We start from the raw sequence: 57,671 nt of genomic DNA, 5'->3' as shown, positions 1-57,671 counted from the left end.
CACGCTGTCCTGCGTCACCCCGGCGTCGACGCTGTTCGTGATCGTGCCGGAGCTGTTCTCCAGCATCGGCAGCGCCACCGCCCTGGCCATCGCCATCGGCACCGTGCTCTGCGTCGCCGTCGCGTTCTGCTACTCCGAGCTCGGCACCCTGATCCCCAGCGCCGGCGGCGAGTACGCCATGGTCGGCACCCTGGCCGGACGGCTGATGGGCTGGCTGGTCTTCGTGCTCTCGCTGATCGTGGTGATGATCGTCCCCTCGGTCATCGCGCTCGGCACCGCCGACTACCTGGCCCCCGTGCTGCACCTCGACAAGGCCATGACCGGCGCCGCCGTGATGCTGGCCGCCACCCTGGCCGGCCTGCTCGACCTGCGCGCCAACGCCTGGATCACCGGCATCTTCCTGGTCCTGGAGGTCATCGCGGCCGGCGTCGTCTCGGTGCTCGGCTTCTCCCACGCCAACGGCAACGCCCCCAGCCTGCTGCACGGCGTGGTCGCCGGGGACGGCGGCGCCACCACCACGGTGAGCATCGGCGCCATCGTCGGCGCGCTCGGCATCGCCCTGTTCATCACCCAGGGCTTCTCCACGGCCGTCTACCTGTCCGAGGAGCTGGAGAACCCGCGCCGCAACGTCTCGCGCACCGTGCTGTGGACGCTCGGCATCTCCTCCGCCGTCATCCTGATCCCGGTCGTCGCCATCACCGTGGGCGCCCCCGACCTGCAGACCCTCACCTCCGGCGACATCTCCGGCATGGTCACCGCCTGGAGCAACTCCGCGGTCGGCACCTTCATCAGCCTCTGCGTCGCGCTGGCCATCATCAACGCCGGCATCGTCATGGTCATCCAGAACTCCCGGGTGCTGTTCGCCTCCGCCCGTGACAAGGCCTGGCCGGAGCCGGTCAACAAGGCCTTCGGCACCCTCGGCCGCTTCGGCTCGCCGTGGATCGCCACCCTGGCGGTCGGCCTGCCCGGCGCCGCGCTCTGCTTCGTCAAGGGCGAGCTGCTGAGCAACATCACCGGCGTCGCCGTCACCGGGATGTACCTGCTGGTCGCGATCGCCGCACTGCTCTCCCGCCGCGGCCACCACAAGCACGCCGCCGCCTGGCGGATGCCGCTGTGGCCGGCCGTGCCGGTCGCCCTTATCGCCGTGCTGCTCTACGTGATGACGAAGCTGGACACCGAGCCCCTGCTGTGGACCGGCGGCATCACCGCCGCCGCCACCCTCTACTGGCTGTTCTACCTGCGCCCCCGGCAGGACACCCGCTGGGTGATCAGCCTCCCCGAGGACCAGCAGGACTGACCCCCACCCCTCCCCCACTCCCCCACACAGCGGTGCCCCGGGCCTCCCCCAGCCCGGGGCACCGCCGCGTTCACACCACTACTTCTCGGCCTTCCAGACCGGGCTGGTGGCGATCGCCCTCAGCTGCTCCTCGGTGAGCAGCCGCTCGCCGTTGGGGCCCTGGGCGGCCATGACCTCCATGCCGTCCGGGTGCAGGACGTTCACCGTGAGCGGCATCTTGTCGGTGCCGTCCGGGCCGCCGCGGGTGAGCACCCTGCTCCCGTCGGGCAGGGTGAGCGCGTCCTTGTACGCCTTCGCCCCCGCGGCGTCCGCGGACTTCCCCAGGTTCTGCACCCGCAGCACCACCGAGCCGGCGACCTGGCCCTGGGCCAGCTGGAACGTGGCCACCAGCGGGCTGCCGCTGCGGCCGGTCACGGTCACCCCCGGCGGCAGCAGCCGGGTCAGGACGACCTCCCGCTTCTCCAGCGACAGGCCCGGGTCGACCGCCGAGACGTCGACCCCGTCGAACTTGACCGCCGCGACGACCCGGTCCCAGGACTTGTCGGTGACGATCGCCGACAGCTGGTCGAGGGTGAGCGGCGGGTTGGGGCGGCTGTCCGGTGCGCCCTTCTCCGCGGCCGCGTTCCACTCGCTCACGTCGATCTCCCGGCCGTCCGGACCGGTCAGCCGGGCGTGCCACTCCTTGGTGGAGGCCCGGCCGTCCGGGTACTCGTACCCCTGCAGGAGCTGGAGCCGGGAGCCGTCCGGCAGGGTGGTCACCACGCAGGAGTCGAGCCGGGCGAGCTTCAGGTCCGCCGGGCAGGTGCTCGGCTGCGCCTGGCCTGGGCGGTGCTTCTGGATGCCGATCTGGATCAGCGACTTGCCCTGACCGTCGTCGAAGACCACCCCCGCCCCGGCGTAGGTGCCCTTCATCCGCTCGTCGTCGGTGCCGGTTCCCTTGCCCTGGGTGGTCTCGCCCTTGGGCAGCAGGGCCTGGAAGGTCGCCAGCACCTCGTCGCCGGTGACCACGGTCGGGGCCGAGGGCCGCGCCGTCGTCGGCGTGGCCTCGGGGGTGCCGCCGCCGGCGGTGAAGGTCCGCGCGGGGGCCGCGGCCACGCTGCCCGCGTCCTTCGCCGGGGAGCCGGTCAGGTACACCGCGCCGGTGCCCACCAGGGCCAGCGCGGCCGTGCCGCCGACCAGGGCGGCGGTCGAGCGGCGCCGCCAGCGGCGGCGGCCGCGCTGGTAGCCGCCCACGACCAGGTCGGCCTGCTCGGCGCGAAAGCCTTCACCCGTACGAGTGATGGCATAGAGAAGATCGTCCTCGAACTTGTCCGGTTCGGACATGGCTGTTCACCGTCTCCTTGGGTCACGGGTTGCGAGAGTGCGGGTCGGTGGCGGCGCCGGCCTCAGCGGACGGCGAGCTCGGCCAACGAATCACCGAGCAGGGCGCGCAGGCGGGCCAGCGCCCGGGAGGTGCGGGTCCGCACGGCGCCGCAGGACACCCGCATCACCTCGGCGGTCTCCTCGACGCTGCGGTCCTCCCAGTAGCGCAGCACCAGGACCGCCCGGTCCTTGGGCGGCATCCGGCCGAGCGCGTCCAGGAGGGTCAGCCGCAGGCTGCTGTCGGTGTCCTGCCCCGCCGACTCCGGTAGCGCGTCGGTGGGGCGCTCGCCGCTGGAGCGGCGGCGCTGCTGGGCGAGGAAGGTGCGCACCATCACGGTGTGGGTGTAGGCCGCCGGGTTGGCGATTCGCTCCCGGCCGCCGGTGAAGGCGCTGCGCCGCCAGAGCACGTACATCCGCCCGAGGGCCTCCTGGACGAGGTCCTCGGCGTAGTGGGTGTCACCGCTGGTGAGCAGGCAGGCCGAGCGGTACAGGTGGCTGGTGCGGCCGGCGACGAGTTCCAGGAACTCCGCGTCCTTGGCCTCCCGGCCCACACCGATCCACCCCATGTCCGCTCCCCCCGCGGTCCGCCCTCCCCGACACTTCATCGATGCGGTGGGAGGGCGGCGGTGTTACACGCGTGGCGGAGGAATTTTCGGGACGTCCGGATCAGTCGGCGGACTTGCGCCGGTGGTCGCGCAGCACCACGCCGCCGCCGACCAGCAGGGCGACCAGCAGCGCGCCCACGCCGAGGACGTACGTCGCGGTGCGGCCGTCGCGGTCGGCCTGGGTCTCGCCGAGGCCGACGGGCCGCGGCACGATCGGCACGGAGGCGAGCTGCACCGGGGCGTCCGGGGTGGCGGCCGTCGGCGCGACGTCGGGGGCCATGGTGACGGCCTTGACCGGGTCCACCACGCCCCAGCCGACGAAGACGTCCGGGTCACGCTGGGTGCGCTGGGCGGTCTGCTCGATCCAGGCCCGCACCTGGGCCGGCTTCCAGTCCGGGTGGGCGCCGACCAGCAGCGCTGCGAGCCCGGAGACGTACGGTGCGGCGAAGCTGGTGCCGTTGTCCACGCACTGGCCGCCGCCGGGCACGGTGGACAGCATGTCGACACCGGGCGCGGCGACCTTCACGAAGGAGCCGTACTGGGAGAACGGCGCACGCTCGTTGTTGCGGTCGGAGGCGCCGACGGACAGCACGGTCGGGAACGCGCCCGGATAGGTGTCGCCCTCCTTGCCGTCGTTGCCGGAGGAGGCGACCACCACGACCTTGTTCGCCTCGGCGAACTCGACCGCGGCCTTCAGGTCCTGGTAGCCGCCGAAGCGGGCGTCGCCCGCGCCGCGCACGTCCTGGGAGATGTTGATGACCTTGGCGCCCTTGCCGACAGCCTCCCTGATCGCCTGGACCAGGGTGGCGACGTCGCCGTTGCCGTCGCTGTCGTTCTGCCGGATCGAGAGGATCTGGGCGTCGGGGGCCAGCCCGACGAAGCCGGTCCTGTCGCTCCGGCGCGCCGCGATGATGCCGGCCACCTTGGTGCCGTGACCGACCGGGTCCTCGTAGGAGTGGCCCTGGATCGGCTCCTTGGTGTCCCGGTTGACCAGCAGGTTGGAGCCCTCCTGGACCTTGCCGACCGACGCCGGGGGGTTCTTGTCGAAGTTGGGGTCGGTGGCCACGACCTGGCCCGCCAGCTGCGGGTTGACCCAGTCGACCCCGGTGTCGATGACCGCGACCTTCACGCCCTTGCCGGTGGTCCGCCCGCCCTGCCACAGCTCGTCCAGCAGCATCCGCTGCAGCGACCACGGCACGGTCTGCACGTCGGGCGCGTTCTTCGGGCAGTCACCCGCGGCGGCCAGACCGGTCCCGGTCCCGCCGTCGGCGTACGCCGGAACGGCGAGCGGGCCGCCCAGCACCGCGAGCGCGGCCAGTGCCGCGGCCGTCTTCCGGTACCTGCGTCCGGACACCCTGCCACCCCTCATGTCGTCCACCCGTGCCGCGCGCCGAGGGGCGGGTGCCCGGAACCCGGGTACCCGCCCCTGTCGTTCCCGATGGGAACCGGTGTCACTGCTGCCAGAGCTTGGCGTTGCTGTCCTCGGTGGTGCGGTAGCTCTGCGCGGCGTTCTCCAGCGAGGTCGCGATCTGCGTGCAGGTCGTGTGCAGGTCGTTGGCCGCCGAGTCCCACTTGTCCTGCTGGACCTTGTAGCCCTCCTGGGCCTTGCCCTGCCAGCTCTGGGCGATGCGGGTGACGTCCTTCTTCAGGTCGCTCAGCGTCTGCTCGATGCGGCCCGCCGAGGCCTTGACCTCTTCGGCGGCGTGGTGGACGGTCTCGAAGTTGACGAGGATGTGGTCGGTCACGTTGTCTCCCTTGACGAGGGTGCGGAGCGTCTCGCGGTCAGTGGCGGACACCCCGCCGAGCGGCGGTTCGGAACAGAGCGGTGATCAGCGCGGGTGCGGCGATCAGCCCTGCGCGTTGGCGAACATCGCCTTCTGCTCTTCCTCGGTGCTCGAGTAGTGCTTGGTGGTCGCCTCGATCGCGTGCTTGATCGCCGTCAGCGACTCCTTGAGCTTCGCGATGTCGTCGTTGACCCTGTTCTGCAGGTTCGTGTAGGCCGTCGCCGCCTGGCCCTGCCAGCCGTTGGTGATGCCCGAAACCGTGCTGATCAGCTTGGCGCGCTCGGCCTCGATCTTGCCGATGGCCTGCTCGATCTGATTGGCGAAAGCCAGCATTTCCTGAGCAGTCATCGTGAACTGACCCTGAGCCATGCTCCACCGTCCCCCATGAGACAACAATTGCGTGTACGGAGGGCCCCGGAAGGCCCCGACCGTCGCATCACAGGTGTGATGCCCAGCAGCACTGTAGTCGGCACACGCAGCTCACCCAACACCGAGCACAGAGTAGTTACCAGACCATGACACTGCGGCCAATTCCGTTGCTGCGCTTGGCCGGTCAGGCGTTCTGCGGCTGCGCGGCGCTCTTCGCGGTCAGCGGCGGGCCGGCCGGAACCAGGTCCGACCACTCGTGCGGCACCGGCAGCGGCTGGAGCCCCTGGTAGCCCAACCGGGCCTGGTTGCCGCCGGTTTCGTCCTGCTGCTGCCCGGGTTGCTGGCCTGGCTGCTGACCTGACTGCTGGTCCGGCGCCCCCGGGTTCGGGGTGCCGGGCTGCGGGGTCGGCGTCTTCGGAGCACCGCTCTGACCGGGCTGCGCACCAGGCGTGGGGGTGGCGCCGCGGCCGCCGTCACCGTTCGCCGGAACGGCGTAACGCAGCCCGGTCTCGGTGATCAGGAAGTCGGTGCCGGAGCCGGCGGTGGTGTTGTTCAGCGCGCGGTAGAACAGGCCGTGACCGGGGGTCACGTACGCTGCGCCGGCGCCGTTGTTGTACGGCGCGGGGTACGAAGTCCCGGCCCAGACGCTGCGCCTGGGCGTCTTCCCGTCCTCGGCGACACCGTCGAAGGTGCTGCACACCACCAGCCGGGCGTCCTGGCGGTCCTGCCAGTTGTTCACCGGCGCACCGGACTTCATCGGCCAGTCGGCCGCGGTGCCCGGCAGCGGGGTCTCGCTGCCCGCCAGGGACTGGTCGGCCGGGGTCATCTCGTCGCTGCGCGGCTTCTTGTCCTGGTCGTACTTGTAGAGCATCTGGTACGCCGGGTTCTGCCGGATCAGGTCCGCCTGGAACTGGGTGACCAGGAAGAGCTGGTCCTTGCCGACCACGTAGTTGCGGTCCTGGTAGTGCACCAGCCGCCCGATCCGGCGGTCGGCGGTGTTGCCCAACTGCACCGTGGAGTTGGGGTTCGGAGAGTCCGCCACCTTGTCGACCTGCGGGAAGGTGATCGGGGTACCGGTGACCAGGGTGTCCAGCCACTCCCGCTTCACCCGCTGCGGCACCGCGTTGGGCCCGAAGACCGCGGTGATCAGCGACTTGCGCTCCTTGTCGTCCGACTGCGGGGTGCCGATCTCGTGCTTGCGGCCCTGCGCGTCCACCAGGAAGACCTTCGGGCCCGTGGCGGCCTGCTGACCCGGCGCCGGCGCGGCGGAGACCTGCTGCTCGTCCGCCTGCTGCACCAGCATCAGCTGGTCCGGGCCGAGCATCCGGTCCTTGGCCGCGAGCGCCGCCGCGTCCGGACCGGCCGCCACGAACACCGCCTGGTTGACGGTCTCCTGCTTCTCGTCCGAACCCGGGCGGTCGCACACCGTCCACTTCATCGACCGGCTCGCGTTGTCCTTGCTCGGCAACTTGTCCGGCGCGTACGGGATGCCGATGGTCGGACCGTGGTTCGGGTACCGGTCGAGCACCCCGTCGTCGACCACCACGACCTTGGCGTCGGCGGGCAGCACCAGCCGCGCCGAGGACATGTTGAGCACCTGGTGCAGCCGCTTGGTCTTGCCGTCCGGATCGGTCAGCACCACGTACCGGGTGGTCGACTGCTTGCCCTGGACGATGTTCTTGCCGTCGTCCCACTTCAACGGGGCACTGGGCTTGAACACCCCCCACACCCCGAACCCGGCCACGGCCACCGCGCCGACCAGGATGCTCGGGAGCACCGCCTTCACCGGACGCGGCGCGTCCTCGTCGCTCCCGCCGCCGGCGGGCAGCAGGAAGGCGCCCACCGTCCGCTTGCGCGCGAACGTGTAGGCGTTGAGCTCGTCCCGGCGCGATGCCATCCTCGTCGTCCCCCTAGTCAGACGTTGTCGGACGTTGTCAGACCGACCTGCCCCGTGGTCCACCCGCCGGGCGCGAACCGGTGCGAACCCTCTACGATGCGGCAGCAGACGGTGAGTACGGTACGGGTACGGTCCGCGAACCAGCCAGCCGGGCCGTGACAACGGATCAGAGAGGGCCACCGGGGGATGCCAAGCCAGACCGCTCCAGGACGCCGCCGCAGCGCGGGCGGCGGGAGGTCGCGCCGGTCCGGACGGGCGCAGCACGACGGCCCGACCGCCGAGGCGGGGCCCGTCCGACCGCAGCCGGACGCGGGTGGCGGCGGCGCCGTCCAGGTCCGCGTCAACCCCCGACCCGGTTTGCTCGGCGGGCGGTTGAAGCTCCAGCAGCTCGTCCTGGTCGAGGTCGCGGTGGCGCTGGTCGCGGTCGGCTGGACCATCAGCCGCCCGGTCGCGGCCGGCTTCGGCGCGGTCGCGCTGGTGCTGCTCGTCCTCGCCGCGGTCCCGGTGCGCGGCCGGACGGTCCCGGAGCTGCTGCGGGTCCGATCCGCCCTCAAGTCCCGCCGCAAGCAGGCCCGTACGCTGCTGCCGCCGGCCGGCACCGACCCGGCCCTGGCGCCGGCACTGGAGCTCGAACCCGGGCTGCGCACCTGCACCCACGCCACCGAGGCCGAGTTCGGCGGCCGCCCGGTGCGCCGGGAGACCGGCATGGTCGGCGACGGCACCTTCCTCAGCTCGGTCCTGCTCGTCCAGGCCAAGGACCAGCCGCTGCGCCCGGTGCGCACCGCGCTGCCGCTGCCGCTGGACGTGATCTGCTCGGCGCTCACGGTGGACGACATCACCCTGGAGTCGGTGCAGCTGGTCCAGCACACCCAGCCCGCCCCGGCCCCGCACCTGCCCGAGCAGTCGCTGGCCGCCCGCGCCTACCGCGAGCTGCCGGACGGCACCTCCACCCCCGGGCTGCGGCTGACCTGGGTCGCCCTGAAACTCGACCCGGAGCGCGCGGCGACCGCCGTCCGGGCCCGCGGCGGTGGCGAGGAGGGCGCCCGCAAGGCGCTGCAGCGGGTGACCGACCAGCTGGCCGGGCGGCTCAACAGCGCCGGGTTCAACGCGACCGTGCTGGACGAGCGCGAGCTGATCGCCGCCCTGTCCATCTCCGCCTGCGCCAACCCGATCGCGACGGCCGGCCGCCAGGGCACCGGCAGCGGCGGCGGCACCACCCGCCGCACCCAGGAGGGCAACCGGTTCTGGCGGATCGACGACCGCTGGCACACCACCTACTGGATCTCCCGCTGGCCGCAGCTGAGCCGCCCCGGCGGCGCCCCCGGCCGGATCGCCGCGCCGGACCTGGTCAACCTGATCACCGGCTCCCCGGCCCTGGCCAGCACCTTCAGCCTGACCGCCGGACACGGCACCGGCGGCTCCGTGACCGTCAGCGGACACCTGCGGGTGACCGGGCGCAGCGAGAGCGAGGTCGGCCAGGTCGGCCGCCAGGTGGAGACCCGGGCGCAGAGCGCGGGCCTCGGCCTCGTCCGCCTCGACCTGGAGCAGGCCCCCGGCATGCTCGCCACCCTGCCGCTGGGAGGAGCGTCCTGATGGCGTACCAGACCTATCCCGCCCTCGGCCCGCAGCCCGGCGCCGAGCAGCGCCGGACCCGACCGCGGATCCTGCCCGGCTTCGGGCTGCGCGGCCCGCGCCGGGAGAAGCACGTGCTCGAACCCGCCGATCTCGCCGCGCTGGCCTTCCCGGTCGGCGACGACGGCGTGGTCATCGGCGTCGACCCGCAGGGACTGCCCGCGGTGCTCGGCCTCTTCCGCCCCAGCGCGTACGACCTGGTGCTGGTCGGCGGCATGTGGACGGCGCAGGTCATCGCACTGCGCGCGGCCGCGGTCGGCGCCCGGGTCGTGGTCGAGACCGCCCGCGGGCAGCTGTGGGGACCGATGGCGCAGGCCGCCGGCGGCGGACAGCCGTGCGTGACGGTCCACCAGGTCGGCCGGCTCGGGCCGCAGGGCGCCTCGGTGGCCTCGCCCGTGCTGGTGGTGCGGGACCTCGGCGCCCGCCCGCCGCGCAGCCGCCTCTCCGCCGCGCCCTGGCAGACCACCCTGACGCTGCTGCCGTACCTGGGGCCGAACGCCGCCCGGGTGCTCAACGCCGCCGACCTGGTCGGCGTGCAGCGGATCTCCCCACAGGAGGCGGAGCTGACCGGCCGGGTCCTGTCACTCCCGCCGGAGGACGTGGCCACGCTGCCCACCCTCGGCGACGACCTCACCCTGTGGGCGACCCGGATGCGGCGCCAGTACGTACGGGCCGTGGCAGGGCAGGCCGAACAGCAGGTGCTCGGCGCCCCGCGCCGGATGGACTGAGCGGTGGCTCGCCGCACCCGGCGGGCCACCGCGGAACCGAAGCCGCCTTCAACGGGGGTTGCCGTACGGCCTAGTCTTTGATGCGGCAACGGCACCGCTGAACAAGCGGCGGCGAACACGAGGGAGCCAGAGTGAGCAGCGATCGGGACGGCGTCTACGTCGGCGACAACGCGGCGGAGGACGACGACGACTGGTCGGACGCGCCTGACTACACTCCCCCGTCCTGGTACGTGCAGACGGAGGCTCCGGCGACGGCTCCCGCGGCCTCGGCGACGGCTCCGGTGAGCCCGTCCGCCGGGCCTGCCGACGCGCCCGCGCAGGTGCCCGCGCCGGCGCCCGCTGCGGAGGCGGCGCACCCGGTCGCCCCGGCCCCGGTGGCGGCGCAGGCTCCGGCCCCGACCCAGGCCCCGCACCAGGCACAGGCTCCCGGGCACGCCCAGGCTCCACTGGCCGCGCCAGTCCCGACCCCGGTTCCGACTCCGGTGGCCGAGGCCGCGCCGACCGCCGTCCCGACCGCCGTCCCGGCGCCCGCACCCGTCGCGCCGGTGCCCCCGGTGCCGCCCGTGCAGGCCGAGGCCCAGCACGTCCCGTTCCCGATGGCCTCCCCGTCGGCCGCCGCCCCCGAGCAGCCGCAGGCCGCCGCCCCGGCCTGGCCGACGGCGGATGCCCTGCCGCCGCAGGCCGCCCCCCAGCCGTACCCGGTGGCCCCGGCACCCGCCGCGACCGCGCAGCCGGGGCAGCCCGTCCCGCCGCAGTCCTACGCGCAGCCGCCCGTCCAGCCGGTCCCGCCGCAGAACCCGCTCGGCCCGCAGAACCCGCTCGGCCCGCAGAACCCCCAGGAACAGCAGGCCGCCTGGGACCCGCAGGCCGCGTGGGCGGCCCAGCAGGCGGCGGCCCAGGCCCAGCAGGCCCCCGCCGTCCAGCAGCAGCCCGTTCCGGCCCCGCACCCCGGCCCGGTGGACCCGCGCCAGGGCGGCTGGCCGCAGCCCGCCGCGTACCAGCAGCCTGCCCAGGCGCAGCCCGGCCAGCCCCAGCCCGGCCAGCCGCTCCAGGGCCAGCCCGTCCAGCCGCAGCAGGCACAGCAGCCGGGCCCCGCGCAGCCGTGGCAGCAGCAGCCGCAGGCGCCGCAGCCCGCCGCGTTCCAGCAGGCCGCCGCTCCGAAGCAGACCGCGAACGGCGCACCGCTCGGCTACACCGCCGCCGTCGAGCTGTCCTCGGACCGGTTGCTGCGCAGCCAGCCCAAGCAGCAGCGCCAGCAGCCGCGGTTCCAGTTCGGCGGCAAGGCCGCGGCGGCCGAGAAGGCCCGCAGGCTGGAGATCATCCGCACCCCGGTGCTGAGCTGCTACCGGATCGCCGTGATCAGCCTCAAGGGTGGGGTCGGCAAGACGACGACCACCACGGCGCTCGGCGCGACCCTGGCCAGCGAGCGCCAGGACAAGGTGATCGCGATCGACGCCAACCCGGACGCGGGCACCCTGGGCCGCCGGGTCAAGCGCCAGACCGGCGCGACCATCCGCGACCTGGTGACGGCCATTCCGCACCTGCGCAGCTACATGGACATCCGTCAGTTCACCTCGCAGGACCTGAACTCGGGCCTGGAGATCCTGGCGAACGACGTCGACCCGGCGGTCTCCACCACCTTCAACGACTCGGACTACCGCCAGGTCATCGACGTGCTGGGCCGCCAGTACCCGATCATCCTGACCGACTCCGGCACCGGTCTGCTGTACAGCGCGATGCGCGGGGTGCTGGACCTGGCCGACCAGCTGATCATCGTCTCCACCCCCAGTGTGGACGGCGCCTCCAGCGCCTCGACCACCCTGGACTGGCTCTCCGCGCACGGCTACGCGGACCTGGTGCAGCGCAGCATCACGGTGGTCTCCGGGGTGCGCGAGACCAGCAAGATGATCAAGGTCGAGGACATCGTCGCGCACTTCCAGACCCGCTGCCGCGGCGTGGTTGTGGTGCCGTTCGACGAGAGCCTGGCGGCCGGCGCCGAGGTCAACCTCGACATGATGCGGCCCAAGGTCCGCGAGGCGTACTTCGAACTGGCCACCCTGGTCGGCGAGGACATCGTCCGGGCCCAGCAGGCCGCCGCCCAGCAGTCCGCCTGGCAGCAGCCGCAGGCCCCGCAGCCGCAGCCCTACCAGGGCCAGGCCGCGCAGGCCCCGCAGCCCGCCCCCGGTGCGCCCTGGGCACCGCAGCCGCAGCCGCAGTCGCAGCCGCCGCAGAGCACTCCACGGCCGGGCTACGACTACGACTGCTACCAGGTCGGCCAGGGCCAGCCCCCGGCACCCGCACCGGACGGCTACCAGCCCCCGCCGCCCGGCTACGGCTACCCGCCCGCCCAGGGCCAGCCGCCGGCACCCGCGCCGGACGGCTACCAGCCCCCGCCGCCGGGGTACGGCTACCCGCCGCAGGCACCGCGGCAGTGACGACACGGGAAGGGCCCGCCGACACCAGGTCGGCGGGCCCTTCCGGCGTCCCCGGGGTGCTCAGGCGCCCCGCCGCTGTGCTCGCTCAGGCGCCGTCGGTCAGCTCGCGGGCGCGCTTGACGTCGTCGGCCATCCGGTCCAGCAGCGCCTCGATGGAGTCGAACTTCTCCATCCCGCGCAGGTAGGCCAGGAAGTCCACCGCGACGTGCAGCCCGTACAGGTCCAGGCCGACCCGGTCGATGGCGTACGCCTCGACGGTGCGGGCGGTGCCGTCGAAGGTCGGGTTGGTGCCGACCGAGATCGCGGCCGGCATCCTCTCACCGTCGGCGGTCAGCCAGCCCGCGTACACGCCGTCGGCCGGGATCGCGCTGTGCGGGACGGTCTCGACGTTGGCGGTCGGGAAGCCCAGCTCACGGCCGCGCTGCGCGCCGCGCACCACCTCGCCCTCGACCCGGTGCGGGCGGCCGAGCACCTCGTTGGCGCCCGCCATGTCCCCGGACTCGACCAGCCGGCGGGTCAGGCTGGAGGAGAACGGCTCGCCGTCCCCGGCCGTGCCGCACACCTGCAGGTCGACCACCTCGACCTCGAAGTCGTCCGCCCGGCCCAGCTCGGTGAGCAGCGCCACGTCCCCGGCGGCCCGGTGCCCGAAACGGAAGTTGGGTCCCTCGATGACGACCCGCGCGTGCAGCGCGTCCACCAGGACCTGCCGGACGAAGGTCTCCGGGGACTCCTTCGAGAACTCGGTGGTGAACGGCAGCACCAGCACCGCGTCCACGCCGAGCTCCGCGATCAGCTCGGCCCGGCGCGGGTGCGGCGCGAGCAGCGGCGGGTGGCTGCCCGGGCGGATCACCTCGCGCGGGTGCGGGTCGAAGGTCACCACGACCGAGGGCAGGCCGAGTTCGCGGGCACGCTCGACCGCCTGCCCGATGATCAGCTGATGCCCGCGGTGCACCCCGTCGAACGAGCCGATGGTGACGACGCTGCGTCCCCAGTCACCGGGGATCTCCTCCAGGCCACGCCAGCGCTGCACCTGACCGCTCCTTGTTCCGTACGGCGCGTACCCTCTGTACGCTCAAACGCTCAAAACCCGAACCCCTATAGCGTGCCATGCGCCTGCCCCGGCTCAGGCACCGGAATACGGGTTGAGCGCACCGGAGGCCGTACGGCCCGGTCGGGCGCCGTCCGTTCCGCCTCGGCGGCGGCGTACTGCGGGTCCCGGCCGGCCGCGGTCAGGGCCCGCATCCGGGCCAGTCGTGGGCCGTCCGGCGCGGCCGGGGCGGCGTCGCACGGCCACCGGACGAGCAGCCGGGCGAAGGCCGCGGAACGCCCGGCGCAGCGCACCAGCAGCTCGTCGGCGCCCGGCAGTGCGGCGGCCGTCCGGGCCAGCACCGCGCGGGCCCGGGCCGGCTTCTCGGCCGCGCAGTGCTCGGCCAGCCGCTCCACGACGGCGGTCAGCACCGCCGGGTCGGTCTCGGTGGCGAGCAGGGTGTCCAGCAGTTCGCAGCGCAGCGCGTCCGCCGCCGGGTCGGCCACCGGGACGGACAGCGCCTCGGCGAACGGGCGCCGCACCGCCGCCGCACCGGCGGCCAGCGCGGCGCCGAGCAGCACCCGCAGCTCCAGCCGGTCGGCCGGGCCGGCGGCCGCGGCACGGGCCAGCCGGCGGCCGAGGTAGTCCACGGCGACCGGGCCGGCCAGTCCCGGGTGCGCGCGCAGCAGCCGGGCGGCCAGTTCGGTGCCCCGCCGGACGGCCACCGGGGCCGAGGCGTCGGCCAGCACCCGCAGGGTCTCGGCGGTGGCCGGGCCGGGCGCGGCCAGCCGGTCGGCGAGCGCGGCCAGGACGGGCCCCGGGTCGCTCTCCAGGGCCGGGGCGAGGGCCCTCGGGGTGAGGAAGGCGTCGCCGCCCGCCCGGTGCAGCGCGAGCGCGGCCGGGAGGTGCTCGGCCCGGGTCGCCGGGTCGCCGACCAGCAGCGCCAGCGCCGCGCCGTGCAGGCCGGGCTCGTCCTCGCGGGCGAGCAGGGTCAGCGCGGCGAAGCGCAGCAGGTCCGCCGCGGCACCGGTCGCGTATGGGGCGGTCCGCAGCGCGTGTGCGGCGGCCGCCACGTGCCGCTCGGGCCGCCGGTCGTGGCTCCAGCGGTCCACCGCGCGGCAGAGTGCGGACGGCTCCTCGGCGGCGAGCACGGTGAGCAGCGCGTCCGCCCTCGGGTGCGCGGCGTCGGCCAGCGCGTCGACCAACTCGTCCAGGGCGAGCCACCGGTGGACGTACAGCAGGTCGTGCGCGACGTCGGCGACGCCGAGGCAGCCGTGGGGGCCGGCGCGGCCCGGCAGGCCGCGCGGATCGTCGAGCCAGGCGCAGAGCAGGGGGAACACCGTGACCGGGTCGCTCCGCAGCCGCCCGGCCACCGCGGCGAGGAAGCGCCGGCCCGGGCCGTCGGCGACCACCAGCCGTCGCAGCAGGGCGAGTTCGGCCTCGACTGGCAGGCCGAGGCCGGTCCAGAACGGCGGGCCGAAGGAACCGAGCCCGGCGGCCGGGAGCGCCGCCGCCGCCGCACCCCCCGCGGCGGCCCGTTCGGCGATCCGGCCGGCCAACTGGTCGAGCAGCGCCCGGTGTTCGACCGGGTCGGGGCTGGCGGCCAGGCCGGCGGTGAGCAGCCGGGCCGCCCACCAGGCGGGTTCGCTGCCGGGCGGGCGCAGGTCCAGCGCGCGCCAGATCCGGTGCAGCCACGGGTCCAGGGCCGGAGCGCCCCAGGTCTCGGCCACCCGGCGCAGCGCGGCGGCGACCGGGCCGATCCGGTGCCGGGGGACGGAGGTCGCCCCGGCGGACCGGCCGCGCTCCGCCGTCGCGTCGGCGGGCGACGGGGGCGTGTCCGCAGCTTCGCCGAGCAGCAGCCGCAGCGCCGCGTCCAGGTCCAGGTGCAGGCCCTGCAACCAGTCGGCGAACTCCCCGTGTGCGAACCGGAACCCGGGCCCGGCGGGGACGAACAGGCCCTCGGCGAGCACCGCCGTGGCCCAGCCGCCGTCGACCGGGAACAGCTCCTCGAAGGCGGCCCGGTCCAGGCCGCCGGGCTCGCTGCCGAGCATCCGCCGGGCCGCCTCGTGGACCCGGCCCGCCACCGCCGCCGCCAGTCGGCGCACCCGCCCGTGGCGCGGCCCCTGGGGCCGGGCCGCACCCCGGCGGTGCGCGCCGGGGCGGCGCGGCCGGCCGCCGTCGGCCAGCCGCTGCGCCACCCGCAGGCAGCGCAGGTCCAGGAAGGCGCCGAACAGCTCGCCCCGGCGCACCGGCCCGTCGCGCAGCCCCTCGGCCCACAGCTCCCCGGCCAGCCGTACGGCCAGCGGGTGCCGGGCGTCCTCTGCGGCGGGCGGGCGACCGGGCGGCAGCCCGTACCGGCGGCGCACCCGCTCGGCGGCCTCGACCGGCAGCGGACCGAGCCGCTGCCCGGCCAGGCTCGGCGCGCCCGGGCCGCCGCCGTCCATCCGGACGGTGGGGGCGCTGCTCAGGTCGCCGTCCGGGAGCGGCTCCCCGGCGCGGTCCGCTCCAGCCGCGCCGCTGCCCCAGGTCTCGGCCGCCAGCCGCTCCCAGAGCTCCTCACCGCAGGCGGTCAGCAGCCGCGCCCCGCAGCCCGTCAGCCACTGCCCGGCGGCGCGCAGCCAGCGCGCGTCCAGCCGTGCCGGGGCCTCCTCCGGGCCGTCCAGCACGACCAGCAACGGCCGTCCGGCAGCCGCGCACAGCGCCGCCACCGGCTCGGGCGCGGGCGCCGGGGTGTCCAGCTCGACCGCCGCGGCGGCCAGCGCACGCTCCACCGGTTCGGCGAGCGAACGGTCCTCGGCGCGCAGGTCGGCGCCGCGCAGCCAGAGGGTGGGCAGCGGGTGGGCGGCGCCGGAGCGGCGGACGGCCAGCGCGGCCAGTTCGGTGGAGCGCCCGCTGCCGGGGGCGCCGACCAGCGCGGTGACGGTCGCGGCCGGTTCGTCCCCGGCCAGGCCGTCCGGCCGGTCCACCCGGTCTGCGGCCAGCGCGGCGACCCGCCCCGGTCCGGCCCCGGCGCCCGCCAGTTGGGCCGCGGTCAGCCGCAGCACCCCGGCCAGGTTGAGCGCCGGGCCGTACGCGGCCACGGCCGCCGCGTTGCGCGCCAGCAGCCCGGCCAGCGCCTCGGCGACCTCCACCGCCCCGCCCCCGACCGCCACCGCCGGCAGCGCCCCGCCGTGCTGCGGGCCCCGGACGGCGGGCGCGGCCAGCGCGACCACCGCGCCGCTGCGGGCGTCCAGCACCGGCGAGCCGGCCGGCACGGTGACGCCGCCGACCACCGGCACATCCAGCAGCAGCACCCCGCCCAGCCGGTGCCCCCCGTACCAGGCGCCGGTGACCGCGAGCAGCCCGCAGCGCAGCGCGACCGCCCGGCCGTCCTCGCCCGCCAGCGCGGGCAGCAGCACCTCGTGCCCGCCCCCGACGGCGGCCGTCGGCAGCGGCGGCACCGGCAGCCCGCCGACCGCGTCGGTGCGCAGCAGCGCGAGCCCGTGCTCGGGCAGCGGCAGGACGGCGTCCGGGCCGAGCACCCGGGTCTGCCCGCCGGGGGTGTGCAGGACGACCCGGTCCAGCCCGGCCACGCTCTCGTGCGCGGTGAGCACGCCGCCCTGCGGGTCGGCGACGAACCCTAAGCCGTGCAGCCGCCCGTTGAGGTCGCGGATCCGCAGCAGGTACCGCCCCGGATCGCCCTCCGGAAACCCCGACATGAATGCCCCCTCGACCGTCGCTCGCTCACCGCCGGGAGCCTGCCCGCCGGGGCGGCGCGCCGACCGCGCCCACGCCGCTCACCACGGGCGTTCACCTCGTGCGCTCCCTCGTGCGGGTGACCCGGTCCGACCGGAGGGTCCCCCGGAACGGGAAATCCCCGCCGGGAGTCCCGGCGGGGATTTCGAGCAGCGGTGGGGCCGCGAGCAGCAGCGGGTCCGCGCGCAGTGCTGGGTCCGCGCGCAGCGGTGGGGCCGTCAGCCGACGAAGACCGCGACCGGCTTCGCCTGCCCGCCCTTCTCCTCGACCAGGGCGAGGAAACGCCCGTCCGGGCCGAACACCGCTATCGGCCCGTCCACGCCCAGCCCGGGCGCCTTGAGCCGGGCGCCGTGCGACAGCTTCTCCGCCGAGGCCTCGTCCAGGTCCCAGCGCGGGAAGGCGGCCGCCGCGGCCGCCGCGATCGGCAACACCTCCAGCCCCGTGGCGGAGTCGCCGGTGACCGCGGCCTCCAGCTGTTCCAGGGTGCGCGCCGACTCCACCCCGTACGGCCCGACCTTGGTGCGCCGCAGCGCGGTCAGGTGCCCGCCGACGCCCAGCCCGGCGCCCAAGTCCCGGGCCAGCGCCCGGATGTAGGTACCGGAGGAGCACTCGACGGTCACGTCCAGGTCGATCACCGGCGTGCCGTCCTCGGCGACCGCCGCGCGCTGGTCGTGCACGGTGAAGGAGTGGATCGTGGTCGGCCGGGCCGCGAGCTCGAAGTCCTCGCCCTCGCGCACCCGGGCGTACGAGCGCTTGCCGTCGATCTTGATCGCGCTGACCTTGGACGGCACCTGCATGATCTCGCCGGTGAGCGCCGCGATCCCGGCGTCGATCGCCTCCCGGGTGACGGCGTCGGCCGGGGTCGAGGAGGTGACCTCGCCCTCCCGGTCGTCGGTGACGGTGGTCTGGCCGAGCCGGACGGTCGCCTCGTACGTCTTGGCGGTGAGCATCAGGTGGCCGAGCAGCCGGGTGGCCCGCTCGACACCGATCACCAGCACGCCGGTGGCCATCGGGTCCAACGTGCCGGCGTGCCCGACCTTCCGGGTCCCGGCCAGCCACCGCAGCTTGGCGACGACCCCGTGGGAGGTGATGCCCTCGGGCTTGTCGACGATCACCAGGCCGTCCGGGCCGGTGCCTTTGCGCTTCATCGAGTTCTTTCTCTGGAAACTTCGGACAACGTCAGCAGGTGATCAACGTACCGGGCGCAGTGCGCGCCGGAAGCGCTCGACCACGGCGGCCACGTCCTCCCGCACGCTGAATCCGGCCGCGAAGACGTGCCCCCCGCCGCCCAGTCGGGCACAGGCCGCAGCGACGTCCACCGCGCCCTTGGAGCGCGAGGAGCCGCGCAGCGTGCCGTCCGGGTCCTGCTTGAGCACCAGCGCCACCTCGGCCTCGGCCGGGCGGCGCAGGATGTCGATCAGCCCCTCGATCTCCTCGACCGTGACGCTGAACAGCGCCAGGTCCTGGTACGGCACCCAGGTCCACACCAGGCCGAGGCCGTCGGCCGCGTCCGGCTCGTAGACGGCCCGGTCGAGCGCGCCCGCGAGCACCTTGAGGTAGCCGAAGGAGGAGGTGTCCCACAGCTGTCGGGAGATCAGGTCGTGCCGGATGCCGGTGGCCAGCAGCCGGCCGGCGAGTTCGTGGGTGGCGGGCGTGGTCGCCCGGTACTTGAACGAGCCGGTGTCGGTGGCGACCCCGGTGTAGAGGCAGGTGGCCAGGTCCCGGTCGAGTTCGACGCCGAGCCGGCGCAGCAGTTCGTCGACCAGGACGGCGGTGGCCGGCGCGGTCGGGTCGATCAGCTGGTGGGTGCCGAAGCCCGGGTTGGAGGCGTGGTGGTCGAACACCACCAGGACGGGCGCGGCGAAGGCCTTGCCGTGCAGCAGGCCGAGCCGGCTCTCCGCGGCCACGTCGAAGCAGAGCACCAGCTCGGGCACGTCCGGCACGTCGGCGGCCGGCACGATCAGCTCCTGGCCGGGCAGGAAGGCCAGCGACTCGGGCACGATCTGCGGGTCGTCGCCGAAGGAGACCCGCACCTGCTTGCCGAGCGCGCGCAGCGCCAGCGCCGCGGCCAGCGAGGAGCCCAGCGCGTCGCCGTCCGGACAGATGTGGCAGATCAGGTCGATCGAGCGGGCCCGCCCGATCTCCGCCACCACCTGCTGCCAGAGCAGCTCGAACCCGCTCTCCTCGGCGCGCGGCCCCGGGAGCGCCGCGAGGGCACCCTCCACCGTGCTGGTGGAAGACGCCCCCGTGGTCGATCCGGTTCGCGAGGCGGCCTTCGCCGGCTCACCCGCCATGACTACTCGTCCTCGTCGTCACGCTCGGACGCCGGGACCCGGTACGGGTCCGCGTCGCCGGCGTAGGCCGCCCCGGCGGCCTGCGTGCGCACCTCGGCGTCGGAGTGCCGGGCCCGGTCGAGCAGGTCGTCGATGTTCCGGGCGTTGTCCGGCAGCGCGTCCGCGACGAAGGTCAGCGTCGGGGTGAAGCGCACCCCGATCTTGCCGACCTCGGAGCGGATGACGCCCTTGGCGCTCTCCAGTGCGGCCGCAGTGGCCTGGCGCTCGGTCTCGTCACCGAAGACGGTGTAGAAGACGGTGGCCTCGCGCAGGTCGCCGGTCACCCGGGTGTCGGTGATGGTCACGAACCCCAGCCTGGGGTCCTTGATCCGCCGCTCCAGGGTCTGGGCGACGACCACCTGGATGCGGTCGGCGAGCTTGCGCGCCCTTGCGGTGTCGGTCACGTTGCCTCCTCGTGCAGTGGGCCCGGTACCCGGGTGAGCTGCGCACCCGTCGGGGCCCAAGCCCCAAAGTACCGGCCCGCGCCCGGCCTTGCGGGCGCTCTCGGTCCTGATCTGTGTGAGAACGGCGACTTCCGCCGGCCGGCTCCACAGCTCTCATTCGTCGTCGTCGTTGTGGTACCTCCTCCTCGCGGAGAGGAGTTGCACCTCGGGGCGGCCGGCGACCAACCGCTCACAGCTGTCCAGGACCTCGGTGACGTACCCGGCTTCGCCGGACACCACCGCGAGGCCGATCTCGGCCCGGCGGTGCAGATCCTGGTTCCCGGTCTCGGCAGCGCACACGCTGTACTTGCGCTGCAGTTCGGCCACGATGGGCCGCACGATCGAACGCTTCTCCTTGAGCGAGTGGACGTCGCCCAGGAGCAGGTCGAAGGTGAGTGTTCCCACGAACATGTGTGACAGGTCTCGCCGACCTGGAAGGCCTCGGGGAGCAGCCCGGAACCGGGCTGGCGCCGCTACGTCTGATCTACCCCGGACCCTACACAGCGAGACCGGGGCCGGTCGACGGAAATACCACCCGTCGACCGGCCCCGGCTACCTGCGACTACGCGCGCGGCTTCTCGCGCATCTCGTAGGTCTCGATGATGTCGTCGACCTTGATGTCGTTGAACGACCCCAGGGTGACACCGGCCTCGAAGCCCTCGCGGACCTCGGTCGCGTCGTCCTTGAAGCGGCGCAGACCCTCGATGGTGAGGCTCTCCGCCACGACCTTGCCGTCGCGCAGCAGGCGGGCCTTGGTGTTGCGGCGGATGATGCCGTCGCGGACCAGGACACCGGCGATGTTGCCGAACTTGGAGGAGCGGAAGACCTCGCGGATCTCCGCGGCGCCGAGGCGCACCTCCTCGTACTCCGGCTTGAGCTTGCCCTTGAGGGCGTTCTCGATCTCCTCGATCGCCTGGTAGATGACCGAGTAGTACCGGACGTCCACGCCTTCCTTGTCGGCCGCGGTGCGCGCACGGCCTTCGGCGCGCACGTTGAAGCCGATGATGATGGCGTCCGAGCCCATCGCCAGGTCCACGTCGGACTCGGTGATGGCACCCACACCGCGGTGCAGGACCCGGAGCTCGACCTCCTCGCCCACGTCCAGCTTGACGAGGGCGTCCTCGAGGGCTTCCACCGAACCGGAGACGTCACCCTTGATGATGAGGTTGAGCTGCTCGATGGAGCCGGCGGCGATGGCCTTGTCCAGGTCCTCCAGGGACACCCGGACCCGACGCTGCGCGAAGGCGGCGTTGCGGTCGCGGGCCGAGCGCTTCTCGGCGATCTGACGGGCGGTGCGGTCCTCGTCGACGACGATGAAGCTGTCGCCGGCGCGGGGCACGGAGGTCAGACCGAGCAGCAGCACCGGACGGGACGGGCCCGCCTCGGCGAGGTTGTTGCCGTTCTCGTCCAGCATCGCGCGGACGCGGCCGTAGGCGTCGCCCACGACGATCGAGTCGCCGACGCGGAGGGTACCGCGCTGGACGAGGACGGTCGCCATGGCACCGCGGCCCTTGTCGAGGTGGGCCTCGATGGCGATACCCTGCGCGTCCTGCTCGGGGTTGGCCCGCAGGTCCAGCGAGGCGTCCGCGGTCAGGACCACGGCCTCCAGCAGCTGGTCGATGTGCAGGCCCTGGCGCGCGGAGATGTCGACGAACATGGTGTCGCCGCCGTACTCCTCGGCCACCAGGCCGAACTCGGTCAGCTGACCGCGGACCTTCGTCGGGTCGGCGCCCTCGACGTCGATCTTGTTGACGGCGACCACGATCGGCACACCGGCGGCCTTGGCGTGGTTGAGCGCCTCGACCGTCTGCGGCATGACACCGTCGTTGGCCGCGACCACCAGGATCGCGATGTCGGTGGACTTGGCACCACGGGCACGCATGGCGGAGAACGCCTCGTGACCCGGGGTGTCGAGGAAGGTGATCGGACGCTGCTCGCCGTTCACCTCGGTGACGACCTGGTAGGCACCGATGTGCTGGGTGATGCCACCGGCCTCGCCGGCCACCACGTTGGACTTGCGGATCGCGTCCAGCAGGCGGGTCTTACCGTGGTCGACGTGACCCATGACGGTGACGACCGGCGGGCGCGGGGCCAGCTGGTCCTCGTCGCCCTCGTTGGCACCGAAGTCGATGTCGAACGACTCCAGCAGCTCGCGGTCCTCGTCGTCCCGGCTGACGATCTCCAGCTGGAAGCCCATCTCGCCGGCCAGCAGCTCGAGGGTCGCGTCGGAGACCGACTGGGTCGCGGTGACCATCTCACCGAGGTTGAACATGACGGAGACGAGCGCGGCCGGGTTGGCGTTGATCTTCTCCGCGAAGTCCATCAGCGAGGCGCCGCTCGACAGGCGAACGGTCTGGCCGTTGCCGCGAGGGAGCATCACACCGCCGACGGACGGGGCCTGCATGGCCTCGTACTCCTGGCGCTTCGCCCGCTTCGACTTGCGACCGCGCGCCGGGCGACCGCCCGGGCCACGACCGAAGGCGCCCTGCGTGCCACCACGGGCACCCGGGCCACCGGGACGACCGCCGAAGCCGCCGGGACGGGGACCGAAGCCGCCGCCACCACCGGGGGCGCCGCCACCCGGACGCGGACCGCCGAAGCCGCCGCCACCGGCCGGACGCGAGCCCGGACCGGCCGGACGACCCTGGAAGCCCGGACGGGCGCCACCGGCACCCGGACCACCCGGACGGCCGCCGGGGCCACCGGGGCCACGGCCACCGGGACCCGGACGCGGGCCGGGAGCCGGACGCTGCGGCATCATGCCCGGGTTCGGGCGCGGCATGCCGGACGGGGACGGGGCGCCGGGGCGCGGGCCGGCCGGACGCGGCATGCCGTCGGGACGCGGACGGTCGCCGCCCGGACGCGGAGCGCCGGCACCGGGACCACCCGGACGCGGACGGTCGCCACCCGGACGGGGAGCACCGGCACCCGGAGCACCCGCCGGACGCGGACGGTCGCCACCCGGACGGGGAGCACCGGCACCCGGAGCACCCGCCGGACGCGGACGGTCGCCACCCTGGGCGCCCTGGCGACGGTCGCCGGGGCGACCCATGCCGGTGGCGCTGCCCGAGGTGAACGGGTTGTTGCCCGGACGCGGGCCGGCCGGACGCGGGCCCGGACGGGCGCCGCCGGAGGCCTGGCCGCTCGGGCGCGGAGCCTGGGCGGCCGGACGCGGGGCGTCACCGGCCGGAGCCGGCGAGGAGAACTCGGCCGCGGGCGCGGCCGGGGCCGCCGGCGCCGCCGGAGCGGCGGGACGCGCGGCCGGGCGCGGGCCCGGAGTCGGCGCACCCGGACGCGGGGCAGCGGGGGCGGGGGCGGCCGGAGCGGCGGGAGCCGATCCGGCGGCGGGACCTGCGGTCGGTGCGGGACGGGGACCAGGGGCCGCGGCAGGGCGCGGACCCGGGGTCGGAGCACCCGGCTTGGGTGCACCCGCGGCGCCTGCCGCGGGCTGGGGCGCCGCGGGCTTCCGCGGGCCAGGCTTGGCAGCGCCACCACCGGTGGGGGCCACACCAAGCGCGTCAGTCAGCTTACGCACGACCGGCGCCTCGATCGTCGAGGACGCCGAACGGACGAACTCACCGAGCTCGGTCAGCTTGGCCATGACGGCCTTGCTCTCCAAGCCAAGCTCCTTGGCGAGTTCGTATACCCGGACCTTAGCCACTTCACTCCTGTCTATGAGTCCGGGGGTCTCGTCCGCCGGACTGTCGCTACTTCATGGGCGTACCCATCGCGTACTCATCGCGTACTCATCGAGTGCTCATCGCAATCTCGACCTACTTCCACATCGCGAGGTACCTGACTGGTGGCACGGCGCGCGGCTTCCCGAACGCTGTGCTTGCTGCGGTGGTTCTCCGCCGCGTGGAGCGGCGGCCGTCGCGGGAGGTGGCCCGTCTAAGAGGCTCCGCCTGCCCGCTCCCCGATGAACTCGCGGAGCCGCTCCGTGCCGAGTGTGCCCTGGAGCCGGAAGGCCCGGGGGAACGCCCGACGGCGGACCGCGAGGTCGAGGCAGGCCGGTTCGGGGTGCAGGTGAGCGCCCCGGCCCGGCAGTGCGCCACGGGGATCGGGGACACACTCGCCCTCGACCGCCGTGACACGCAACAGCTGGTGCTTGGCCGCGCGCTTGCGGCAGCCCACGCAGGTGCGTTCCGGGCGTGCTCGGACATGCGTCCGGCCAGACGAAGGCAAGTCTACCCCTCCGAAGCGACATGGCGCCGCCCCGCAGATCCCGGGGGACCGGCGGGGACGGCTATGACAACACGGACGACCGGTCGGGCTATTCCCGGCCGCCGTCCTCCGACTGGCCCTCGGTGTCCGGCCGGATGTCGATCCGCCACCCGGTGAGACGGGCCGCCAGACGGGCGTTCTGCCCCTCCTTGCCGATCGCCAGCGACAGCTGGTAGTCCGGCACGATCACCCGCGCGGAGCGCTGGGCGGCGTCCACGATCTCCACGCTGGTCACCCGTGCGGGGGACAGCGCCGCGGCGACCATCTCCCGGGGGTCCTCCGACCAGTCGACGATGTCGATCTTCTCGCCGTGCAGCTCGCCCATCACCGCGCGCACCCGGGAGCCCATCGGGCCGATGCAGGCGCCCTTGGCGTTCAGTCCGGCCCGGCGGGACCAGACCGCGATCTTGGTGCGGTGGCCGGCCTCACGGGCGATGGCGGCGATCTCCACGCTGCCGTCCGCGATCTCCGGGACCTCCAGCGCGAACAGCTTCCTCACCAGGTTGGGGTGCGTGCGCGACAGCGTCACCGAGGCCCCGCGGACCCCGCGGCGGACGGCCACCACGTAGCACTTCAGTCGGGTGCCGTGCCGGTAGTCCTCACCCGGGACCTGCTCCTGCGGCGGCAGGATGGCCTCCAGCTTGCCGATGTCGACCAGCACGTTCTTCGGGTCGTTGCCCTGCTGGACGACACCGGTGACGATGTCGCCCTCCTTGCCCGCGTACTCGCCGAAGGTCTGGTCGTCGGCGGCGTCGCGCAGGCGCTGCATCATCACCTGGATGCCGATGCTGGACGCGATCCGGCCGAAACCGTTCGGGGTGTCGTCGAACTCCTTCGGCTCGACGCCCTCGTCCAGCTCCGTCGGGTCCTCCATGGCCCACACGGTCACATGGCCGCTCTTGCGGTCCAGGTGCACCCGGGCGCGGCGGCGCGAGCCCTCGGTGCGGTGGTACGCGGTGAGGAGGGCTGACTCGATGGACTCGACCAGCAGGTCGAAGGGGATGTTCTTCTCGTTGACCAGCGTGCGCAGGGCACTCATGTCGATGTCCACGGCTACGCCTCCTCGTCTTTCGTCACGTTCGTCATGGTCGTACGGCACCCGGGGGTCACTCGGCGCCGTCGTCCCCCTCGTCGAAGTCGGCGGCCTCGTCCAGGAGCTTCTCGTCGTCCTTGCGGTTGAACTCCACCTGGACCCGCGCCCGGGCCACCTCGCCGTACTCCAGACGGCGCTCCTTCGGGCGGCCGCGCCCCTTCACCGGCTGCACCTCGACCAGCGCGCCGTCCTCGTCGGCCTCCAGCACCCGGGCGACGATCTCCCCGCCGTCGACCAGGTGGATCGCGGCCAGCCGGCCCTCGGCCCGCTGCCAGTGCCGGGGCAGCACCAGCGGACGCTCCGCACCCGGCGAGCCGACCTCCAGCAGGTAGGCGTCGTCCCCCATCAGGTCCGACTCGTCCAGGGCCTCGCCGACCACCCGACTGAACTCGGCGATGGTGTCCATGTCCACGCCGCCGTCGGTGTCGACGTCGATCTGCACCTGCCGGCGGCTGCCCGCCTTGGTGACCCTGACGTCCTCCAGGTCCAGTCCGGCCTGTGCGGCCAGCGGCTCCAGCAACGCTCGCAGCCGGTCGGTGTGGGTGGTGCTCATCCGGGTGGACTCCTCGGCCGCGTCTGCTGTTGTCAGAAGGTCGCCCCGCGCCCTCGGCGCCACACCGGGTCACGGCAGCTCGGCCCAAAGCCTAGCCGGTGAAGCCCCCAACCACCGATTCCGGACCACCCCCGGCCGCTCGCACACCACCCACTGCGAGCAAGCTCACACGTGCCCGCCCGGGGCCCGGTGTGCCCGAACCGGGCCCCGGAACGTGGGGATTCTGTAATCATTCACGCCAACGAGGTCCGGCGGGGAGGCCGTCCTCCCGTACACGCCCCGGAGTGACCCCGATGCAGCCGCCCAGCCGACGGACCTTCCTGGCCCTCGGACTGCTCACCCTCACCGCCTGCACCGCCGACCACACCGGCCCCACCTCCGGCACCGGGGGCCTGCGCCCCGACCCGGACACCCCCGTCCGCCGCCGCGCGATCGCCGCCACCGACGCCCTCCTCGCCGGGTACGACACCCTGCCCCCGCCTCCCTCCGTCCGGAGCGCCGACCTCCGCGCGGAGGTCGCCCGGCACCGCGCCGCCCTCGCCGAAGGCCTGACCGCCTCGGCCGTCCCGTCACCGCCCGTGACCGCCGACCCCGCCGCCGCCACCCCCGTCCCCACCCCGGACGGCCTCGGCCTGGCCGGACTGGAGCGCCGGACCGGCGAGTCCCGCCTCGCCGACCTGGACGCCGCGAGCCCGGCCCTCGCCCGCCTGCTCGCCTCCGTCGCCGCCGCCGACAGCGTCCATGCGGCGGTCCTGGGCGCCCCCGCCGCCCCACCGGCACCCGCCCGCCCCGCCGCCTCCCCCTCGGCCACACCCGCGCCGAGCGCCACCCCCGCGGCCCTCACCGCCCTCCAGAACGCCCTCGGCGCCGAGCACGCCGCGATCTACGGCTACGGCGTCGTCGGCGCCCACCTGCCCGGGGACCCCCAACTCGCCGACGCCCGCACGGCCCACGCCGCCCACCAGGCCCAGCGCGACACCTGGCAGCGCCTGGTCTCCGCCCTCGGCGCCGCCCCCAGCCCCGCCGCCGGCGGCTACCGGCTGCCCTTCCCGGTCGCCTCCCCCGCCGACGCCGCCAAGCTCGCCGCCCACCTCGAAACCCGCCTGACCACCGTCTACGCCGACCTGGTCGCCGCCGTCCCCGCCCCGCACCGGCTCACCGCCGCCCTCGCCCTGCGCGACTGCGCCCTCCGCGCCCACCGCTGGGGCGCCCCCGACCAGCCCTTCCCCGGCATCGAGGACCAGGCCCCGACCCCCTCGCCCACCGGCCCCTGAGGACCCCGACCCGCGACACCCAACCGCCCGACACCCACCCGAGCACCCCGCCCACGCCGCCGAAGCCCGACAATGGACCCATGTCGGGAGCCGCACCCACCATCACCGTCCCCACCTGGCTGACGAACACCGTCACCGCCACCCAGGGCGAAGCGGGCCGCCAGTGGCTCGCCACCCTGCCCGCCCGGGCAGCCGCCCACCTCGCCGACTGGGGCCTCACCCTGGAACGCGTCCTCGACCCCGGTGGCAGCCTCAGCCTGATCGCGTACGTCCACCGCGACGACCTCTCGCCCGCCGTCCTCAAGGCCGGTCTGCTCACCCCCGAGACCGCCCACGAGCACGCGGCGCTCACCCACTGGGCCGGCCGGGGAGCCGTCCTCCTCCTCGACGCCGACCCCGCCGAGGGTGTCCTCCTCCTGGAACGCCTGCACGGCGAGATCCCGCTGCGCTCCCTCGCCGAGCCCAAGGCCATGCTGGAGGCCACCAGCCTGCTGCACCGACTCTGGGTGGAGCTCCCCGGGGAGCACCCGTTGCCCACCCTCGCCCAACGGGTCGCCGCCACCGCCGACCGGGTCGTGGAACAGCGCACCCACCCCGCGGCCACCGAGGCGCAGGCCCTGATCACCGAGGCCCTGGAGACCGCCCGGGGCCTGACCGACACCGCCGGCGAGTCCTTCCTGCTGCACGGCGACTTCCACCACGGCAACGTCCTCGCCGCCGACCGCGCCCCCTGGCTCGCCATCGACCCGCGCCCCGTCGTCGGCGAGCGCGCCTACGACCTGGCCCGCCTCGCCCTGGACCGCGCGGACACCCTGCTCGGCTCCCCCGGCGTCCCCGCCGCCGTCCGCCGCCGCCTCCACCAGCTCTCCGACGCGCTGGACGTGGACCGGGACCGCCTCCGCGGCTGGACCCTCTTCCGCTCCGTCGACCTGGCCCTGCGATCCCTCGCCGCGGACCGCCGCGAGGACGCCGAACTCCACCTCGAACTCGCCGGCTCGCTCTGACGGCACCCCGTCCGGGCGGCCCCGCTGTCCGGGCGACCCCGCTCAGACCCCCGAGCTCCGCAGTGGCAGCCGGGCCCCCATCACCGCGTACAGCCGGTCCGTCGCCGGGAAGCGCACCGCCCGCGCCAGGTCCTGGTACCCCAGGGCCCGGTACAGCCGCCGCGCCGGCGTCTCCGCGTCGATCGCCGAGAGGATGCTCCGGTCCAGCCCCGAGCTCTCGCACAGCGTCCGGATGAGCCGCGAACCGACGCCCTGCCCCTGGAACTCCGGCAGCACGTGCAGCTCGGTGACGGCGAACACGCCGTCCAGCCAGTCCGCGTACCCCCGGACGGTCAGGTAGGGCTCGATCACCGTGCTCCACCAGTGCTCCCGCTGGTTGGGCATCCCGTAGCCGAAGCCGACCAGCCGACCGCCGCTCATCGCCCCGAACGCGATCACCCCCGGCTGCTGGGCGTGCCGCCCGACGATGTGCAGCCGTACCGCGACCTCCTCGGGCGTGAGCCCGAACGCCACCGCCTGGACCTCCAGCGCCTGCGGCGCCCAGGCCGCAAGGTCGATGGCCCCGATCGTCACCCCGGTCAGCTGATCCATGCTCCGGACGTTACTACCAGCGGCCACCGGACGCGGCCGAAGATCCGAACACGGCCGCCCGGCGCGGACGACGGCCTCAGAACAGCACGCTCATGAACGCCCCGACCTCCCGGAACCCCACCCGCCGATAGGCCGCCCTGGCCCGCAGGTTGAAGTCGTTGACGTAGAGCGACACCACGGGCGCCACCTCCTGCAACGCGATGTCCAGGACCGCCGCCATCCCCGCCTTCGACAGGCCCTGCCCCCGGTGCTCCGGCGCGACCCAGACGCCCTGGATCTGGCAGGCGCCCTGCGTCACCGCCCCGATCTCCGCCTTGAAGACGACCTGCCCGTCCTCCCCGAACCGCGCGAACGACCGCCCGGTGGAAACGAGTTCGGCGACCCGGGCCTGGTAGAGCAGCCCCCCGTCCCCCGCCAGCGGAGACACCCCGACCTCCTCGGTGAACATCGCCACGCAGGCCGGCATCAGCGTCTCGACCTCGTCGCGCCGCACCCTGCGCACCAGCGGATCCGGCGCGATCTCCGCAGACGGCACCGAGGTCGCCAACAGCGGCTGGTGGCCCCGGACTTCACGCGCCGGTCCCCAACTGCGCTCCAGCAGTGCCCAGAACCCCGCGGTGGCCTCGGCCGGCCCGACGATCGAGGAGCAGCGCCGCCCCTGCCGGCGGGCCCGCTCGGCGAAGGCCGCGACCGCCTCCGGCCCGGCGTCGACCAGGACCAGGTTCGCCCCGGCGTAGCAGAGCGCGTCCAGCGCGCCGTCCCCGTCGTACCAGCCCCAGATCTCCCCGCCGAGCCGCCACGGGTCGAGCCCGACGGCCTCGACGCGGGTCGCGACGAAGGCGTTGGCGACCGGATCGCGGTGGAGGATCTCCAGGGCGTCCGCGAGGTCGGGCGGCTCCAGCACCCGGGTGGTGGCCAGGGCACGGGCGGCCTGGAAAGAGCTCGGGAGCATCACACCTCGATCGAGCATCGAGACAGCACCTCACTGAGACGACTCTGGCCGCACCCTACTCCGTGGCCCCACCCGGCTACGGCTGCGGGGCCGTCCACGAACGGACGGCCCCGCTTCCGGAAGACTTCACGCGGGCATCCCCGCGCCATTCAGGACACGCTACGGGTTCACTCGCCCGCGACGACGGTCGGCGCCCCCGCCTCGACGCCGGCCGCCTGCATCTGCTCGGCGAGCTTGAGCGCCTCCTCGATCAGGGTCTCGACGATCTTCGACTCGGGGACGGTCTTGATGACCTCGCCCTTGACGAAGATCTGGCCCTTGCCGTTGCCGGAGGCGACGCCCAGGTCGGCCTCGCGGGCCTCGCCCGGACCGTTCACGACGCAGCCCATGACCGCCACCCGCAGCGGCACCTCCATGCCCTCCAGGCCGGCGGTGACCTCCTCGGCGAGCTTGTAGACGTCCACCTGGGCGCGGCCGCAGGACGGGCAGGAGACGATCTCCAGGCCGCGCTCGCGCAGCCCGAGCGACTCCAGGATCTGGTTGCCGACCTTGATCTCCTCGGCCGGCGGGGCGGAGAGCGAGACCCGGATGGTGTCGCCAATGCCCTCGGCCAGCAGCGCGCCGAAGGCGACCGCCGACTTGATGGTGCCCTGGAAGGACGGACCGGCCTCGGTCACGCCGAGGTGCAGCGGGTAGTCGCAGGCGGCGGCGAGCTGGCGGTAGGCGTTGATCATCACGACCGGGTCGTTGTGCTTGACCGAGATCTTGATGTCGCGGAAGTCGTGCTCCTCGAACAGCGAGCACTCCCACAGCGCGGACTCGACCAGCGCCTCCGGGGTGGCCCGGCCGTACTTCTCCATCAGGCGCTTGTCGAGCGAGCCGGCGTTGACGCCGATCCGGATCGGGACGCCCGCGTCCTTGGCGGCCTTGGCGATCTCGCCGACCTTGTCGTCGAAGGCCTTGATGTTGCCCGGGTTCACGCGCACGGCCGCACAGCCGGCGTCGATCGCGGCGAAGACGTACTTCGGCTGGAAGTGGATGTCCGCGATGACCGGGATCTGCGACTTCTTGGCGATGATCGGCAGCGCGTCGGCGTCGTCCTGCGAGGGCACGGCGACCCGGACGATCTGGCAGCCGGACGCGGTGAGCTGGGCGATCTGCTGCAGCGTGGCGTTGATGTCCGAGGTCACGGTGGTGGTCATCGACTGCACCGAGATCGGGGCGTCGCCGCCGACCGGCACGTTGCCGACCATGATCTGCCGGGAGTGCCGGCGCTTGGCGAGCGGCTTGAGCGGCAGGGACGGAATACCGAGCGAGATCGCGGTCATGTGCGCAGGGTTCCCCGGGGTAGAGGTGTGATCGACCGCCCGGCCGCTGGGACGGCCGAGGCCGGGCGCGCTGACGTCGCGCACCCGGCCTCCACGGTACGGCACGGCAACGGGCCCCAGCACACCCGCCGTACCCGAACGCCCTAGCTGATCTTCACCGGGTTCACCAGGTCGGCGACCATCACCAGCAGCGTGAAGCCGATGAAGATGCTGGCCACGACGTACGCCACCGGCATCAGCTTGGCGACGTCGAACGGGCCCGGGTCGGGCCGCTTGAACAACTGTGCGAAGCGGCGGCGGACCGCCTCCCAGACCGCGCCGGCGATGTGGCCGCCGTCCAGCGGGAGCAGCGGCAGCATGTTGAAGAGGAAGAGCGACAGGTTGATGCCGGCCAGCAGGTTCACGAAGAACGCGATCCGCTGGGTGCCGGGGATGTCGAGCGAGAAGACCTCGCCGCTCACCCGGGCGGCGCCGACCATGCCGATCGGCGAGTCCGGGTCGCGCGGGGCGTCGCCGACGACGGCGTTCCACAGCCCGGGGATCTTGCCGGGCAGGGCGACCAGCGACTTCACCCCGCCCTCGGCCATGTCGTACATCCGGTCGAGCGACTGCCCGAAGCCCAGCCGGACGACACCACTCGCCGGAGTGAATCCGAGGAACCCGGCCTGGACGGTCTGGCCCTTGATCGGGACGTTGTTCCCGTCGTACTTCTGGACGTCGTTGACGGCGATGGTCGGGTTGAGGGTGAGCTGCTGCCCGTCCCGCTGGATCACCACCGGGACGGTCTTCCCGGCCGACCGGCGGATGTCCGCCTGGAGCTGGTCGTAGGTGCCGATCCGGTCCCCGTCGAAGGAGACGATCTTGTCCCCCGCCTTCAGTCCGGCCTGCGCGGCCGGCGTCTGCGGGGCGCCCGCCGGGCAGTTGTCGGTCGGCTGGCCCGCCTTGACCACGCACTGCGCGACGGTGCTGACCGTCGGCACGTTCATGGAGACGCCGAAGCCCATCATGACGGTCAGGAAGAGCCCGAACGCCAGGATCAGGTTCATGAACGGCCCGGCGAACATGACGATGACGCGCTTCCAGGGCTTGCGGGTGTAGAAGAGCCGGTGCTCGTCACCCTCCTGGAGCTCCTCGTAGGAGGCCTCACGGGCGTCCTCGATCATGGTCCGCCAGGGCGAGCTGCTGCGCTTGGTGATCCGGCCGTCGTCGCCCGGCGGGAACATCCCGATCATCCGGATGTACCCGCCGAACGGGATCGCCTTGATGCCGTACTCGGTCTCGCCCTTGCGACGCGACCAGAGGGTCGGGCCGAAGCCGACCATGTACTGCGGCACCCGGATGCCGAACAGCTTGGCCGTGGAGAGGTGGCCGAGTTCGTGCCAGGCGATCGAAATGAGCAGCCCGATGACGAAGACCAGGATGCCGACCACCGTCAAAACCGTTGCCACCGCTGGTCCTCCGTCATGCCGCTCCGCTCATCGTCTCGTCCTACCGCTATCGACGCCGTCAGCATCGAGGCCGTCAGCCCGCCGCCAGCTCGCGGGCCCGGGCGCGCGCCCAGTCCTCCGCGTGCAGGACGTCCTCCACCGTCAGGGAAGTTCCCGAGGCCGCCGGCCGACCGTCGCGCTGACCGTGCTCGGCCACGACCTTGGCAACAGTGTCCACGATTCCGGTGAAGGCGAGGCGGCCCTTCAGGAATGCCTCCACACATTCCTCGTTGGCCGCGTTGAACACGGCCGGAGCGGTACCGCCCAGGGTGCCCACCTCGCGGGCCAGCTCCACCGCCGGGAAGGCCTCGTCGTCCAGCGGGAAGAACTCCCAGGTGGCGGCCTTCGTCCAGTCGCAGGCGGGGGCGGCGTCCGGCACCCGGTCCGGCCAGCCCATGCCCAGCGCGATCGGCATCCGCATGTCCGGCGGGCTGGCCTGCGCCAGCGTCGACCCGTCGGTGAACTCCACCATCGAATGCACCACCGACTGCGGGTGGACGACGACCTCGATCCGGTCGAACGGCACGTCGTACAGCAGATGCGCCTCGATCACCTCCAGGCCCTTGTTGACCAGGGTGGCCGAGTTGATCGTGACCACCGGGCCCATCGCCCAGGTCGGGTGCGCCAGCGCGTCCTGCGGGGTCACCCCGGCCAGCTGCTCACGGGTACGGTTGCGGAACGGGCCGCCGCTGGCGGTGACCACCAGCTTGCGCACCTCGGCACGGGTGCCGCCGGCCAGCGCCTGGAACAGCGCCGCGTGCTCGGAGTCCACCGGCACGATCTGCCCCGGCTTCGCCACCGCCTTCACCAACGGGCCGCCGACGATCAGCGACTCCTTGTTGGCCAGCACCAGCACCCGGCCGGCCGCCAGCGCGGCCAGCGTCGGCCGCAGCCCGATCGAGCCGGTGATGCCGTTCAGCACCGAGTGGCACTCCATCGCGGCCAGCTCGGTCGCCGCGTCCGGGCCCACCAGCACGGTCGGCAGCGGACGGCCCGCCGCCTTCGCGGCCAGCGCCTCGCGCAGCGCCGGCTCGGCCGCGGGGTCGGCCACGGCCACGGTGTGCACGCCCAGCTGCAGCGCCTGCTCGGCCAGCAGCTCCACCCGGCCCCCGGCCGCCGACAGGGCGACCACCCGGAAGCGGTCCGGATTGCGGAGCACCACGTCGATGGCCTGGGTGCCGATCGACCCGGTGGAGCCGAGGATCACCAGCTCCCGGGGGCCGGAGGGGTCCGCCACGGTGGGCGTGAAGCGCAGCTGCGGGTGGGCGAGCGAAGTCATGCGCCCATTGTGTCCTGTCCGCGACCACACCGGTCCCAGGCACCTCCCCCGTACTCCCCCGGGGCTTCCCGGGGCCTCCCGAGGCCTCCCGAGGCTTCCCCAGGACGATCCGGCACCCCCGGGCTACCGTCGGAGCCATGCGCACCGTCATCGCCGGGGGCCACGGACAGATCGCGATGGAACTGGAACGGCTGCTCGCCGCACGCGGCGACCGCCCCGCCGGGATCATCCGCCGCCCCGAACAGGCCCGGGACCTGATCGACGCCGGAGCCGAGCCGCTGCTGCTCGACCTGGAGGCCACCGCGGCCCCCCGGCTCGCCGAACTGCTCGCCGACGCCGACGCGGTGGTCTTCGCCGCCGGCGCCGGACCGGGCAGCGGCGCCGCCCGCAAGAACACCGTCGACCGCGACGCCGCCGTCCTGCTCGCCGACGCCGCCGAACTCGCCGGCGTCCGCCGGTACGTGATCGTCTCCTCGATGGGCGCCGACGCCGACGCCCACCACCCCGCCGACGAGGTCTTCGAGACCTACCTGCGCGCCAAGGGAGCCGCCGACGACGCGGTACGGGCCCGGACCACGCTGGACTGGACGGTGCTGCGCCCGGGGCGGCTCACCGACGGCCCCGGCACCGGCCTGGTCCGGCTGGCCCCCGCGGTCACGCACGGCGCGGTGGACCGGGCCGACGTCGCCGCCGTCCTGGCCGCCCTGCTGCGCGAGCCCGGCACCGCCGGACTCACCCTGGAGCTCGTCGCCGGGAACGCCACCGTCGAGGAGGCCGTCGCCGCCGCGGCCGGGCACGACGGCTGAACGCGCGCAGGGCCCGGTTCGTCGAACCGGGCCCTGCGTCAGCGGATCACTCGATCGATCGATCCAGCGGTCGATTCAGCGATCGAACCGATCAGCGGTCGAATCGATCAGGGACCGAGTCGATCAGAGGTCGAGGCCGGTCAGGACCAGCACCTTCTCGACCGTGTAGTCGTCCATCGCGTACTTGACGCCCTCACGGCCGACGCCGGAGTCCTTCACACCGCCGTACGGCATCTGGTCGGCGCGGTAGGACGGCGCGTCGCCGATGATCACACCGCCGACCTCCAGCTCCCGGTGGGCGCGGAAGGCGGTCTGCACGTCGTGCGTGAACACGCCCGCCTGCAGGCCGAACGCGGAGTCGTTGACGGCCGCGAAGGCCTCGGCCACGCCGTCCACCTTGTGCAGCGACAGCACCGGGCCGAACACCTCGGCCTTGGCCAGGATCGCGTCCTCGGGCAGCTCGGCCAGCACGGTCGGGGCGTAGGTCGCGCCCTCACGGGTGCCACCGGTCAGCACCTTGGCGCCCTTGGCGACCGCGTCCTCCACCCAGGACTCCACGCGCTTCGCGGCGTTCTCGTCGACCAGCGGGCCGACGTCCGTCGCGGAGTCGTTCGGGTCACCGGTGACCTGCGCCTTGACCTTGGCCACGACCTTCTCCACCAGCGCGTCGTACACCGACGCGTCGGCGATCACCCGCTGCACCGAGATGCAGGACTGGCCGCCCTGGTAGTTGGCGAACATCGCGATCCGGGTGGCCGCCCAGTCCAGGTCGGCCTCCGAGGACCAGTCCGCGAGGACCACGGCCGCGGCGTTGCCGCCCAGCTCCAGGGTGCAGTGCTTGCGCGGCACCGAGTCCATGATCTGGTAGCCGACCTTGTCCGAACCGGTGAACGAGATCACCGGCAGGCGGTCGTCCTGCACCAGCGCCGGCATCCGGTCGTTCGGCACGGTCAGGATCGACCAGGAACCGGCCGGCAGGTCCGTCTCGGCCAGGATCTCGCCCAGCACCATCGCGGACAGCGGGGTCGCCGGCGCCGGCTTCAGGATGATCGGGGCGCCGACCGCGATCGCCGGGGCGACCTTGTGGGCGACCAGGTTCAGCGGGAAGTTGAACGGGGCGATGCCCAGCACCACACCGCGCGGGAAGCGGCGCACCACCGCGAAGCGGCCCACGCCGCCCGGGTCGGTGTCCAGCCGCATGGTCTCGCCGTTGGTGCGGCGCGCCTCCTCCGCAGCCCAGCGGAAGACCGACACCGCGCGGCCGACCTCGCCGCGGGCCCACTTGATCGGCTTGCCGTTCTCGGCGGTGATCAGCTGGGCGAGCTCCTCGGTGCGCTCGGCCAGCCGCTTGGCCACGTGGTCCAGGGCGGCGGCACGCTGGTGCGCCGGGGTCGCGGCGAACACCGGCAGCGCGGCGACGGCGGCGTCCAGCGCCTCCTCGACCTGGGCCTCGGTCGGGATGCTCACCTTGCCGACCAGACGGCCGTCCCAGCTGTTGTGCACCTCGAAGTCGGCGTCACCGCTCGCCCGGCGGCCAGCGAGCCAGAAATCGTACGTGGTGGTCACCGTGGTACCGGCCCTCTCCTCGTCGTCGTACGGCCCGCACGGACGTGGGACCAGAACCCGAGGGTAGGTGCGTCGGCACGCCGACCGGATTGGCCGACTAGGAGCGTTCGGCTGCGAGGCCACTCCACCACGTCCAGCGGGGCGTCCGGACGGGCGTTCGGACCGACGTCCGGACGGGCCTCGGCTGGGCGTCCGGACGGGCCTCGGCTGGGCGTCCGGGCGGGTGTCCGGGCGGGTGTTCGGGCGGGTGTTCGGCAGGGCGTTCCGTTTCCGGCGGGCGTTCAACCGGGCGCTCAGCCGGGTGATCTACTCCTCGCCGGAACGAAGCGCCAGCCACAGCTCCATCCGCACGTCCGTGTCGTCCAACGAGCGGCCCAGCAGCTCCTCGACCCGCCGCATCCGGTAGCGCAGCGTGTGCCGGTGCACCCCCAGGTCCGCCGCCGCCGCGTCCCACTGACCGTGCCGGGACAGCCACGCCCGCAGCGAGGCCACCAGGTCACCGCGGGCCGTCCGGTCGTGCTCGCGCAGCGGCCGCAACAGCCCCTCCGCGAACGCCGTCACCGCGTCCTCCCCGAGCAGCGGCAGCAGCGAACCCGCGCCGACCTCCTCGTGGTCCACCGACCGGCGACCGCCGCGCAGCGCCACCGCCAGCGCCCGCTCGGCCTGCGCGTGCGCCGTCCCGGCCTCCTCCAACGCGGCCGGCGCCGACACGCCCAGCGACAGCCCCTCGTGCTCCTCCACCGCACCCAGGCACGCCCGGTGCACCGCGCCGTTGTCCAGCGCCAGCACCATCAGCCGCGGCCCGTGCGCGCCGTCCTCCCGCGCCACCAGCAGCTTCTCGCCCACCCGGGAACCCGCCTGCTCCGCCCGGTCGCCCAACTCCCCGACCGCCTCCGCGGCATCCGCGTTCCCCGCACCGGCCCCGGCCACCAGGACCCGTATCGTCCCCTCCGGCAGACCGCCGAACAGCCCCGCCGCCACCTGCCGGGCCGTCGCCACCTCACCGGCCAGCACCATCCGCAGCAGCGCCGCACCCATCCGCTCCTCCGCCTGCCGCAGCTCGCGCGAGCGCTCCAGGGTGAGGGTCAGCAGCGCCACCGCCGCGTTCAACACGTACCGCTCGGTCGGCGTGATCCGGTCCTCGGTCCCGACCGCGAGGAAACCCCGCGCCCGCCGGTCCGCCCCCAGCGACTGGACCACCACGTAGTCCTCGTCCGCCGTGTCTATCCCCGGTGCGCGCCCCTGCAGCGCGGCACTCGACGGCGCCGGCCGCCGACGCAGCCGGTCCACCTCCGCCGCCAGCCGCCCGGCCCGCCGCGCCGCCCAGTCCGGCGCCACCACCGACAGCGCGCCCGACCCGTCGTACAGGGCCGCCCAGCCACCCAGCCGCGCCGCCAACCGGCGCACCACGGCCGTCGTACCGTCCTTGCCCAGCGCCGCCCGGGTCAGCTCCTCCTGCGCCTCGAAGCTCGTCGTCACCGCCTCGTACTGCTCCGCGGCCAGCGCCGCCGACACCACCTTGCTGATCGCGATGAACGGCGTCGGCTCCGGCACCCGCAGCAGCGGCAGCCCCCGCTGCGCCGCCGCGTCCACCAACGGCTGCGGCACCTCGGTGTGCGACAACCCCACCCCGAGCCCCAGCCCCACCACCCCGGCATCGGCCAGCCGGTGCACGTACGCCTGCAGCTGCGCCGCCGTACGGCCCAGCTTGATACCGGTGGTGAGCAGCAGCTCGCCACCCTCCAGGAACGGCGTCGGGTCGTCCAGCTCACTGGTGTGCACCCAGCGGACCGGCCGCTCCAAGTGGTCCGCGCCGGCGAGAACCGTCAGATGGAGCGAGCTGTTGCGGACGACGGAGGCGAGTGTGGGGGGCATGGCACCTTCGGGGGATCGACCTGACCGCGCCATTGCGGCCGGGCGAGGAGAGGGGCGTGGGACTGGTGAGGGTCTCTCCCCTTCATTATGGACGCTCCGGACAACCGGCACTGCCGAATCCACCTCGAAGGCGACTTCCACCCCGTCCCCCCGACCCGCCCCGGGGCCCACCCCGGGCTCACCCCCGCAGGTCCACCAGCAACGGCGGCACCTGCTCCCCCGACACCGCCGTCAACGACACCACCGCATGCCCCGCCGGCAACGCGTGCGCCAGATCCGACGGCGACCACCGCAACCGCTCCACATCCCGCGTCGTCACCGACTCCGTCTGCGCCGTCGTCCCCGACAACGCCTTCCGCCCGACCCGCCCCGCCCGCCTTATCACCCCACCGGAGGTGTCGGGGGTGTGGGTGATCTCGGTTTCGTGGACGACGTGCGTGCCCCAGGCCTCGGAGAAGAACTTCCCGTCCCACGGAGCGATGCCGGGGAAGACCATGCGGCACCCGACGGCCCCGAAGAGCGGCGTCCTCAGCGCTTCCGGCAGGTCCATCAAGGTACGGAGCAGGAGCACCGCGCCCGCATTGGCGCCCCGCATTCGCTGGAGACCCCGGATGGTGTTCGCGTCCACGGCGGCGGACGCGTCGTCTACGACCAACCCGGCGAACAGCGAGCGGTCCTCGCGGGCAGCCGCCGCGACGACGAACTGGCCCACCACAAGACGCGAGAGGATCCGGGCAGCCTCCGGATGACTGCGCTCGGGCAGCTTCACCCGGACTCGCAATGGGTGATCGAGTGCCCGCATGGCGAAGGGCATACGCCCCGTACCGTCCGTAGCGAACGCCCCCGCAAAGGCCGGCCGATCGAGTAGTGCCAAGCGGTCCGCCAGCAGGACTCCCGGGTCGTCGGCTCGCTCTTGCTGCCGCTGCCGGAAGTCGAGGTCCCGCTCGTAGACGGCCAGCTGGCCCGCTGCCCGAAGGGCCTTGACCAGCGGCTCCATCACCTCCGGTTCTCCGGACAGCAGCGCCCGGAGCTCGCGGACTCCCGGGTAGCGCCCGTAAGCGGTGTGGAACGGCCCGACCACCTGTTGAAGGGTCGTCCGGGCGCTCTCCGCGCGCGCGATCAACTCGTCCGGCAGCAGCGCGTCGGCCAGCCTCGCGGCCGCCTCGTCCGAATCCTGAGTCGCTCCGTAGAGGTCCAGTCCGTAGATCGAACCCGGTTCGCCCGGCGCGATCACCACGTCGTACCAGGAGTCCGGGCCGAGGTCCGCGTCCGCTGCTCCCACCACCACCACGCACGCCGTTCCGGCCAGCGTCTGAAGACACAAGGCCTCCGTGACCGGTCTGGCGAGCCGCGCTGTCTTACCAGTCCCCGCAGGACCGACAGCGAGCAGCGACGTCCCCAGGACCGTGGGGTCCAGAGCGAATCCGGTCGACCGATGCCCGTGCGGGTTCTTCACGACGTCCTGGGTCGTGCCAAGGCGCACCTGTTGCAGCAGCAGGTCGTGCCACGCCTTTCGAGTCGCCAGGTCTCGAGCCTCCGACGGGTGGGAGAAGGCCGCTGCGCCTCGGGAGAGCACCTGATCGACGAAGGCAGGGAGGAAGACGGCATCCGCCTGGGCGGACTCCCATGCCCGCTGGATCCGGACGTAGTCGACGTCCCCGGTTTCCGCCCGGTCCAACTTCTCCGCCGCCGCCGACGCCCCACCCGACCGTTGGGCGAACCACGGGTCGGTGACCGACGCCGGTTCGGAGTGCACGAGCGGCCTGGTCGGAGCAGGCCCCTCATGGGTGATGGCACGAGCGAGGACCGGAGCGACATTCGTCCGCCACCCGGTTGGCGTGAGGAAACGCCGACCCACCTCTCGCCACCGACCGGTGCGCCAGAACACCGCGGCGGCGCAACTGATGGTGATCAGGTTGATGAGGATCTGCACTGCATTGAACTGTTCCGGCGACGTTCCGGCGAACCAACCGAGAAGCCCCACCGCCCACACCAGCACGAGCGTGCCGATGTAGTACGTAGCGACGGTCGCGACGAGATTCAACCCGGCGCGCCACAACAACTGTCCGGTGGGGACCTTCGACTCCTCCGCCTCGGTGGGGTCGATCCACTTGTAACCCTGCCGAAAGATCCCGGGCGCCGCATCCGGCCGCGGAATCGCGACCCACGCCGGGAGGTCGAAGGACGAGGAGGAGGCGCCGGGCCGCGGGTGGGGCAGGGGGGTCGGGGGTCTGGTGGTGGTGCGGTCGCCGTGGTGGTGTGACCCGTCCTGTGCCATGTACGGCCCCGCTCCCTCGCCCGCCCCGGCCCGACCGCCGTCGGTGCCGCCATACCCATGCCGCCGTATCGGCGACACGCCCGCGCTCAGGGTAGTGGAGCGGGGCCTGCGGGTAGTCGCGCAACCCGCGCTGGCCGTGCAGGACAAGTCGGACGGCGCACTGCTACCGAGTGGCGCATGCCTGGGTGGGGAGGGCGGCCTTAGCCTGCGAAGCACCGAGCCGAGAAGTCTGGAGAAACCCCATGAGCGCCGCAACGCCGCTCCCGCAGGAGCGCCGCCTGGTCACCGCGATCCCCGGTCCGAAGTCGCAGGAGCTGCAGGCCCGCAAGCTGGATGCGGTGGCGGCCGGCGTCGGCACCACCCTGCCGGTGTACGTGTCCCGTGCCAACGGCGGTGTGCTGGAGGACGTGGACGGCAACTCGCTGATCGACTTCGGCTCCGGCATCGCCGTGACCAACGTCGGCAACAGCGCCGAGGCCGTGGTGGCCAAGGCGAGCGAGCAGCTGGCCGCCTTCACCCACACCTGTTTCATGGTGACCCCGTACGAGGGTTACGTGGCTGTCGCCGAGCAGCTGAACGAGCTGACCCCGGGTGACCACCAGAAGCGCACCGCGCTGTTCAACTCGGGCGCCGAGGCGGTCGAGAACGCGGTGAAGATCGCCCGCGCCTACACCAAGCGCACCGCTGTCGTGGTGTTCGACCACGGCTACCACGGCCGTACGAACCTGACCATGGGCCTGACGGCGAAGAACATGCCGTACAAGCAGGGCTTCGGTCCGTTCGCCCCGGAGATCCACCGGGTGCCGGTGGCCTACCCCTACCGCTGGCTGACCGGTGCCGAGAACTGCGCCGCCGAGGCCGCCGCGCAGGCGATCGACATCATCAACAAGCAGATCGGCGCCGAGAACGTCGCCGCGATCATCATCGAGCCGATCCAGGGTGAGGGCGGCTTCATCGAGCCGGCCAAGGGCTTCCTGCCGGCGATCGTGGAGTACGCGAAGGCGAACGGCATCGTGTTCGTCGCGGACGAGATCCAGACCGGTTTCTGCCGCACCGGTCAGTGGTTCGCCTGTGACGACGAGGGCATCGTCCCGGACCTGATCACCACTGCCAAGGGCATCGCCGGCGGTCTGCCGCTGGCCGCCGTGACCGGCCGCGCCGAGATCATGGACGCCGCGCACGCCGGCGGCCTGGGCGGCACCTACGGTGGCAACCCGGTGGCCTGCGCCGCCGCCCTGGGCTCCATCGAGACCATGAAGGAGCTGGACCTCAACGGCAAGGCGCAGCGGATCGGCGAGGTCATGCTGGGCCGCCTGCGGGCGATGCAGGAGAAGTTCGACGTGATCGGCGAGGTCCGCGGCCGCGGCGCGATGATCGCCGTCGAGCTGGTGAAGCCGGGCTCCAAGGAGCCGAACCCGGAGGTCACCGCCGCGATCGCCAAGGCCTGCCACGCCGAGGGTCTGGTGGTCCTCACCGCCGGCACCTACGGCAACGTGCTGCGCTTCCTGCCGCCGCTGGTGATCCCGGAGCACCTGCTCACCGAGGGTCTGGACATCATCGAGGGCGCCTTCGCGCTCCAGGGTGTCACCGCCGCCTGATCCAGGCGCCACCTGCCCGCCGGAGGGATGTCCGGACAGCGCTGAACGGCCCGTGGGGACCTCTGGTCCGCACGGGCCGTTCGGTTGTGCGGAAGCCGTTCGCGGGCCCGGCACGGCGGCCGGGCATGATCGACGGGACGTCCCGGAGGTTGCCCGGCGCAGGGTGAAGATGATGTGCGGAATCGCTGAAGGCGCTCGGCGTGGAAGGGCTGTTGACGTAGTGTCATCACAGATGGACAGCGAGCCTCAGCCATTGGCGGAGCCGTCCGCGGAGCCGCCCTCGGTGGCGGGTCCGTGCGCGCCCCGCGAGGACAACCAGGCTGCCCCGGGAGGGGCGGTGCATACCGAAGGCCGATCGACCGACCGTCCGACCCACACCCCCCGGGGCGCGCGGAACGGCGATCATCAGAGCCGCCCCGGAGCTCTCCCCCCTGCTCCGGGGCGGCTGTCCGCTGTCCCGGACCGGTCTGCCCGGCTCTCCGCCGCCCCGGCACGGTCTGCCCGGCCGGCCCGGACGGCGCGGTCGTCGGCCGTGCCGGTGGTGGTGGCGGTGGTGCTGCTGGCGGTGTCCTGGCAGGTGGCGGTGGCCGGTCCGCTGCTCGGGCTGGACCGCTGGGTCCGCCGGGCCGTGCACACGGCCCGCCACGATGCCCCGAACGCGCTGCTCGACCACCTCGGCCGCGCCCTGTCGGACCTGGGCAGCAGCGTCCCGGCGATCCCGGCGCTGCTGCTGGCCGGCGCGTCGGCCGCGTGGTGGTGGCGCCGGGCCGGCACCGGTCGCTGGTGGCTGCCGCTGCCGGTGGCGGCGCTGACGTCGGGGCTGATCCCGCTGTTGGTGGTGCCGGCGAAGGCGGCGTTCGCCCGGCCGGGCCCGCTGGGGGATCCGCTGACGCCGGAGCAGTGGGGTTGGTACCCGTCCGGGCACACGGCGACCGCGGCGATCTCGTACGGGGTGGCGGCGCTGCTGCTGGCACGGGTGTCGGGGCCGCGCGCCGCCCGGGGGCTGACGGCGGGCGCGGCTCTGCTGGCGCTCGGCGTGGGCGCGGGGCTGGTGTGGAGCGACTTCCACTGGCTGCTGGACGTGGTGGCCAGCTGGTGCCTGGCCGTCCTGGTGTTGTGGCCGCTCGACCGGTGGCTGCCCCGCCCGGAGGCCGGGAGCCGTCAGGCCTCGGGGTCCTCGTTGCGGTGAACCAGGCCGGCCTCGCCGTTGTCGCGGTGCCACTCGACGACGAGCTCGTCTCGGGCGCCGAAGCGGACGAGGTGGCGGCCGACGACGTCTTCCAGACCGGGCAGGTTCTCGCGCTCGCCCTCGACGGTGAGCAGCAGCGCGTCGGGCTGCGCCTCCAGGGTGGCGGTGCCGGCACCGAAGACCAGCGTGCCGCGGCCGGTGTCCTCGGAGTAGGCGGCCTCGATCTTGCGCCCCATGTGGGCGGCGAGCTGCTTGGCGTAGCGGCCGGGGCGGTCGGTGGCGACGCGTGCGGTGGAAACGGGCATGGGCCCTCCAGGGTCGGGGAGGGAACTTAGGGCCCCCTCACTGGCGCCTACGCTAGCCCAGATACTGAGCTAAGCTCAACATATTTCCCCGACCGTCGTCGGCCGACCACACGGGAGCACCGGACCGGTCGCTACGCTTGGCCGGACACCAGCCGAGGAGACCGCCGATGACCACCACGCCGACCGACGACCCGGCGGACTCCTCCTCCGCCCCCCGGCCCGGCTCCCTCGGCTCCGGCGGTTGCGCCGACTCCCCCGACTCCCCCGGCCCCACCGGTCCCAACGACTCCCCGGACTCCCCCGGCTCCGCCGCCGAACTGGCGGACTCGATGACCAGGGCGATCAAGCGGATCCGCCGCCAGACCGGCTGGCGGCTGGAGCCGTACGGCATCACCCCCGGCCAGGCCCGGGCGCTGCGCACCCTCGCGCACGTGCCGGGCTGCGAGACGCCGGACCACGCGATGCGGCTGAGCGACCTCGCCGACAAGCTGCACATCGCCCCGCGCTCGGCCACCACCGTGGTCGACGCGCTGGAGGAGGCCGGCCTGGTCGAGCGCAGCCCCGACCCGGCCGACCGACGGGCCGTGCGGATCCTGCTGACCGAGGCCGGTCGCGCGGCGGTGGAACGGATCGGGCAGGTCCGCGACGAGGTGGCGCAGGAGTACTTCGGCGAGGTCAGCCCCGCCGACGAGGAGGTGCTGCTGCGAGTGCTGCGCTCCGCCGAGGCCCGGTTCCTCGCAGCCGGGCCACCGCGGCGCTCGGCGCCCCCGGACGCAGCGCGGTGATCCCGATCCCGGCGATCACCAGCAGCGCGGCCGCGGCGGCCGTCGGAGTGACCCGTTCGCCGAGCAGCAGCCAGGCCGAGGACATCCCGAACACCGGCACCAGCAGGGAGTAGGGCGCGACGGCGGTGGCGTCGTAGGTGCGCAGCAGGAAGCTCCAGGCGACGAAGCCCAGCAGGGTGGAGACGAGCCCGACGTAGCCGATCGCGCCGAGCCCGGCGGGGGTGATCTCGCGCAGCGCGCGCAGGTCCGCCCCGGGGCCCTCGACCAGCAGGGACAGGCCCAGCAGCGGCAGCGGCGGGACGGCGCTGACCCAGACCATCCAGCGCAGCGCGTCCGGCGGCGCCGCCTTGCGGGTCAGCACGTTGGCCAGGCCCCAGGCGACGGCGGCCAGGACGACCAGTGCGAAGGCGCCCAGCGGACCTCCCGCGCCCTGATCGTACGCGCTCAGCGCGATGCCCGCGAAGGCGACGGCCAGGCCCAGCAACCGCTGCCCGCCGGCGCGTTCGCGCAGCAGCACGGCGGCGAACAGCGCGGTGAAGCCGGCCTGCCCCTGGAGCACCAGGGAGGAGAGGCCGGCCGGCATCCCGGCGTGCATGCCGAGGAAGAGCAGCCCGAACTTGACCACCCCGAGGACCACGCCGACCGCCACCACCCAGCGCCGGGCCACCTTGGGCGGGCCGACGAAGAAGACCGCCGGCACGGCGACGACCGCGAACCGCAGGGCGCAGAAGAGCAGCGGCGGGAAGTTGTCGAGTCCGACGTGGATGAGGACGAAGTTGAGGCCCCAGACGGCGGCCACCAGGACGGCCAGCGCGATGTGGGGCGCGCTCATGCCCGCGCCGCCCATCGCCGTACCACTCGTGCTCGTACTCGTGGTGCTCGTGGTGCTGGTGCCGCTCGCGGCGGCGGGTGTCGCGGTCATGGGTCGAGCATGGTGGCGCTGAACCGTGTAGCACCAGCGATGAATACTGAAGGAGACACTTTAGGATCACTGCATGATGGACTTGGGACGCCTGCGGGCGCTGCACGCGGTGGCGGTGCACGGCTCGGTCGGCGGGGCGGCGGCCGCGCTCGGCTTCACGCCCTCGGCGGTCTCGCAGCAGATCGCCAAGCTGGAGCGGGAGACCCGGACGGTGCTGCTGGAGCGGCAGGGTCGCGGCGTGGTGCTGACCGACGCGGCGCGCGAGCTGGCCGACACCGCGCAGACCGTGCTGGGGCTGGTGGAGCAGGCCGAGGTGCGGCTGGAGGAGCAGCGCGGCCAGGCGGTCGGGCGGCTGCTGGTGGCCGCGTTCGCGTCCGGCGCGCGCGGGCTGATGCCCGGGGTGCTGGCCGATCTGCGGCGGCGCTGCCCGGAGCTGGACGTTCGGCTGCTGGAGCGCGATCCGTACCCGGCGGCCGATCTGGTGGCCCGGGGCGAGGTCGACCTGGCGCTGGTGCAGGACTGGCCGACCGTGCCGCTGCCGGTGCAGGACGGGGTCTCCCGGATGGAGCTCGGGACGGATCCGGTGGACCTGCTGCTGCCCACCGACGACGAGTTGGCCGCGCTCGACCCGGTACCGGTGGCACGGCTCTGCGGGCAGCGCTGGATCAGCGTGCCGCCGGGCAACATCTGCCACGACTGGCTGGTCCGCACCCTGCGCGAGGCCGGTGAGGAGCCGGACGTGCGCTACCAGGTCGGCGAGTTCGAGACGCAGATCGCGCTGGTCGCGGCCGGCCTCGGGATGGGCCTGGTGCCGAAGCTCGGGCGGGGGCCGCTGCCGCCCGGGGTGGCGGCCCGCCGGGTGACGCCGGAGCCGAGTCGGCGGGTCTTCGCGCTCTGGCGCTCCCGGGCGTCCCGCCGGCCGGCCATCACCGAGGCACTGGCCGCGATGCGGGAGGGGTGGGGCCGGCTGCAGGCCTCGGGGCCTGCGGAAGGCCAGTGACCCCGGCCGGCCGGCTTCGTGGTCCCAGTGGTTCCGGTGATCCCGTCAGGCCCGAAGACCTCGGCGGGCTCACTTGGCGAAGCCGATCACCAGCCACATGAAGCCGACCCCGGCGAGGGTGCACAGCAGGGTGCTGCGGGAGGGGTGCGGGCTGTGCGCCTCGGGGAGGATGTCGGAGGTCGCCAGGTAGAGCAGGAAGCCGGAGAAGAAGCCCAGGTAGAGGCCGAGCAGGTGCTCCGGGATGGTGAACGCCAGGGTGATCGCGGCACCGGACACCGGGGCGAGCGCGTCGGCCGCGAGCAGGGTCAACGCCCGTCGCTTGTTGTTCCCGTACAGCCGGGTGATCGTGTAGGTGTTGAAGCCGTCCGCGAAGTCGTGGGCGACCACCGCGATGGCCACCACCGTGCCGACCGTGCTGCCGGCCTGGAAGGCGGCGCCGATCGCGAAACCGTCCATCACGCTGTGGCCGACCAGCGCCAGTGCGGCGGTCAGCCCGACGCCCTGCTGCCCGGCACCGTGGGCGTGCCCGTGGTGGTGGCCGCCGTGGGTGTGCTCGGCGTACTCGCCCTCGTGGCCGCGGTGGATGGCGACCGCGCGCTCGACCACGTGGATGGTGAGGAAGCCGGCCGCGAACATCAGGAGCGCCTGCGGCACGCCGTGGACCTCTCCCGGCGCCTGGTTGATCGCCTCGGGCAGCAGGTCGAAGGCGACCACGCCGAGCATCAGGCCGGCCGCGAAGCCGAGCACCAGGTGGCGGCGGTCGCCGGTTCGCTGGGCGACGAAGCCGCCGATCAGCGTCATCAGGAACGCCCCCGCGGCGACCAGGACGGCGGTCATCGGGCCGCCTCCGTCGCAGGTGCGGCCGGGTGGCCGGTGCCGCCGTGTGGTCTGCCGAGCGCTCTGCCCATTCCTCTCCCCCTGGGGTCCGCCCGTCGCCGGGCCGACCGCCGACCGTACCGGACGGCCGTTCGACGGCAGTCGACCGGGGTGCCGGGCGGGGCCGGGGCCCGTTCCCCAGCCTCGGTCCGGGCGTGGCGGGGCGCCCGCCGGAGAGGCTGTCGGGGTGATGCCGCAGGTGGGGAGGGTCAGCGGCCGACGGCGAGCGGCAGACCGAGGTGGGTGCGGGCGAGCTCGCGGACACCGTCGCCGTCGACCAGGTGGATGTGGCGGTGGCCGTCCGCGGCGGCGAGGTCCAGTGCCTCGTCGCTGAAGCGGCCGGTGGTCAGCCGCAGGCCGCGCTCGGCGGACTCCTCGTCGACCGCCTCGGCCAGCGTGACGAGCTCCTCCGCGGCGACCGGCTCGGGGCCCCGGGAGGCCCAGACCACCCAGCGGCCGGGCAGTGCGCTGCCGGGTGCGCCCTCACCGGTGGCGACCAGCCCGGCCGGGCCGCGCAGCCGCACGCTCCACTCGGCGATCCCGCCCCGGGTGAGCAGGTCGCGCACCAGCTGGGCGAACTCGTTGGCGGACAGGTCGGGCGCGGCCGGCACGGTGGCCCCGGCCCGGGCGGCAGGCCGGACACCCGACCGGTCGTACGGGTCCGGGGTGACGGCGGCGCCGAGCTGGCGCAGCCGGACGAGGGCCTCGTCCTGCTCGGCGTCGGCGTAGACGCCCTCGTCGTCGCGGTCCTCGTACGGGGTCCCCGGCGGCAGCAGCCGGGTGCGGGCCAGCGCGTCGCGGTCGGCGTCCACGCTGACCAGGCAGAGCGGTTCGGCCGCATCGGGCTCGCGCAGCCAGCCGTTGAGGACGACGCCGGCGAGTATCTCGTCGGTGTCCACCGCGTCGGCGGCCTGCAGGGCGCGCAGGGCCAGCCGGGCGACCAGCCGCAGGTAGTCGGTGGCCCGGTCGGCCGGCGGGCGCGGCACCGGGACGATGTCGCCGTCCGGGGCGAGCCGGTAGCCGGCGAGCGAGGGCACCAGGTCGAGCGGCGGCAGGTCGAGGTCCAGCACGGCGGTGCGGGTGAGCGGGCGGAACACCGCCCGGCAGGGGGCGGGGAGGTCCTGGGTCGCGGTCTCGGCCGCTGCCAGCGCCCGCTCCAGCAGTGATTCCACGGCGGCCGGCTCGGCCAGCCGGTAGGCGCGGCGGCACTCCTCCAGGCTCTCGTTGTACTCGCGCACGGCGCGGGCGCGAGCCTCCTCGGCCGCCTCGTGGGCACGGCGGGACTCGTCCGCGGCCGGGCTGCCGGCCTCGGCCCGGCGGGTGCGCCACTGCCGCAGGGCGCGCTGATGGGCGAGCCTGGCCCCGGCGAGCTCGCGCTGGTAGCCGGAGTCGAGCAGACGGCGGGACGGGCTGCTCTCGGGGTCGGCCGAGGCCGGCCCGGCGGGTGCGAAGTCCTCCCAGCGGGGCTCCGGCACGTCGGCGACGCCCGGGCCGTCGGCCGGGTAGGGCCGGGGCTCGTAGTGGCGCAGCTGGCTCTCGAAGTCCATGGCCGAGACGGGCAGCGCGGCTCGCCGCAGCAGCTCGGCGAGCCTCTCGTGCTCGGCCTGGACGGTGACCGTGCGGTGGTGGGTCAGGGCGGCGGCGCGGGCGTGCGCCGCGACGGCCTCCTCCGGGTCGGGCGCGTCGGGGGCACCGGCGCCCAGATCGGCCGTACCCGGCCCGCCCGCGTCGGCGGCGTCCGGGCCGGGATCGGTGGCGCTCGGGCGGGGCGTGCCTTGGTCCGTGCCCCCGGCGGGGCCCGGACGGGCCGGACCGTCACCGGCCGGGCCCCCGCCCGGGCGGCCGGTGGCGGCGGCGTCCGGCTCCGCGGCCTCATCGACACCGAGGTCGCGGAAGACCGAGGCGAGGAAGCCCGGTTGGGGAACCCGGACGGTGGTGCTGCCGTCGGACCGGCCGTCTGCTGAGTGCTGCATCGGTCGTCGTTCCCCCATGCTCGTCCGGCGCCTGCCCGGGGCGGTCGGCGAGCCTGCGGACCCACCCCCTGCCGGACATTGTCCACCGAACGGGCGCGGCGGTCAGCCAAGCCGGTCAGTTGGTGCGGGTGTTGGTCAGGTGCAGACCGATGTAGCCGACGTAGATCCGGCCACTGCCGGAACAGTCGTCCAGGTAGTGCAGCCGGGGCGCGGTGCGGCCGCCGCCGATCCGCAGGTGCGCGCCCATGAACGCGCGCCGGGAGGCGTCGACGCATTCCGGTACCGGCAGCATCCGTTCGCGCTTCCACTTGGTGTGGCTGAACACCGTCCTGGACTCCCCGCGCACCGCCTTGCGGGGCGGGAAGCGGTGGCAGCCCTCCGGCGTGTGCTCGCACCACTGCTTGAAGTCACCGCCGGCCCTGCCGCGCACCGCCGCCTCGGCGTACTCCTGAAGCGCGGTCAGGCCGTCCCAGGCGAGCCGGGCCCAGCCGGCTCCGACGCGCTGGAGCTCGTCCAGGGCGAGCGCGCTCTTCTGGTCCCCGGTGAAGGTCAGCAGCGGGAACTCTCCCATCCTGGCCATGAGTTCGGTGAAGCTCTCGGGCTTGCCGCAGCGGTCGGCGGGCTGGGCGGCGAAACGCGGACCGAGTGCCTGGCCGGCACCCGGGGTGGTGCAGTGACGACCGGTCAGGGCGCGGGCGCCGGAGCGGAGACGGCCCTCACGGGTGTCCCGGCCGTCCCGGGTGTCGTGGCGGTCGCGGCGCTCCAGGCGCAAGGTGCGCCGGACCCGCTCCAGCTCGTCGGCCCTGGCCTGCTGCTCGGCGCGGTCCTGCTGCTCCTCGTGGGCGAGCTCGGCCAGTTCGGCCCCGACGACGGCCAGGTCGGCACCCCGGCTCGCGGCGCTCGGGTCGGCGGCCCGCCCGGCGGACGGGCGGAGCTGCGGCGGCGGGACGCGCAGCACCGGGACGGCCGCCAGTGGCACCGGCAGCGGCTGGTCGGCGGCGAGGCGGCGCGGTTCGCGGGCGAGCAGCCCGGCGGCGCGGCGCAGGTCCTGTTCTATTCGGCCCCGGGCGAGCACCGGGTGTCGCGCGCCGTCCAGCCGGGAGGCCGGGTCGACCTCGGGCAGGTAGGTGCGCACCGCCCCGCCGTACACGGAGTGGTACTCCAGCGCGACGTTGAACCCGGTGCGGGCGCCGGGATCCAGCACGTAGGCGGTGGCGAGGCCGGGCAGCTGGTGGCAGAGCGGGCCGACCACGTCCTCCACCCAGCGGTCGGTCGGGAGGTTCACCGGGACGCTGGCGACCACGGTGGGCAGCCGGCGCTCCGGGTCGCACAGCTCGTCGATCAGGGCGTCCACCGCGTCGGCCGTGATCACCCGGGGAGCGGTGTGGACGACGGCCGGGCCGTCGGTGGCGTCGAGCAGCGGCAGCAGTGAGCGGGCCAGCTCGGGCACCGGCACCCGGCAGGGGGTGCGGACGCCGCTGCCGGTGCTGTGCGTCTCGGCCTCCAACCGGACCCAGGTGGGGCCGTCGGCGCCGGTGGCGACGGTGAGCGTGAGCTGCTGGGTGCCGTGCGGGGCCGGGGTGCGCAGGCGGCGGCGGTCGTAGCGGCCGGCGCCCGAGCCGCCGCGCAGCGGGCCGTGGTCGCGGTCGAGCAGGACGCGCTCGCCCAGGCGGAGGCGCTCCGCGAGCCCCGGCGCCTCGGGGGGCGGTGCGTCGAGCACCGGCGGGGGCTCGTCGCAACCCTCCTGTTTCAGCCAGGAGGCGAGCTGTTCGTCGGCCAGGGCGACCGCCTCGGCGTGCGGGAGCGCCGTGGTGACGGTCATCCGGTAGGGCGTCGCGGGACCGCGGGGGCCGGGGAGGTCGGAACCGGCGTGCGAGCGGGCGCGGTTCGAGGTCGGGCGGGGCGAGGTCGAACGGTCTGAAGTCCAACGGTCTGAGGTCATGCGCATACCTCCGTGGTGCGGGGTGGGGTCCTGTGTCCTCCATCGATGGGTTTCGTCCGGTTCCGCCGGATCCTTGCCCAGGAAACGCCATGGCCCGGAGCGGAAGTTCCGACTCCGGGCCACGACCCTACGTTCGAGTGAATCTGTTCAAGCCGTCTTCCGCGTGGCGCCCGGCCTGGGCTACCGGACGCGGCTCGCAGCGGGTGTCGCGCCCGGGCTCCCGTCCGGACCTCGGACCCCCGCTCAGGCCCCCCTCAGGCCCCGGCCGGCCCGGCTGAGCTGCGGTTCCAGGCGGGTTCCGGGACCGGGACGGCCAGCGGGCAGCCTGCCGGGGCCGCGTAGTTCGCGATCAGTACCACGGGTTCGGTCCCCAGGTTGCGCCCGATGTGGACGTGGACCGGCCCTGCCTCCTCGACCAGGGAGTCGCCCGCGCGGCTGACCTCGACCCGGCCGTCGTGCAGGGTCCGGGTCAGCGTCCCGGACAGCACCACCACGTCGACCCTTCCCGGGTGGTAGTGCCAGCCGGTGCCGGCGCCCGGGGGCAGGGTGATGGTCTGGACGACGGGCATCGCGTCGGCTTCCTGGAGGTGTCCCGGGGCTGCCGGACGGCTCCTGGCCGACGGCCGGTTCAGGCTAGGCAGGCGCCCCGGGGCACCGAGAAGGCCCGGTGCCGATGTGGCCGGATGTGTGTCCGAAACCCGGCGCGTCGGGCGGGCCGCCCGCGCGGACCGGCGGCGCCGCACCCGGTGCTCAGACGGGCACCTCGACGTAGGTGCGACCGGCCGGGACGGCCGCCGCGGTGCCCCCGGTCGCCTCGGCCAGCCAGGTGTGGAAGTCAGCCACCCCGGGCTCCGGCACGCCCACCTCGATCCGCACCCCCGCCGCCTCGTAGGCCAGGTCGTTCACCGCGTACCCGGCCGCCCGCAGGTCGTTCTCCACCCGCCCGGCCCGGACGTGGTCCACCGTCACGGCGAGCAGCGCGACCGGCCTGCGCTCCAGCAGCCCGATCCCGTCCACCGCCTCGGACACCGCGCTCCCGTACGCCCGCACCAGGCCGCCCGCTCCGAGCTTGATCCCGCCGAAGTACCTGGTGACCACGGCGGCCGTGTCGGTCAGGCCGCGTCGGCGCAGCACCTCCAGCATCGGCACCCCGGCCGTGCCGCCGGGCTCGCCGTCGTCGCTGGAGCGCTCGCGGCGCTGCTCGTCGCCGACCACGAAGGCGGTGCAGTTGTGCCGGGCGTCCCAGTACTGCTTGCGGATGCCGGCGATGAAGGCCTGCGCCTCCTCCTCGTCGGTGACCCGGGCGAGGTGGCAGATGAACCGGGACTTCTTGATCTCGATCTCGTGGCTGCCGGCCCGCCGGATGGTGAGGTACGGCCTGGCGGTGGGCTCCGGCGTGGCGGACATGGCGCGGTGCTTCTCCCGGGAACGGCGACGGCTGGCGGCGCACCCCGGTTGCCGGGGCGGCACCGCCAGCCTAGTTGGCGCGGACCGGAGGATCGGCGGCCGCGGGGTCGGCGGCCCGGCGGACGGCCGATCGCCGGTGACGGCCGGTCCGGCGGACGATCGCTTCTCCGGGCGGCGGAGGCCCCGGGGTCAGCGGCCGGCGAGGGTGTTCAGCCGCTCGCGGTCCAGACCGGTCAGCGCGGTGACCTCGGCGAGGTCGACGGCACCGCAGTCCAGGCCGCGCAGCAGGTAGCCGCTGAGCGCCCGGGCCGTGGCCGGTTCGTCCATCACGTCGCCGCCCGCCTTGGCGACGTACGCGGACAGCCGGGCGGCGGCGGCCGCCAGGCCCTCGCGGTAGAAGGAGTACACCGCGACGTAACGGGTCGGCAGGTGCGCCGGGTGCATGTCCCAGCCCTGGTAGTAGGCGCGCGCCAGCGAACGGCGGACCAGGTCGTGGTGGAGCTTCCAGGCGGCGTGCACCTGTTCGGTGGAGCCGGTCGGGATGACGTTGGTCGACCCGTCGGAGAGCCGGACGCCGGTGCCGGCCGCGGCCACCTGCATGACCGCCTTCGCGTGGTCGGCGACCGGGTGGTCCATGCTCTGGTGGGCGGCGCTGACTCCGCAGGCCGCGCTGTAGTCGAAGGTGCCGTAGTGCAGGCCGGTGGCCCGCCCTTCGGCGGCCTCGATCATCCGGGCGACGGTGGCCCGGCCGTCCGGGCCGAGGATGGCCTGCGTGGTCTCGATCTGGATCTCGAAGCCGATGCGGCCGGCCGGCAGCCCGGCCCGGCGCTCGAAGTCCTCCAGCAGCCGGACCAGCGCGGTGACCTGCTCGGCGTAGGTGACCTTGGGCAGGGTCAGGACCAGGCCCTCCGGCAGGTCGCCGGCCGCGAGCAGGGTGGCCAGGAACAGCTCCAGGGTGCGGATGCCGCGGGCACGGACCGGCGACTCCATGCACTTGATCCGGATGCCGATGTACGGCGGGGCGCCGCCCCCGGCCACGGCCGCGGCGACCAGCTCGGCGGCCCGGACGGCGGCCGCGTCCTCCTCGGGGTCGGGGCGGGGGCCGTAACCGTCCTCGAAGTCGACCCGCAGGTCCTCGATCGGCTCGCGCTCCAGCTTGGCGCGGACCCGGGCGTGCACGTCGGCGAGCAGTGCGTCGTCGGCGACGCCGAGGGCGCGGGCCAGCTCGGCGGGGGTGCCGGCATGGGCGTCGAAGGCCGCCAGCGCCTGGCGGCCCCACTCCCGCACGGTGTCGGCGGCGAAGGCGTCGGCCGGGACGTAGACGGTGTGCACCGGCTGCCTGGTCCCGGAGTCGCCCGGGTAGCGGCGCGCCAGATCGGCGTCGACCGGCGCGAGCAGCGCCTCCACGGCGGCCAGGGCGGCAGCGGAGAAGGAGGCCCCGTCCGTCGGCCCGTTTCCGTCGACCTCGACCTGCGACATCCGCACTCCTCCATGCCGAACCAGCGCTTCAACAATTTGTTGAGGCGAAGGTAGCTTCGGCGGGGTCGGCCGTCAATGGCCGACCGAGCGCTGGACGGTCGGCCGCTCCGGTCAGTCCCTCCCGGCGGCCTCGTAGCGGTCGCGCAGCTCCGGGAAGAGCTCGGCGACCTCCTTCGGGTGGACCGAGCCGTCGGGGCCCTTGCCGGTGACGCCGTACTCCCTGGTCAGCCAGTCGGCGAGGCGCTGCGGGTCGGGCTGGTGGCTGTGGTCGTCCATGTACGAGACGAGGGCCTCGTAGGCGAGGTCCGGGTCGAGCCGCGAGGACGTCGGACGGGCTTCGGCGTGCTCGGCTTGGGCGGGCTCCTCGGCCGGGACCGGCTGCTCGGCCTGGGCGGCCTGGGCGGACGGGGCGGGGTGCCCCGGCTGCTGGGGCTGCTGCGGCGCGACCGGCTGCTCGGTCTGCTGCGGAGCGGCCGGACGCGGGGCCTGCGGCCGGGGCCCGGACAGGGAGGGAGCGGGGCCGGAGGTGGGGCCGGGAGCGGCAGCCTGGGCGTCGGCGGGAACGGATTCATCGGCGACCGGGCGCGGGGGCTTGAACCAGGGCGAGGCCTGGCCCGGCACCCGCCCGCCGGGGCCGCCGTCGGCCGGGTGGCCGGTGGTCCGGACCGGGCGCTCGGTCCAGACGTTCAGCTCCTCGTGGCGCGGCTGCGGGACCGCGTCTCCCGCCGCCTCCGGCTCCTGCGCGGCGCGCAGTCGGACGGCCGCCAGCTTCGCCAGCATGGGCGCGGCCACCTCGGCGGGCATCGGTGCGGCGGCCGCCGGGGCCTCGGCCTCGGCCTGGGCCGCTCCGGGCTGCGCCTGGACCTGCGGCGCCTGCTGCGGGTGCGGGGCCTGCTGGGCCTGCTGCGGGTGCTGGGTCTGCTGCGGCGCACGGGCCGGGGCAGCGGCCGCCGGAGCGATCGCCGTGGCCCGGGCCCCCTGGGGCGCGAACTCGCGCGACTCCTGGCCCGCCGGCACCTCCGCGGCCTCGCGCGCGCGGGCCTCGTCGTCCAGCCGGTCGAGCAGCGCCGGATCCAGCGGAACGCCGAACTTGGCGAGCTTGAGCGGCAGCAGCGCCTGGATCGGCGCCGAGCGGCGCCAGCCGCGGCCGTAGCGGAAGCGCAGCTGCGCCCGGTAGACCAGACGGTTCTGTTCCAGTCGGATGACCTCCTCGTAGGAGCGGAGCTCCCAGAGCTTCATCCGCCGCCAGAGCCGGAAGGTCGGCACCGGGGACAGGAGCCAGCGCATCACCCGGACCGATTCCATGTGGCGGTCCGCCGTGATCGCCGCGATCCGGCCGACCGCGTGGCGGGAGGCCTCGACCACGACGACGAAGAGCACCGGGATGACGGCGTGCATGCCCATGCCGAGCGGGTCGCCCCAGGAGGCGGCCGCGTTGAAGGCGATGGTGGCGACGGTCAGCAGCCAGGCGGTCTGCCGGAGCATCGGGAAGGGTATCCGCAGCCAGGTCAGCACCAGGTCGAGCGCGAGGAGCACGACGATGCCCGCGTCGACGCCGATCGGGAAGGCGTAGGAGAAGGCGCCGAAACCTTTCTCCTGAGCCAGCTCGCGCACCGCGTTGTACGAGCCCGCGAATCCGATGCCCGAGATGAGGCAGGCACCGGCCGCGACCATGCCGAGCAGGCCTCGGTGGGCCTTGGTGAGCGTTGGGCGTGCCATTACGTCTATCAACCCCTGGATGTCGGCTGCGGCCGGACGCTGCCTCGACTGTCGGGTCCCGCTGGTCGGGCCGCCGGGCGGCTGAACAGCCTCCGGGCTCGGCCCACCGGAGTTTACTCGTACACCTGTTTAAGCGTTCCCGCAGCCTGGAGTGTCACGGTCCACGGCACGGCGGCGGCCGCTGACGGTCCGGCCCGCCCCTCAGGACCGGCCGGACCGTCAGCGGCTCTGCCCCGCCCTGCCGTTGAGGTACGTCAGCACGGCCAGCACCCGACGGTTGGCGTCCTCGTCCGGAGCGAGTTCGAGCTTGGTGAAGATGTTGGCGATGTGCTTGGCCACCGCGCCGTCGCTCACCGAGAGACGGGCGGCGATCGCCGAGTTGGAACAGCCCTCGGCCATCAGCTCCAGCACCTCGCGCTCGCGCGGGGACAACCGCAGCAGCGGTCCCGGCCGGCGCGAGGTGGTCTGCATCAGCTTGGCGATCACGTCCGGGTCCATCGCCGTCCCGCCCGCCGCCACCCGGCGGACCGCGTCGATGAACTGCCCCGCGTTGAACACCCGGTCCTTCAGCAGGTAGCCGATCCCACCGGTGCCGTCCGCCAGCAACTCCCGCGCGTACAGCTGCTGGACGTGCTGCGAGAGGACCAGAACGGGCAGGCCCTGGATCTCGCGGCGGGCCTTGAGCGCGGCCTGCAAGCCCTCGTCGGTGAGCGTCGGCGGCAGCCGGACGTCGACCACGGCCACGTCCGGACGGTGGGCGAGCAGTGCCTCCAGCAGCTCGGGCCCGGTCTCCACCGCCGCGACCACGGTGAATCCGTGCGCTTCCAGCAGCCTGATCAGGCCTTCGCGAAGGAGGTAGAGGTCCTCGGCGAGGACAACTCGCACGGCAACTCCAAGGTGATGGTGGTGGGACCGCCCGACGTGCTGTCGATGGCGAGGACACCGTCGAAGGTACCCAATCGCTTCTCGATCCCGCGCAGTCCGGTCCCCCGCGAGGGATCGGCCACGCCCACGCCGTCGTCCGTCACCGTGACCCGCAGGCAGCCTGCCCGGTACAGGATGTCCACCCACACCTGGTCGGCGCCGGAGTGCTTGGCCGCGTTGGCCATCAGCTCGCAGATGCTGAAGTACACCGCCGCCTCCACCGGGGCCGCCGGCCGGTCCGGCAGGCTGACGCACACCTCGGTCGGCAGCGAGCTGTCCAGCGCCAGGGCCCGGACGGCATCGCCCAGTCCGCGCTCGGCGAGCACCGGCGGGTGGATACCGCGCACCAGGTCCCGCAGCTCCTGAAGGGCCCGGGCCGAGGACTGCCGGGCCTCGGCGAGGAGCTCCCGGGCCGCCGTCTGATCGGTGTCCATGAGGTGTTCGATGGTCCCCAGCGTCATCCCGATCGCCACCAGCCGCGCCTGCGCGCCGTCGTGCAGGTCCCGTTCGATCCGCCGCAGCTCGGCCGCCTGGTTGCCCGCCGCGTCCGCCCGCGTCTCGGTCAACTCGGCCACCCGCCTGGTCAACTGGGCGTGCGTCGCCCGGCCGTCCCGGTCCAGCACCCGGCGGGCCGCCTCCGCGTACGCGCGCACCGCGAAGGGTGCCACGAGTATCCCGACGACGATCATGGCGGCCCCGAGCCCGATGCTCAGCAGGACCGACACCGAGCGCGCGTTCAGCGGCCCGAACCCGTCCGACGGAACCGGCCCCGCCAGGGCGTAGGCCGTCCCCAGCACGAGCAGGGCGGCCACCGGCCCGGCCAGGGCCAGCGTCAGGAACGGGTTCACGGCGAGCCAGGTCAACTCACCGCGGGTGGTGCTGTCCCGCAGACCCCAGTGGACCAGCTGCGCGTACTTCGCCACCGTCTGCGAGCGGTGGTACGAGTACCCCGTCCACCAGTGCCCGCGGTCGTCCAACTCCAGCCCCGGCATCGGCTCGTAGACCGCCGGCAGGCGGATGCCGAACCAGCGCTCCAGCTGTCCACGCGTACGGTTCGCGGTGCGGCGGATGTTGTTGGCGGCCACCACGGCACCGACCGCCACCCCCACCAGCAGGGCGAAGAAGACCTGCAGGTCGTAGGCCTCCAACAACTGGGACATGACCACGCCCGCGATGATCGCGGCACCCACCGGCAGCACCGCCCCCGGCACCGCGGCGAGCACCACCATCGCAAGCCGGGCCAGCCCCTCGCCGCCGGCTGCGAAGGCCGTCCGGGCCTGAGCACGTACGGTCGTGCCGCTCGTACGACTCACTGTTGTCACGGGAAGCTCCTGAGGCCGGTACCGATCGTCCTCCCTCAGTGTTCACGAACCGCCGGCCACCCACACTGGCCGTGGCACCCCAATCCCGAGGTGGACCTAGGACCACCTGCGGGGTTGAAGGAAGACCAGCTCATCGGGTTTTCGGGAAACGCAAAGAACCCCCATCCGGAATCCGGACGGGGGTTCTTCACAATGATTGTTCGGCGGCGTCCTACTCTCCCACAGGGTCCCCCCTGCAGTACCATCGGCGCTGTGAGGCTTAGCTTCCGGGTT

Annotated in this window: 46 protein-coding genes and 1 rRNA gene (1 of these 47 running past the window's edge); 11 read left to right on the top strand and 36 right to left on the bottom strand. The window is 74.0% G+C overall.

Annotation, left to right across the window (positions count from 1 at the left end; genetic code table 11):
- Positions 1-1,297: the 3' portion of an APC family permease gene (locus ABTY56_RS24045; protein ID WP_350631086.1), read on the top strand. The gene continues 107 nt to the left of window position 1, outside the view; 1,297 of the gene's 1,404 nt are visible here — the last part of the coding sequence; its start codon lies off the left edge, out of view; its stop codon occupies positions 1,295-1,297.
- Positions 1,298-1,375: 78 nt separating this feature from the next.
- Here the strand turns inward: ABTY56_RS24045 and ABTY56_RS24040 are convergent, their stop codons facing one another.
- From ABTY56_RS24040 to eccB, 6 genes are all read right to left on the bottom strand, one after another.
- Positions 1,376-2,620, bottom strand: coding sequence for a hypothetical protein (locus ABTY56_RS24040; RefSeq protein WP_350631085.1), 1,245 nt, complete (start codon positions 2,618-2,620; stop codon positions 1,376-1,378).
- A gap of 62 nt (positions 2,621-2,682) precedes the next feature.
- Positions 2,683-3,225, bottom strand: coding sequence for a SigE family RNA polymerase sigma factor (locus tag ABTY56_RS24035; RefSeq protein ID WP_350631084.1), 543 nt, complete (start codon positions 3,223-3,225; stop codon positions 2,683-2,685).
- 100 nt (positions 3,226-3,325) lie between these two features.
- The gene (gene mycP / locus ABTY56_RS24030) at positions 3,326-4,618 is read right to left on the bottom strand and encodes a type VII secretion-associated serine protease mycosin (protein WP_350631083.1); all 1,293 of its coding nucleotides are present in this window, start codon (positions 4,616-4,618) and stop codon (positions 3,326-3,328) included.
- A 97-nt stretch (positions 4,619-4,715) separates the two neighbouring features.
- Positions 4,716-5,060 (bottom strand): WXG100 family type VII secretion target, encoded by a 345-nt coding sequence (locus ABTY56_RS24025; RefSeq protein ID WP_350631082.1) that lies wholly within the window; start codon positions 5,058-5,060, stop codon positions 4,716-4,718.
- Between the two features lie 51 nt (positions 5,061-5,111).
- Complete coding sequence (locus tag ABTY56_RS24020) at positions 5,112-5,417, bottom strand: WXG100 family type VII secretion target (RefSeq protein ID WP_350631081.1); 306 nt, start codon at positions 5,415-5,417, stop codon at positions 5,112-5,114.
- Positions 5,418-5,601: 184 nt separating this feature from the next.
- Complete coding sequence (gene eccB, locus ABTY56_RS24015) at positions 5,602-7,314, bottom strand: type VII secretion protein EccB (protein WP_350631080.1); 1,713 nt, start codon at positions 7,312-7,314, stop codon at positions 5,602-5,604.
- A gap of 186 nt (positions 7,315-7,500) precedes the next feature.
- On the opposite strand from eccB, the gene eccE reads away from it, so the two are divergent.
- The 3 genes from eccE (at position 7,501) to ABTY56_RS24000 (ending at position 12,109) form a co-directional block, all read left to right on the top strand.
- Positions 7,501-8,907, top strand: coding sequence for a type VII secretion protein EccE (gene eccE, locus ABTY56_RS24010; RefSeq protein ID WP_350631079.1), 1,407 nt, complete (start codon positions 7,501-7,503; stop codon positions 8,905-8,907).
- On the top strand, positions 8,907-9,674 hold the full coding sequence (locus ABTY56_RS24005) for a hypothetical protein (protein WP_350631078.1): 768 nt from the start codon (positions 8,907-8,909) through the stop codon (positions 9,672-9,674). Before eccE ends, ABTY56_RS24005 begins: the two co-directional genes overlap by 1 nt.
- Before the next feature lie 131 nt (positions 9,675-9,805).
- Positions 9,806-12,109, top strand: coding sequence for a MinD/ParA family ATP-binding protein (locus tag ABTY56_RS24000; RefSeq protein WP_350631076.1), 2,304 nt, complete (start codon positions 9,806-9,808; stop codon positions 12,107-12,109).
- Between the two features lie 85 nt (positions 12,110-12,194).
- On the opposite strand, the gene ABTY56_RS23995 is transcribed toward ABTY56_RS24000, so the two are convergent.
- The 10 genes from ABTY56_RS23995 to rimP all read right to left on the bottom strand — a co-directional run bounded on the left by ABTY56_RS23995 (position 12,195) and on the right by rimP (position 25,517).
- Entirely contained in the window at positions 12,195-13,139 is a 945-nt protein-coding gene (locus ABTY56_RS23995; protein WP_350631074.1) for a bifunctional riboflavin kinase/FAD synthetase, read from the bottom strand.
- 65 nt (positions 13,140-13,204) lie between these two features.
- Positions 13,205-16,834: a serine protease gene (locus ABTY56_RS23990; protein WP_350631072.1), complete on the bottom strand. Its 3,630-nt coding sequence runs from the start codon at positions 16,832-16,834 to the stop codon at positions 13,205-13,207.
- A 255-nt stretch (positions 16,835-17,089) separates the two neighbouring features.
- Entirely contained in the window at positions 17,090-18,019 is a 930-nt protein-coding gene (truB, locus tag ABTY56_RS23985) for a tRNA pseudouridine(55) synthase TruB (protein WP_350631071.1), read from the bottom strand.
- Between the two features lie 42 nt (positions 18,020-18,061).
- Positions 18,062-19,165, bottom strand: coding sequence for a DHH family phosphoesterase (locus ABTY56_RS23980; protein ID WP_350631069.1), 1,104 nt, complete (start codon positions 19,163-19,165; stop codon positions 18,062-18,064).
- Between the two features lie 2 nt (positions 19,166-19,167).
- Positions 19,168-19,608, bottom strand: a complete 441-nt coding sequence (gene rbfA, locus ABTY56_RS23975) for a 30S ribosome-binding factor RbfA (protein WP_350631067.1) — start codon at positions 19,606-19,608, stop codon at positions 19,168-19,170.
- Between the two features lie 153 nt (positions 19,609-19,761).
- Complete coding sequence (locus tag ABTY56_RS23970) at positions 19,762-20,058, bottom strand: DUF503 domain-containing protein (RefSeq protein ID WP_030289887.1); 297 nt, start codon at positions 20,056-20,058, stop codon at positions 19,762-19,764.
- A gap of 151 nt (positions 20,059-20,209) precedes the next feature.
- Positions 20,210-23,308 carry a translation initiation factor IF-2 gene (gene infB, locus ABTY56_RS23965; RefSeq protein ID WP_350631066.1) on the bottom strand — a complete coding sequence of 1,033 codons (3,099 nt, stop codon included), beginning with the start codon at positions 23,306-23,308 and terminating at the stop codon, positions 20,210-20,212.
- A gap of 230 nt (positions 23,309-23,538) precedes the next feature.
- Positions 23,539-23,832: a YlxR family protein gene (locus ABTY56_RS23960; protein ID WP_350631065.1), complete on the bottom strand. Its 294-nt coding sequence runs from the start codon at positions 23,830-23,832 to the stop codon at positions 23,539-23,541.
- An 88-nt stretch (positions 23,833-23,920) separates the two neighbouring features.
- Positions 23,921-24,922: a transcription termination factor NusA gene (gene nusA, locus ABTY56_RS23955; RefSeq protein ID WP_350631063.1), complete on the bottom strand. Its 1,002-nt coding sequence runs from the start codon at positions 24,920-24,922 to the stop codon at positions 23,921-23,923.
- A gap of 55 nt (positions 24,923-24,977) precedes the next feature.
- Positions 24,978-25,517 carry a ribosome maturation factor RimP gene (gene rimP, locus ABTY56_RS23950; RefSeq protein WP_350525465.1) on the bottom strand — a complete coding sequence of 180 codons (540 nt, stop codon included), beginning with the start codon at positions 25,515-25,517 and terminating at the stop codon, positions 24,978-24,980.
- A gap of 293 nt (positions 25,518-25,810) precedes the next feature.
- On the opposite strand from rimP, the gene ABTY56_RS23945 reads away from it, so the two are divergent.
- Together ABTY56_RS23945 and ABTY56_RS23940 are read left to right on the top strand one after the other, a co-directional pair.
- Positions 25,811-26,791, top strand: a complete 981-nt coding sequence (locus tag ABTY56_RS23945; protein ID WP_350631106.1) for a ferritin-like domain-containing protein — start codon at positions 25,811-25,813, stop codon at positions 26,789-26,791.
- Positions 26,792-26,871: 80 nt separating this feature from the next.
- Entirely contained in the window at positions 26,872-27,795 is a 924-nt protein-coding gene (locus ABTY56_RS23940) for an aminoglycoside phosphotransferase family protein (protein WP_350631061.1), read from the top strand.
- A 42-nt stretch (positions 27,796-27,837) separates the two neighbouring features.
- On the opposite strand, the gene ABTY56_RS23935 is transcribed toward ABTY56_RS23940, so the two are convergent.
- The 5 genes from ABTY56_RS23935 to dxr all read right to left on the bottom strand — a co-directional run bounded on the left by ABTY56_RS23935 (position 27,838) and on the right by dxr (position 33,432).
- On the bottom strand, positions 27,838-28,386 hold the full coding sequence (locus tag ABTY56_RS23935; RefSeq protein ID WP_350631059.1) for a GNAT family N-acetyltransferase: 549 nt from the start codon (positions 28,384-28,386) through the stop codon (positions 27,838-27,840).
- A gap of 76 nt (positions 28,387-28,462) precedes the next feature.
- Positions 28,463-29,338, bottom strand: coding sequence for a GNAT family N-acetyltransferase (locus ABTY56_RS23930; RefSeq protein ID WP_350631105.1), 876 nt, complete (start codon positions 29,336-29,338; stop codon positions 28,463-28,465).
- 167 nt (positions 29,339-29,505) lie between these two features.
- On the bottom strand, positions 29,506-30,666 hold the full coding sequence (ispG, locus tag ABTY56_RS23925) for a flavodoxin-dependent (E)-4-hydroxy-3-methylbut-2-enyl-diphosphate synthase (RefSeq protein WP_350631057.1): 1,161 nt from the start codon (positions 30,664-30,666) through the stop codon (positions 29,506-29,508).
- Positions 30,667-30,809: 143 nt separating this feature from the next.
- Positions 30,810-32,114, bottom strand: coding sequence for a M50 family metallopeptidase (locus ABTY56_RS23920; protein WP_350631056.1), 1,305 nt, complete (start codon positions 32,112-32,114; stop codon positions 30,810-30,812).
- A gap of 73 nt (positions 32,115-32,187) precedes the next feature.
- Entirely contained in the window at positions 32,188-33,432 is a 1,245-nt protein-coding gene (gene dxr, locus ABTY56_RS23915) for a 1-deoxy-D-xylulose-5-phosphate reductoisomerase (protein ID WP_350631055.1), read from the bottom strand.
- Between the two features lie 137 nt (positions 33,433-33,569).
- Here dxr and ABTY56_RS23910 point away from each other — a divergent pair, with 137 nt between their 5' ends.
- Positions 33,570-34,238 (top strand): SDR family oxidoreductase, encoded by a 669-nt coding sequence (locus ABTY56_RS23910; RefSeq protein WP_350631054.1) that lies wholly within the window; start codon positions 33,570-33,572, stop codon positions 34,236-34,238.
- A 123-nt stretch (positions 34,239-34,361) separates the two neighbouring features.
- Here ABTY56_RS23910 and ABTY56_RS23905 read toward each other — a convergent pair whose 3' ends face one another.
- The 3 genes from ABTY56_RS23905 to ABTY56_RS23895 all read right to left on the bottom strand — a co-directional run bounded on the left by ABTY56_RS23905 (position 34,362) and on the right by ABTY56_RS23895 (position 39,957).
- Entirely contained in the window at positions 34,362-35,804 is a 1,443-nt protein-coding gene (locus ABTY56_RS23905) for an aldehyde dehydrogenase family protein (protein WP_350631053.1), read from the bottom strand.
- 306 nt (positions 35,805-36,110) lie between these two features.
- Complete coding sequence (locus ABTY56_RS23900; protein WP_350631052.1) at positions 36,111-37,679, bottom strand: PucR family transcriptional regulator; 1,569 nt, start codon at positions 37,677-37,679, stop codon at positions 36,111-36,113.
- 178 nt (positions 37,680-37,857) lie between these two features.
- On the bottom strand, positions 37,858-39,957 hold the full coding sequence (locus ABTY56_RS23895) for a type IV secretory system conjugative DNA transfer family protein (protein ID WP_350631050.1): 2,100 nt from the start codon (positions 39,955-39,957) through the stop codon (positions 37,858-37,860).
- Positions 39,958-40,199: 242 nt separating this feature from the next.
- Between ABTY56_RS23895 and gabT the strand changes: the two genes are divergently transcribed.
- Both gabT and ABTY56_RS23885 read left to right on the top strand, forming a co-directional pair.
- Entirely contained in the window at positions 40,200-41,555 is a 1,356-nt protein-coding gene (gabT, locus tag ABTY56_RS23890) for a 4-aminobutyrate--2-oxoglutarate transaminase (RefSeq protein ID WP_350631048.1), read from the top strand.
- A gap of 532 nt (positions 41,556-42,087) precedes the next feature.
- On the top strand, positions 42,088-42,744 hold the full coding sequence (locus ABTY56_RS23885; protein ID WP_350631047.1) for a phosphatase PAP2 family protein: 657 nt from the start codon (positions 42,088-42,090) through the stop codon (positions 42,742-42,744).
- On the opposite strand, the gene ABTY56_RS23880 is transcribed toward ABTY56_RS23885, so the two are convergent.
- The gene (locus ABTY56_RS23880; protein ID WP_350631045.1) at positions 42,717-43,049 is read right to left on the bottom strand and encodes a DUF2218 domain-containing protein; all 333 of its coding nucleotides are present in this window, start codon (positions 43,047-43,049) and stop codon (positions 42,717-42,719) included. The two genes, ABTY56_RS23885 and ABTY56_RS23880, sit on opposite strands and share 28 nt — an antisense overlap.
- 167 nt (positions 43,050-43,216) lie before the next feature.
- Between ABTY56_RS23880 and ABTY56_RS23875 the strand changes: the two genes are divergently transcribed.
- Positions 43,217-43,834, top strand: a complete 618-nt coding sequence (locus ABTY56_RS23875) for a MarR family winged helix-turn-helix transcriptional regulator (RefSeq protein WP_350631043.1) — start codon at positions 43,217-43,219, stop codon at positions 43,832-43,834.
- Here the strand turns inward: ABTY56_RS23875 and ABTY56_RS23870 are convergent.
- A complete protein-coding gene (locus tag ABTY56_RS23870; RefSeq protein WP_350631103.1) occupies positions 43,725-44,666 on the bottom strand; it encodes an EamA family transporter in 942 nt (313 codons plus the stop codon). The two genes, ABTY56_RS23875 and ABTY56_RS23870, sit on opposite strands and share 110 nt — an antisense overlap.
- A gap of 163 nt (positions 44,667-44,829) precedes the next feature.
- Between ABTY56_RS23870 and ABTY56_RS23865 the strand changes: the two genes are divergently transcribed.
- Entirely contained in the window at positions 44,830-45,756 is a 927-nt protein-coding gene (locus ABTY56_RS23865; protein WP_350631042.1) for a LysR family transcriptional regulator, read from the top strand.
- 69 nt (positions 45,757-45,825) lie between these two features.
- Here the strand turns inward: ABTY56_RS23865 and ABTY56_RS23860 are convergent, their stop codons facing one another.
- From ABTY56_RS23860 to rrf, 10 genes are all read right to left on the bottom strand, one after another.
- Complete coding sequence (locus tag ABTY56_RS23860) at positions 45,826-46,593, bottom strand: ZIP family metal transporter (RefSeq protein WP_350631040.1); 768 nt, start codon at positions 46,591-46,593, stop codon at positions 45,826-45,828.
- 248 nt (positions 46,594-46,841) lie between these two features.
- Positions 46,842-48,605 (bottom strand): restriction endonuclease, encoded by a 1,764-nt coding sequence (locus tag ABTY56_RS23855; protein WP_350631039.1) that lies wholly within the window; start codon positions 48,603-48,605, stop codon positions 46,842-46,844.
- Positions 48,606-48,720: 115 nt separating this feature from the next.
- On the bottom strand, positions 48,721-50,427 hold the full coding sequence (locus ABTY56_RS23850) for a hypothetical protein (protein WP_350631038.1): 1,707 nt from the start codon (positions 50,425-50,427) through the stop codon (positions 48,721-48,723).
- Between the two features lie 374 nt (positions 50,428-50,801).
- Positions 50,802-51,116 carry a cupin domain-containing protein gene (locus ABTY56_RS23845; RefSeq protein WP_350631036.1) on the bottom strand — a complete coding sequence of 105 codons (315 nt, stop codon included), beginning with the start codon at positions 51,114-51,116 and terminating at the stop codon, positions 50,802-50,804.
- A gap of 181 nt (positions 51,117-51,297) precedes the next feature.
- Positions 51,298-51,954: a YigZ family protein gene (locus ABTY56_RS23840; RefSeq protein WP_350631034.1), complete on the bottom strand. Its 657-nt coding sequence runs from the start codon at positions 51,952-51,954 to the stop codon at positions 51,298-51,300.
- A 189-nt stretch (positions 51,955-52,143) separates the two neighbouring features.
- Positions 52,144-53,433, bottom strand: coding sequence for a DUF6986 family protein (locus tag ABTY56_RS23835; RefSeq protein ID WP_350631032.1), 1,290 nt, complete (start codon positions 53,431-53,433; stop codon positions 52,144-52,146).
- Positions 53,434-53,544: 111 nt separating this feature from the next.
- Positions 53,545-55,152: a DUF2637 domain-containing protein gene (locus ABTY56_RS23830; RefSeq protein ID WP_350631031.1), complete on the bottom strand. Its 1,608-nt coding sequence runs from the start codon at positions 55,150-55,152 to the stop codon at positions 53,545-53,547.
- A 219-nt stretch (positions 55,153-55,371) separates the two neighbouring features.
- On the bottom strand, positions 55,372-56,037 hold the full coding sequence (locus tag ABTY56_RS23825) for a response regulator transcription factor (protein WP_350631029.1): 666 nt from the start codon (positions 56,035-56,037) through the stop codon (positions 55,372-55,374).
- Entirely contained in the window at positions 55,989-57,398 is a 1,410-nt protein-coding gene (locus ABTY56_RS23820) for a sensor histidine kinase (protein WP_350631028.1), read from the bottom strand. Before ABTY56_RS23820 ends, ABTY56_RS23825 begins: the two co-directional genes overlap by 49 nt.
- A gap of 198 nt (positions 57,399-57,596) precedes the next feature.
- A 5S ribosomal RNA gene (gene rrf / locus ABTY56_RS23815) occupies positions 57,597-57,671 on the bottom strand; the annotation flags it as partial.

Source organism: Kitasatospora sp. NPDC097691 (genome assembly GCF_040302665.1).
GTDB lineage: Bacteria > Actinomycetota > Actinomycetes > Streptomycetales > Streptomycetaceae > Kitasatospora.
The sequence above is the reverse complement of the archived record's forward strand: the minus strand, read 5'-3'. Positions and strand labels throughout refer to the sequence as shown.

Bases quoted from the DNA above. Each gene is read 5' to 3' on its own strand.
- ABTY56_RS23930 (WP_350631105.1), bottom strand. From the start codon at position 29,338: ATGCTCCCGAGCTCTTTCCAGGCCGCCCGTGCCCTGGCCACCACCCGG.
- ABTY56_RS24005 (WP_350631078.1), top strand. From the start codon at position 8,907: ATGGCGTACCAGACCTATCCCGCCCTCGGCCCGCAGCCCGGCGCCGAG.
- ABTY56_RS23830 (WP_350631031.1), bottom strand. From the start codon at position 55,152: ATGGCACGCCCAACGCTCACCAAGGCCCACCGAGGCCTGCTCGGCATG.
- truB (WP_350631071.1), bottom strand. From the start codon at position 18,019: ATGAAGCGCAAAGGCACCGGCCCGGACGGCCTGGTGATCGTCGACAAG.
- ABTY56_RS23855 (WP_350631039.1), bottom strand. From the start codon at position 48,605: ATGCAGCACTCAGCAGACGGCCGGTCCGACGGCAGCACCACCGTCCGG.
- ABTY56_RS23880 (WP_350631045.1), bottom strand. From the start codon at position 43,049: ATGCCCGTTTCCACCGCACGCGTCGCCACCGACCGCCCCGGCCGCTAC.
- ABTY56_RS23980 (WP_350631069.1), bottom strand. From the start codon at position 19,165: ATGGCGGGTGAGCCGGCGAAGGCCGCCTCGCGAACCGGATCGACCACG.
- ABTY56_RS23935 (WP_350631059.1), bottom strand. From the start codon at position 28,386: ATGGATCAGCTGACCGGGGTGACGATCGGGGCCATCGACCTTGCGGCC.
- ABTY56_RS24040 (WP_350631085.1), bottom strand. From the start codon at position 2,620: ATGTCCGAACCGGACAAGTTCGAGGACGATCTTCTCTATGCCATCACT.
- ABTY56_RS23910 (WP_350631054.1), top strand. From the start codon at position 33,570: ATGCGCACCGTCATCGCCGGGGGCCACGGACAGATCGCGATGGAACTG.
- ispG (WP_350631057.1), bottom strand. From the start codon at position 30,666: ATGACCGCGATCTCGCTCGGTATTCCGTCCCTGCCGCTCAAGCCGCTC.
- ABTY56_RS23870 (WP_350631103.1), bottom strand. From the start codon at position 44,666: ATGAGCGCGCCCCACATCGCGCTGGCCGTCCTGGTGGCCGCCGTCTGG.
- ABTY56_RS23865 (WP_350631042.1), top strand. From the start codon at position 44,830: ATGATGGACTTGGGACGCCTGCGGGCGCTGCACGCGGTGGCGGTGCAC.
- ABTY56_RS23850 (WP_350631038.1), bottom strand. From the start codon at position 50,427: ATGACCGTCACCACGGCGCTCCCGCACGCCGAGGCGGTCGCCCTGGCC.
- ABTY56_RS23835 (WP_350631032.1), bottom strand. From the start codon at position 53,433: ATGTCGCAGGTCGAGGTCGACGGAAACGGGCCGACGGACGGGGCCTCC.
- ABTY56_RS23845 (WP_350631036.1), bottom strand. From the start codon at position 51,116: ATGCCCGTCGTCCAGACCATCACCCTGCCCCCGGGCGCCGGCACCGGC.
- ABTY56_RS23900 (WP_350631052.1), bottom strand. From the start codon at position 37,679: ATGCCCCCCACACTCGCCTCCGTCGTCCGCAACAGCTCGCTCCATCTG.
- dxr (WP_350631055.1), bottom strand. From the start codon at position 33,432: ATGACTTCGCTCGCCCACCCGCAGCTGCGCTTCACGCCCACCGTGGCG.
- eccB (WP_350631080.1), bottom strand. From the start codon at position 7,314: ATGGCATCGCGCCGGGACGAGCTCAACGCCTACACGTTCGCGCGCAAG.
- ABTY56_RS24035 (WP_350631084.1), bottom strand. From the start codon at position 3,225: ATGGGGTGGATCGGTGTGGGCCGGGAGGCCAAGGACGCGGAGTTCCTG.
- gabT (WP_350631048.1), top strand. From the start codon at position 40,200: ATGAGCGCCGCAACGCCGCTCCCGCAGGAGCGCCGCCTGGTCACCGCG.
- ABTY56_RS23875 (WP_350631043.1), top strand. From the start codon at position 43,217: ATGACCACCACGCCGACCGACGACCCGGCGGACTCCTCCTCCGCCCCC.
- ABTY56_RS24020 (WP_350631081.1), bottom strand. From the start codon at position 5,417: ATGGCTCAGGGTCAGTTCACGATGACTGCTCAGGAAATGCTGGCTTTC.
- ABTY56_RS23940 (WP_350631061.1), top strand. From the start codon at position 26,872: ATGTCGGGAGCCGCACCCACCATCACCGTCCCCACCTGGCTGACGAAC.
- rimP (WP_350525465.1), bottom strand. From the start codon at position 25,517: ATGAGCACCACCCACACCGACCGGCTGCGAGCGTTGCTGGAGCCGCTG.
- ABTY56_RS23945 (WP_350631106.1), top strand. From the start codon at position 25,811: ATGCAGCCGCCCAGCCGACGGACCTTCCTGGCCCTCGGACTGCTCACC.
- ABTY56_RS23970 (WP_030289887.1), bottom strand. From the start codon at position 20,058: ATGTTCGTGGGAACACTCACCTTCGACCTGCTCCTGGGCGACGTCCAC.
- ABTY56_RS23840 (WP_350631034.1), bottom strand. From the start codon at position 51,954: ATGTCCGCCACGCCGGAGCCCACCGCCAGGCCGTACCTCACCATCCGG.
- eccE (WP_350631079.1), top strand. From the start codon at position 7,501: ATGCCAAGCCAGACCGCTCCAGGACGCCGCCGCAGCGCGGGCGGCGGG.
- ABTY56_RS23990 (WP_350631072.1), bottom strand. From the start codon at position 16,834: ATGTCGGGGTTTCCGGAGGGCGATCCGGGGCGGTACCTGCTGCGGATC.
- ABTY56_RS23860 (WP_350631040.1), bottom strand. From the start codon at position 46,593: ATGACCGCCGTCCTGGTCGCCGCGGGGGCGTTCCTGATGACGCTGATC.
- ABTY56_RS23895 (WP_350631050.1), bottom strand. From the start codon at position 39,957: ATGGCACAGGACGGGTCACACCACCACGGCGACCGCACCACCACCAGA.